We start from the raw sequence: 57,671 nt of genomic DNA, 5'->3' as shown, positions 1-57,671 counted from the left end.
CGGTCCACCACGCGCCGCGCGGCGTAGCATCGGCGGGCGTGGCGACTTGCCATGCGGACTGCTGCGCCGAAGCGTTGGACGTGCCCGCGAAATGCGTGGGAATTTCGACCTTGGGCGCCTGATACGGCGCGACTGTCGAGCACGCGGCAAGCGTGGCGATCACCGCCGCAGCGAGCGCGCGTTTGGGCAGCGTGCAAATGCTCATGATTGCTTCGCCCCCGCGTCATGCGTGGTCATGGCGATGCTGACCGCTTGCCCGTTCGTGATGCTGTCGCCGGGATTGTCGATCACGCGATCGCTATCCGCGAGACCCGACGTGATCTCCACATGCGTGCCGAAATCGCGGCCCAGATGCACGAGCTTGATCTGCACCTTGCCGCTCGCATCGACGATGGCGACGGACACGCCATCGGGGCGGAACAACAGTGCGCTCACGGGAATCTCCAGCGCGGGCGTGGCCGTCGTGAGCGCGAGATGCGCCTGCACATAGCCGCCCGGCAACAGCGCGCCGTCGGCATTATCGACGTCGATTTCCACGCGCAAGGTGCGGCTGGTGGGATCGAGCGCGCCTGCCGTGCGCGCCACGCGCGCATTGAAACGACGCCCCGGATATTGCTGCGTCGTGAGCCACGCCTGCGTCGCGGGCGTGATGCTCGCCGCGTCGTCCTGCGGCACGTCCACGAAAACACGCAGCGTCTGCGTTTGCGACAGATGGAACAACTCGTTGGCGGCGTTGGGCGTGCCCGGCGTGCCGCCCGCGGTGACGAGCGCGCCCACGTCCACGTCGCGCGACGTAATCACGCCGTCGAACGGCGCGGTGACTTTTTCATACGAAACGAGTTGCGTCAGGCGCGCGACGTTTGCTTGCGCGGCGGCAAGCGCGGCCTGTTTCGTCTGCATGTCGCTGGTTTTGGCGTCGGCGTCCTGCTGCGCGACCGACTGGCTTTGCAGCATCGTTTGCCAGCGCGCGGCGGTGGTTTTCGCATAGCCATACGCGGCCTGCGCCGAGGTTTCGTCGGCGCGGGCCGCACGCAATTGCGCGTCGAGATCGGGCGCGGCGATATCGGCGAGCACCTGGCCCGCCTTCACGTGCGTGCCGATGTCGGTGTACCAGTGCGCGATATAGCCGCTCGTGCGTGCGTAAATCGAAGCATCCGAATAAGGCGTGGCCGCGCCTGGCAGCACGAGGTCTTCGCTTGCCGGCGCGTGCTGCGGTTGCACGACCGAAACGGTGAGCGTGTTTTGCGCGGACGTTTGCGCGGCGAGCGCCTGGTTCGCACGCAGGCGCGGCACGACGCCCGCTGCGAGCAACGCGAGCGCGAGCGCGGCGAGCAAGGGCAATGCAAAGGAGCGCGAGCGGCGCTTGGTGCTGCCGCCGCGTTCTTGTGAGTTGTCGATGTCGTTCATGATCGTGAATCGAGCGAGAAATAAGGAGTGTCGATTGAAGCGGCCAGGCGCGGCGTTATTGGTCGGCTTCGGCGGATTGCGCATCGAGCGCGGCGGCTTCCTGGGCCGCTTTCGCCTCGCGCGCCTGAGCGTGTGCTTTGCGCCGTGCGAGCCAGCCGTGGACGATGCTGAACACCACCGGCACGAACATCAGCGTGGAGAGCGTGCCGCACGCGAGACCGCCGATCACGGCGCGGCCGAGCGGTGCATTCTGTTCGCCCCCGTCGCCGAGTCCGAGCGCCATCGGCAACATGCCGATCAGCATCGCGAGCGCCGTCATCATGACGGGACGAAAGCGCGTGAACCCGGCCTGTTCGGCGGCTTCCGCAGGCGCCAGGCCTTCGGCGAGCCGCTCGCGCGCGGCGGTGATCACGAGAATGCTGTTCGCGGTGGCGATGCCGATGCAGAGAATCGTGCCGGTGAGCGCGGGCACGCTGATCGTGGTGTCGGTGGCGAACAGCATCCACGCAATGCCCGCGAGCGAGGCGGGCAGGCCGCTCAGGATAATGAGCGGATCGAGCCACGACTGGAAGTTCACGACCATCAGCAGATAGACGAGCGCAACCGCGAACACGAGACCGCTCAGTAGTCCGGAGAACGCCTCGTGCATGGCCTGCACCTGGCCGCGAAGCACGATGGACGAACCCGGCGGCAGTTTCGCTTCCTCGCTCTTCACGATGGCGGCGACGTCGTTCGCCACGCTACCCAGGTCGCGGCCTTGCACTGATCCAAAGATATCGAGCACAGGCTGTACGTTGTAATGCGATACGACGGCTTGTTGCGTGCCGCGCGTAAACGTGCCGAGCGAGCCGAGCAGATTCTGCACGTGCGGCGCGCCATTCGCGGCATTTTGCGGGCCAGCGGTGTCACTCGTTGCCGAACCGGCCAGCGGCAGATTCGCGAGCGCCTGCAGCGAATTCACGTCGTACTGCGGCATCATCACCATCAGCGGATAACTCACGCCGTTCTTCGGGTCGAGCCAGAAATTCGGTGTGGTTTGCGAACTGCCCGAGAGCGCGATCAGCAGGTTCTGCGCGACGTCGCGTTGCAGCAGCCCCGATTGCATCGCCTTGGTGCGATCCACGTCGATATTGATCGCGGGTTCGTCGCCCGGTTGTTGCAGCCGCGCATCGACGAGGCCGCGCACGCCACGCAGTTTCGCGAGCAGATCGTTTGCGACGACGCGATTGGCCGCGAGCTTGTTGCCGACGATTTGAATATCGATCGGCGCGGGCAAGCCGAAGTTGAGAATCTGGCTGACGATATCGGCGGGCAGGAATGCGAAGCTTACGCCGGGAAATGCTTTCGCGAGTTCGTTGCGCAGTTGTGCAACATACTGCGCGGTCGGCCGGTGGCCCGGTTTGAGCGACACCATCACATCGGCGTCTTCGGTGCCGATTGGGTCCGACGAGTCATACGTGAGATTGATGCCGCTGACCGGCACGCCGATATTGTCGAGTATCGCGCCTTGTTCCGCGGGGGGAATCACGCTGCGAATGCGTGCTTCCACTTCGTCGGTGAGACGCGCGGTTTGCTCGATACGCGTGCCTGTGGGCGCGCGCAGATGCAAACGGATCTCGCCGGTATCCACGCTCGGGAAAAAGTCGCGGCCCGTGAAGGCGAGCAGTGCGAGCGAAGCAAAACAGCAGCCGAGAAAGATCGGCACGAAGCGTCGTCGTTGCGCGATGGCGCCGGCGAGCGTCGCGCGATAACGCAGACGCAACGCTTCGAAGCGCGCTTCGAATGCGGCCTGAAAGCGCGTAACTTTCGCAACGAAAGCGTTTGCACGCGTTTTGCTGGCTTTATTCCCAGTCGTGCGTTCTTTCAGCAAATAAAGCGCAAGCGTCGGCACAACCGTGCGCGAAAAGAAATACGATGCGCACATCGCGAAGATCACCGCTTCCGCCATCGGCACGAACAGATAATGCGCGACGCCGGTGAGCAGAAACATCGGCGCGAAGACGATGCAGATCGACAGCGTGGAAACGAAGGTCGGCACCGCAATTTCGCCCGAGCCATTAAGAATGGCGTCGTAAAGCGGTTCGCCGTTTTCGAGGTGATGTGTGATGTTTTCGATGGCGACGGTGGCGTCGTCCACGAGTATGCCCACGGCGAGCGCGAGGCCGCCGAGCGTCATGATGTTGATGGTCTGGCCGAGCGCGGAGAGTGCGAGTATCGACGTGAGCACCGCAAGCGGAATCGAGACGGCAATGATCAGCGTCGCACGCCAGCTGCCGAGAAACAGCAGGATCATGAGCGCGGTGAGCGCGGCGGCGATCAGCGCTTCGCGGACCACGCCGCCAATCGCGGCCTTCACGAAGACCGACTGGTCGCCGAGCGGCGTGATCTTCAACGCTTTCGGCAGGCCCGCCGCGATATGCGGCAGCAGCGCGCGCACCTGGTCGATGATCGTCAGCGTCGACGTATTGCCGGTCTTTTCGATCGTGAGCAGCGCCGCGCGCTTGCCGTCGCTGCGCACGATATTGGTTTGCGGCGCGTAACCGTCGCGCACGTGAGCGACGTCGCGCACGTAAATCACACTGCCGTTCACCGTCTTCACCGGCAGGTTGTTGAGCGCGGCGATCGTGTCGGTGCTGCCGTTCATCTGCACGTTGTATTCGCGCGCGCCGATTTTCGCGGTGCCGCCCGGCAGGATCAGGTTCTGCGCGTTGATCGCATTCACCACGTCGAGCGGCGCGAGACCTTTGGCCTGCAAGGCGTGCGGGTCGAGATCGACCATGATCTGGCGCACCTTGCCGCCGAACGGCAGCGGCACCGACGCGCCTTGCACGGTCGCGAGCTGCGTGCGAATAAAGCTGTTGCCGAGGTCGTAAAGCTGTTGTTCCGCGAGGGTCGCGCTCGACAGGCCCAATTGCAGGATCGGCACCGTCGAGGCGTTGTAGGTGATGATATTCGGCGGCAGTGTGCCGGGCGGCAGCACGCGCAATATCGACGCGGAATTGCTCGCCGCCTGCGCGATGGCGCGATTGATATCCGCGCCCGGATGAAAGAACACCTTGATGACCGACACGCCATTCAGCGATTGCGATTCGATGTGTTCGATATCGTCGACGTCGGACGTCAGCGCGCGTTCGTAATTCGACGTAATGCGCTGCGCCATGTCCTGCGCCGAAAAGCCGTTATACGACCAGACGATGCTGACCACCGGAATATCGATGTTCGGAAAGATATCGGTGGGGGTGCGAAGAATCGCGAGCGGTCCCGCGATCAAGATGAGAATCGCGAGAACGGCGAACGTATAAGGGCGGCGCAGGGCGAGCCGGACAATCCACATGACGAACCTGTTTGACGGTGAGCGCGCGCGGTGTGCAGAGCAACGCGCGCGCAAAGCGGGCAGAAGTCCGCAGTCTGACGTCGGGGGCTTTGCCGCAGGGTGACCGTCGGATTACAAAATCGTCATGTGGCGAGGCGGATCAGACCTCGATGGTGCGCAGCGGATCGAAGGCGCGGTTTTCCCAGACCAGTTCGTCGGCGCGTTGCGCCTCGCCGGCATTGAGCGGGTAACCGCGCGGATTTGTCACGACGCGCGCGCCATTCGCACGATAGTCGAACGAATCGTGCACATGGCCGTGAATCCAGAGATTCGCGTACGGCAGCAAATAACGCAGGTCGCTGAGAAAGGCGGGATTGTCGGGATGCGTGGCAAAGCGGTCGTGAATCGAATCAGGCGAAATACCGTGATGCGTGACCACGATCGTTTTGCCCTTAAACGGTGCAGCGAGTTCGCGTACGAGCCACGAAACCGAGCGCTGATGTTCGAGCAAGGCGTCTTCGGGGCTGAACGGCACGCGGCCGTCGAGCGTGATCGCGCTGTGATCCGAATTGGTGTCGAGCGCATATTGCATGTCGCGCGCGCGATTGCCATACAGCGCGTAATCGGTCCACAGGCAACAGCCCAGAAAACGCACGTTGCCGATCACGGTCGCGCTGCGTTCCAGAAAATGCACGTGCGTGCCATCGGCTCGCGCGTGCAGCGCCGCGGTCACGTCGGGCCATGCGCCGCCATAGGCTTCATGATTGCCGCAGACGTAGACGACCGGCACGGGCCAGTTGGCGAAGGCGTCGAGGGCTTGGGTGCCCCGATGAATATCGCCCGCGAGCACCAGCACGTCGGCGCCGGGAGCGGGCGGAAAAGGGGGCGCCTCGGCAAAGCGCGCGTCGAGCGCGTCGAGGTGCAGATCGGAGGCGATCTGAATACGCATAAGGGTCCTGCCAACGAAGCGGAGAATCGAACGCTGCGTATTATCGCGAATCCAGCCGGTCGGGTGCAGTCTGGCTTACATTCTCCGTCTCGGCGCGATCCACCGTAGTGGTTGTATTCGCGAGAGCGGCTGCCTTGGGTGCGTTCTCCTCGATCTGCCAGGCAACAAGTCCGGGCAGATAAAACAGCAGATCGCGCAGGCGGCGCGCGCCCGCGAGCGCGAGGCAGGTGGGTGCGTCGATGCCGAGCACCGAGCCGATCAGCACGAAACTGCCTTCCTGTACGCCCAGACTGCCGGGCACGAGAAACGCAATGCTGCTGGCAAGCTGAATGAGCGCTTCGAATACGAAGGCCTGGGCGAACGTTGCATTCACACCCAATGCGTGCAACGCAATCCAGATTTCGAGCGCGAGGCCGAGGCATTGCAGCGTTTGCCAGATCACGAGGTATTGCATCACCACGGACGTCTGGCGCCAGACCGATTTAATCGAATCGTCGATACGCCGCGAATTACCCATCAGTCCATAGACCTTACCACCCGTTACGCGATTGACGAGATTCGCCGCACGCTCGAACGGACGCGCGTGTTGCACGAGCGCGAACAGCAACAGGATCGGCATGAAGAGCGCAATGCCCAGCGCGAAATGCGCGGCCACGCGCGCGCCCATGCTGCTCGTTTGCGCCAGTAGATACGCGATGGCCAGCAGCGCGAAAATCACCTGGCTGATGAGCGTGAGCTGTATATCGGTGACGAGACTCGCGACGATGGCGGCAGGGCGCACGCCCTGGCGGCCGAGCAGGCGGAACGACACCAGTTCGCCGCCGATGCGGGCAACCGGCAGCAGTCCGTTCACCGATTCGCGTATCCAGACGAGCCTGAGCATGAACGCGAGCGTAGGGCGCTGCGCGCGCCGGATCAGCAGACGCCAGTCCCACGCATTCGCGAGCATGGGCAGCACGTGAACGAGCGCCGCGAGCACGAGACCGAAGCCGGCCTTGCGCATCAATTCGACGATGGTTGCGGGATTGTCTCGCCAAACGAGCCAGATCGCGAAGAGCAAACCGCATAGCGCGGCGACGCGACCGACGTGCTTCATATTCATTCTGGTCCAGCTTGTATAAGGAAGTTCACGCGTTTTCGATGCGGCCAATGGCTCATTCATCGGAGGAAAGCGTCAGCATGCCCGCGCTGTTCACGCGAAAACGGCGTCCCCGCCACATGACATGCGAGGAAAGAAAACTGCTGAGATACACCGTGAATTGCACGATATCCCACATCGGCAGCAGCCACCAGCCTTTGGAGGATTGCGCCGTCGCGCGGTCGATGCGCCAGCGCAGCAGTTGGCGTGCCGCGAGGGCGAGCAGCAGCACGCCCGACGAAGCCAGTGTGCCGCTCGACGCGAGCAGCGCCAGCAACGCGTAGGGCATTGGATGCATCAGGCACGCGCCGAGATGGCCGAGTCGATCAGCGGCGCGGATGGTGCGGCTCCAGCGCAATTCATGTGTGAACAGCGCGGAAAACGTGGCCTCAGTGCAGGCGTGACGAACAAGATGCGAGGGCACCGCGACGGTCGTGCCGATGCGGCGCGCGGCTTCGCCAAGCGCGTGGTCTTCGGCGAGATGATGCGAGAACTGCGCGAGTCCGCCGATGGCGTCGAGCGTGGCGCGCGTCATGGCGATCGTCTGGCCGAAGCACGGGCGTGCGCGGCCAATAGCCAGTCCCGTCACCACGCCGGGCAGGAAATGGTAATTGGTGGCGGCGACCGAACCGCGCGTCCAGAAACCGGGCGCAGGAATGCCGCGATAGGCGCAGGTGACGATGCCCACGCCCGGCTGCTCGAGTTCGCCCGCGATTGCGCGCAGATAACCGCGATCGACGCTCACGTCGCTATCGGCGAAACACAGCACGTCGTGGCGCACATGATCGAGCATGTTGACGAGATTCGCGACCTTGCGATTGGGGCCATAAAGACGCGAATCGACGACTACCGCAATATCCGCTTCGGGAAAGCGCGCGCGCAGCGCATTCACCACGTTCAGGGCTTCGTCGTTGGCGTCGTGTACGCCGAATACGTGCTGCACCGGCCCCGGATAATCCTGATCGAAAAAGCTCGCAAGGTGATCCTCGAGTTGCCACTCCGTACCGTGCAGCGGCTTGATCAGTGTGACGCCGGGAAAATGTGCCGGCACTGCCGCGTTGCGCCGGAAAAAACGGTCCACGTTCCACGCGGCGAACAAGGTATAAGCGATGCCGATCGCCGCGAGCATGGAAAAGGCCAGTGTCGCGAGGCACGCCAGGAAATGCGCGACAGTATGCGTGGTGGCTTTGTCGATGGCGATCATCGCCAGCAGAGAAAGACCGACGCACGCAATGGTCAGCGCCTTGAGCGAATGGTCGTCGTGTGTACGAGGCGTACGCATCATGCTGCGCGCACCGACGTGAGCGAGCGCGCGCCGCCGTCGAATCTCTTATTCGACGGAGCCAGCCAGAACAGCGTTTTCATAGGTTGAGTGTCGCCCTGCACGGGTCTATGCCCGGACATAGTGTCGGTGAAGATGGTGACGCAGCGAAGTCAGAACTTCGGGTCTGAATAATGGGGCGCATCGTGACGGCCGGCGAATGCGCCGTGTGCATCGTCGAGTTTCGGCTCGCAAAGCAGGCAATGCAGGCTGACCAGCACACGATGAGGGCAATCGTGTGACATCCACTCCATTCCCGGCGCGTGGCTGGCATCACGCAGAAAGCCGCGGCTCGCCGCGTGACGAAACGCCGCGTGCGCCATTGTGCGCACGAGCAGTGCGATCAAAACGATCGATACCGCGGCAGCCAGATGAAAGGTGGGATTGTCGAAGCGTTCGATCGGCGCGCCCAGAATCAGTACGCCAATAAAGACCATGCCTTGAATTGCGAGTGCAGCGAGCGCAGCAACCAGAATATGTGCTTGCCACTGGCGAATCGTCCAGAATTTCACGTGTGCGACTCCAGCGGTCCATGCCACGACGGACATGTGTGGGTTTCAAATTCCATGCGGAACCATTCATTTCGATTGCGGTAAAACATGCGCCATTCAACGCGCCGCATTCGAGATCCCGCGATCGTACGAGCTACTAGCTGAAGGCATGCTTAAGGCAATGTCGTGCGACGGAGATTCTCGTCACTTATATTTGACGAATCGTTACAGCACGTGCGCGAGTACGTTTTTTGATATCGATTTTCATTACGATTTGCCGTCGCAATGACTGTGAATATCTTCGCAATTGATCAGGATAACAAACCAATTGAGTCGGGTGTATGTCGGCTTTATGTCGTCTACTTTTCATCGTGAAAGATTCACATGATTCATTACGATAACTTTCCAATACTTTCATTTGCGCCTGGCAAAAAACGGCCGCCGGTCAACGGCGGCCTTCAAGACACACGCCGGCTCGGGCGATGCCCGCCGACTTGCATGCGTCCAACAATGCAAGACGCGGGATCATCTCAGCAGGTTCGGTGCCTGGTTCGACAGACGAATGCAAACGAATCAGCGGATGAATCGGCAAGCGTCGATCCATGCCTACGCAACGAGGTACGGACTGCGCCTCACGTTTGCCGGGCAAAATACGCGAAACTCGACCGGCTCCGTGCCAGGTGAGTCGGCAACGATGCCGCTCGCGTGCAGCGCATGCTGGAGCGCGGCGATCACCTGACCGTCCGGGTCCTGATCAATGGCGATATCCATGATGCCGGCGTCGATGTATTGCCGATGAATGTCGAGCATTTCGTGGCCGATCCACACCACGTCGCCCGCGAGTCCCGCTTTGCGCAGTGCGGCTTCGATACCCGCCGATCCATAACCGGTGTTGTAGATGCCCGCGAGTGGACCGTGCCGCAGCGCGGCGTTCACGGCGCGATAGCAGCGGTCGTCGGCGTCTTGCGATTCGTTGGGCGAGACTTCGCAGACGAACTGCGGATAGCGTTCCGCGATCTGCTCGCGGCAGCCTTCGATGCGGTCGGTGTGTGCGCGATAGTCGAGTCGGGCCGGCAACAACAGCACGCGACCCGGTTTCGCGAGGCGGCCGAGAAAATAGCCTGCCGTGCGGCCTGCGCGCCGATTGTCGATGCCCGCGAAATGCTGTCGCTCGATACCGCCGATGTCGGTGACCATCGTTACGACGGTTTCGCCGCGCGCGATCGCGGCGGCCAGTGCGGCGCGCACGTCGGGCGTGTCTCGCGCGGTAACGATGAGCGCGGCGCGGCGGTGACGGGCGTGGCCGATCGATTCAGTCAGACGCGCTTCGTCGGCGGCGCTCAACAGCGTGCGATGCACGACCACGCGACGGTCGAGCATCTGCATTGCGCGCTGCAAGGCCTGGCGCAAGCGATGGAAGAAGGGGAGATCGCTGTCCGGCAGCAGCACGTCGATATGCACGAGGCCGTGATGCGTGTCGGGCATCAGGCGCGGCACGCCAAGCTGTTTCGCGGCGGCCACGACGCGCTCGCGCGCCTGCGCCGAGACGCTGCCACGTTCGTTGAGCACGCGGTCGACGGTCGTCGTGCTGACGCCCGCAAGCTCCGCGATTTCGACGAAGCGCGCGGTGCGCTTACGCCAGTGCGATGGCGTTGGTGACGGCGATGGCGTTGCCTTCGGCACGTTGCGTCTCCTCGTTGTCGTCTTTTGTCATGCTGCGGTGCACGCTGATTGCGCGATCGCTCCGGCTACGCTAGAAGAAAGACGAAATTTCGTCAATCTTCGCATTGAGTCGCGTCGCGCGCTCACCTATGTTCGTCACATGAGCGCCGCGCATACGACACGGCGCCATACCGGACAAGGTGGCACAGGTGGCGCACAGGCAAACTGCGGAAACCATGGAGAAGGCCGCGCATCCGGCGCGCGAGGCGTATCGCTTGATTGGCGGTGCGGGCGAGCGCGCGCAGGCCGCCGGTCTCGTCAACGCGGACTGGTACAAATGCCCCGTGCCGCGCGCCACGATGAAGCAATTGATGCAGCGCAGCGACGGTCGTGCGATTCGCGACACCGTGCTCTGGTATCTATCGATCATCGCGAGTGCTGCCGTGGCGGGCTACGCGTGGTATCTGCATTCGCTCTGGGCGATTCCGGCTTTTCTGCTTTACGGCACGCTCTATTGCAGTCCCGCGGATTCGCGCTGGCATGAAGCGGGACACGGCACGGCTTTCAAAACGCGCTGGATGAACGACGCGCTGTATCAGGTCGCTTCGTTTCAGGTTTTTCGCCGCGCCACCGTCTGGCGCTGGAGCCACGCGCGCCACCATACGGATACGCTTGTGGTCGGGCGCGATCCGGAAATCGGCGCGCAACGTCCCACCGATTGGTTCGCGCTCGCGCTCAATATCTTCGCGATCAAACACGTGGCGCACGAATTGCCGCGCATGATCAGTGCCGCGTTGGGTCGGATCGGCGCGGAAGAAGAGACCTTTATTCCTGCATCGGAATGGAAAAAGGCGACGCGCGAGGCGCGCATTTTACTGGGTATTTACGCGCTCGTGCTGGCTGCGTGCATTGGCTTTCGCTCGATCTTGCCGCTGCTTTACATCGGTCTGCCGAGCCTGTATGGCGCGTGGCTCTATCTGTATTTCGGGCTAACACAACACGCGGGCCTGCCCGAGAACGTGCTCGATCATCGGCGCAATTGCCGTACGGTGAAGATGAATCCGCTCTTTCGGTTTCTTTACTGGAACATGAATTATCACGTCGAACATCATATGTTTCCGATGGTGCCGTTTCATGCGCTGCCGAAACTGCACGACGTGGTGAAAGCCGATATGCCCACGCCGTATACCAGCACGCTCGCGGCATACGCGGAGATCATTCCGGCGCTGGTGCGCCAGACGCGTGATCCGTCCTATGCGGTCGCGCGGCCCATCCCGGAAGCGGGCGCCGCACAGGCATAAAGCACGACAACAATCATCGACACGACAATCAGGAGACGAACATGACGCAATGGATCGACGCCGCCGCGCTCGACGATATCGAAGACGAAGACGTGATGCGTTTCGATCACGCGGGCCATACCTACGCGATCTACCGCATTGGGGCGGATGTGTATGCGAGCGACGGACTCTGCACGCACGAGCAGGTGCATTTGAGCGAGGGACTCGTGATGGGCCATGTGATCGAATGTCCGAAACACAATGGCCGTTTCGACGTGCGAGACGGGCGCCCATTGTGTGCGCCCGTGTGCGAAAAACTCCAGACGTGGCCCGCGAAAGTGGAGGGCGGCCGCATTCTGCTCGAAATCTGATGAATCGATGCAGGGCGCGCCGCTTATTTCACGGGCAAACCGAGAATGCCGCAGTAAAACGCGTATTCGGCCTTGAGCGCGTGCGCCTGATTCACCGCCTTGCGAAAACCGTGCCGCTCGTCGGCGTAGTAATGCGCTTGCACGCGCACGCCGTTTTCTTCCAGCGCGGCGGCCATGCTGCGCGTTTGATCGGGCGTCACGACGGCGTCGAGTTCGCCCTGGAAGAAAATCACCGGCACGCGAATATCGCTCGCGTGCAGTAGCGGTGTGCGAGCGCGATAGCGTTGGAGATCGGCAACCGGGTCGCCAATCAGCCAGTCGAGATAATCGGCTTCGAACTTGTGCGTGTGCTCGGCGAGCGTGAGCGGATCGCTCACGCCATACAGGCTGCCGCCGCCGCGAAATACGTTGCGGAACGCCAGCGCGCAGAGCGCCGTGTAGCCGCCGGCGCTGCCGCCGCGAATGAAGGCGCGCGCGGGATCGATACGCTGTTGTCCGGCCAGCCAGGCGACGACATTGCAGGCGTCGTCGACGTCGGCCACGCCCCAGTTCTCGCGCAGCGCTTCGCGAAACGCGCGGCCATAGCCGGTGCTGCCGCGATAATTCAGATTGACGACGGCGAAGCCGCGCTGCGTCCAGTACGGAATGCGCGGATCGAACACGGGATAGCAGGCCGAAGTCGGACCGCCGTGAATGAACAGCACGACGGGCGGCGCTTTCACGTCGCCTTCGGGCGCGTAGAAATAGCCATGCGCGTTGCTGTGCGATTCGCCATGCGCGTGCTGCTCGTCGTCGTAGCCGCTGGGGAATTGCAGAATCTCCGGCTGCGGAATACGCGCGTCCGGCATCATCGGCGACACTTCGGCGAGCACACGCACGCGATGATCGCGACGTCCTATCGCGAGCACGGCGGCGGGGCAACTCGGTGAAGCGGCGATGCAATAAAGATGCTCCGCGTCGGCGGCGAGATTGCGAAAGCGGCTGTATTCGGCGGCGAGTTCGTGGCATGCGCCATCGGCGTCGCGATGGCCGAGTTTGCCCCAGCCGTGCTCCATCCATGCGCCCAGATTCGTGCCGTCGTCGAGCGCGATCCAGCTGCGTCCGCCGAGTTGCCACGGCGCGGCAGCGTGGTCGGCGGGCGTGCTCGGCAGGGCTTCGAGCGTGCCGCCGGATTCGCGCCAGGGCTGCCAGAAACCGGCGCGATCGCTCAGGCAGAACAGATGGCCGTGCGCGTCGAAATGCGGCTGTTGCAACGCTTCTTCGCGTGCGTCGCCGGCGAGTGTGCGCGGCGCGCTCCAGCCTTGCGCACTGCGTTCGCCAAGACGCAATTGCGTCGACGTCCACGGCTGATGCGGGCGTTGCCATTCGATCCACGCCAGTCGCGAACCGTCGGGGCTCAGGCAGGGCGCGGCGTAAAAATCGCCGCCTTCCGCGAGTACCGAGCGCGCGCCGTCATCGAGTGCAATCGACACGAGGCGATGCGTGCCGCCGTCTTCTTCCACTGCAAGAATCGCGCCGTGGCTGAAGCGCAGATCGCCATAGCGTCGCGTGCCTTGCGTGAGTGTAACGGGCGCGCTATGACCGTCGATCGGCTGACGATAAAGCTGCTGATCTTTCTCGTTGACGAAGACGATCGCGTCAGCGGCAATGCAAAATGAACCGCCGCCGTATTCGTAGACGCGTCCACGCACGCTGAAACCATCGGGCGTCAAACAGCGCGGCGTGTTGCCCGCTTCGCGCGGCACAGCGTGCCAGATCCGGCACACGGCATCGGCAGGATCGTACGCCGACCAGAATACGCCGCGCTCGCTCGCGGCCAGTTCGATGAAATCCTTGCCGGCCGCCACGGCCTGCTCGGCGGTCATGCGCTCAGGGATTGCCGAGCGTGCGGGAGTTTCGGTCATTGCGGAAGATGAGCGGTTGAGTCGTGGGCACCGGCTGTGCCGCCTCGCTGCGCGCCTGCACGATGATGCGGTGCTCAGGCGATTTTCCGCACACGGGGTCCGCGTTCGCCGCGTCGCCGGTCAGCATGAAAGCCTGGCAGCGGCAGCCGCCGAAGTCTTTCTCTTTTTCGTCGCACGAGCGGCACGGCTCGGGCATCCACGCGTCGCCGCGAAAGCGGTTGAAGCCGAACGAGTCGTACCAGATGTGGCGCAGATCGTGATCGCGCACGTTGGGAAACTGGATCGGCAACTGGCGCGCGCCATGGCACGGCAGCGCGGTGCCGTCGGGCGTGACAGTGAGAAAAATCGCGCCCCAGCCGCCCATGCAGGCCTTCGGACGCTCCTCGTAATAATCGGGCGTCACGAAAATCAGCTTGCACGGATTGCCGCTGGCTTCAAGTTTCGCGCGGTATTCGTTGGTGATGCGTTCCGCGCGTTCGAGCTGTTCGCGCGTCGGCAGCAATTGCGCGCGATTGAGTTTGGCCCAGCCGTAAAACTGGCAGGTCGCGAGTTCGACGAAATCGGCTTCGAGCGCAATGCACAACTCGATGATGCGGTCGATGTCGTCGATGTTATAGCGGTGCGTGACGAAGTTCAGCACCATCGGGTAACCGTGTGCCTTCACGGCGCGCGCCATCGCGAGTTTCTGCGCGAAAGCCTTGCTCGAACCGGCGAGCATGTTGTTGACCTGCTCGTCGCTCGACTGAAAACTGATCTGAATGTGATCGAGTCCCGCCCGCTGAAAATCGGCGATCTTCTGTTCAGTGAGGCCAATGCCCGACGTAATCAGATTGGTGTAATAGCCGAGTTTGCGCGCTTCGCCGATCAATTCGGCGAGGTCCTGGCGCACCAGCGGCTCGCCGCCGGAAAAACCGATTTGCGCCGCGCCCATCGCGCGCGCTTCGGTCATCACACGAATCCAGTCCTGCGTGCTCAGTTCGTTGCCCTGGCGCGCGAAATCCACGGGATTCGAGCAATAAGGGCATTGCAGCGGGCAACGGTACGTGACTTCGGCGAGCAGCCACAGCGGCAGGCCGACGTTCGGCGCCGCCGTGGTGGCGGAGCCCGTCGAGGCGGCGGGCGAAAGCGTGAGTTCAGACAAGATCGATCCAGTGCTTTTCACGCGCGACGAGCATGAATTGCTCGACGTCTTCGGCCAGTTCCGGCGCGCCGGGGAATTGCGTATTCAACTGGTCGATGATGGCCGCGACGCTGCGCTCGCCGTCGATCAGCGAGCCGATCGCCGAGGCGCTTTCATTGAGCTTCACCATGCCCTCGGGATAGAGCAGCACGTGCGCGTTCTGCGCGGGCTCGTATTGAAAGCGATACCCCCGGCGCCAGACCGGTTTCAGATTACGGTCGAAATTCACAGTGTGGTTCCTTTTAAACGCCCTTATGCCAGACGCGCTCGTTCGTGACCGAATGATAGGGCGGGCGGCCGAGTTCATAAGCCATCGACATCGCGTCGAGCATGGTCCACAGAATGTCGAGTTTGAATTGCAGGATCTCCAGCATACGCTGCTGGCTTTCAAACGTCGTGTAATGCTGCAACGTGATCTGCAAACCGTGTTCGACGTCGCGGCGCGCCTGGCTTAGACGCGAGCGGAAATATTCGTAGCCGCGCGGGTCGATCCACGGATAACGCGTCGGCCACGTATCGAGGCGCGACTGGTGAATCTGCGGCGCGAACAGCTCGGTGAGCGAGCTGCTCGCGGCTTCCTGCCAGCTCGCGCGGCGCGCGAAATTCACGTAAGCGTCGACCGCGAAACGCACGCCCGGCAGCACCAGTTCCTGCGAACGCAATTGCTCGGGATCGAGCCCGACCGCTTCGCCCAGACGCAGCCACGCTTCGATTCCGCCGTCTTCACCCGGCGCGCCGTCGTGGTCGAGCAGACGCTGAATCCAGAGGCGACGCACTTCGCGATCGGGACAGTTGGCGAGAATCGCCGCGTCCTTCATCGGAATGTTGACCTGGTAGTAGAAGCGGTTGGCCACCCAGCCCTGGATCTGCTCGCGGGTCGCACGGCCCTCGTACATCGCCACGTGATACGGATGGTGAATGTGATAGAACGCGCCTTTGGCGCGCAGGGCCTGTTCGAATTGTTCGGGAGTGAGGGCGGGTTGGCTCATGGTTCGGTCCAATGGCGTCGCGGCGAAGTCGCGCGCGGCTCAGGAAAGCGCGCTCAGCGCGCGCTGTAATCGGCGTAGTAGGGGATGCGTGACAGCCGCATCGCAATCATCAGATCTCGATGCTCATGCCGTCGAACGCGACTTCCACCTGGCGGCGCGCGAGTTCGGCGCGCTCGGGAGAATCTTCATCGAGAATCGGATTCGTATTATTGATGTGCGTGAGAATCTTGCGCGCACGCGGAAACTGTTCGAGCACTTCCAGCATGCCGCCCGCGCCGCTTTGCGCGAGATGGCCCATCTGACGGCCCGTGCGCGTGCCCACGCCGCGTTGCTGCATTTCGTCGTCGGTCCAGAGCGTGCCGTCAACGAGCAGGCAGTCGGCCGCATGCATGCGGTCGAGCAGGGCGGCATCCACTTCGCCGAGGCCAGGCGCGTAAAACAGCTTGCCGCCTGTGCGCAGATCTTCGATCACGAGGCCGATGTTATCGCCTTCATGCGGATCGTGACGATGCGGCGAATACGGCGGCGCTGCGCTACGCAGCGCGAACGGCGAGAAACGCAGATTGGGACACGCGGGAATCTGGAACGCCTCGCCCGAAACGATCGGGTTCCAGCGCAATCCGCCGTTCCAGTGCTGCAGCATGGTGAACAGCGGAAAGCCCGTGCTCAGATCCTCGTGGACCATGTCGGTGCACCAGACGTCGTGCGGGCAGCCTTCGCGCAGGCTCAGCAGACCGGTCGTGTGATCGATCTGGCTGTCCATCAGCACGATGGCCGCGATGCCGGTGTCGCGCAGCGCGCGGTTCGGCTGCATCGGCGCGAAGCCCTGCAATTGCGCGCGGATGTCCGGTGAGGCGTTGCAGAGCACCCACGAAACGCCGTCGTCGGAAACGGCAATCGACGATTGCGTGCGTGCATGGGCGCGAATGCGGCCGCTGCGATAGCCCGCGCAATTGGCGCAATTGCAGTTCCATTGCGGAAAGCCGCCGCCGGCTGCGGAGCCGAGAATTTGAATATGCATGCTTGATGAAAGGCGACGCCGCTGTGCGTGTCAAGCGCGTCAAGAGAAAAAGCCCCGGCGGGCCGGGGCTATCGTGACCGTCGATGCTGCGAATTAACGGTTCGAGATGTACATCGTGATTTCAAAACCGAGACGCAGGTCGGTATAAGCGGGCTTGGTCCACATGGCGGAACTCCTTTCGTTGAAACGGGTTGAACAGGCGGACGCCGGGTGAGCGAACACGCGCGCCATCCGCCTCACGCGCATCGTATCAAATTTGGGCACGATGACGCATTGAGGTTTGCAATTGGTGTTTTCCGCTACATGAAATTCCGCGAATTCCTCTGATTATTGCTATCTGAGCAAAAATAAGGGAATGAATTGCATCATTGCGCAATTCGACGAGATGGGGCGTGCGTTGTGAAATGTAAGAAGATCGAAGTCACGCTAATTGATCGCGCTCGCAAAGGCGTTGAATGACGGATTGCAATGTCACACGGCCTCTCGACGCTTGAATCGGGGCTTCGAATTTGATCCAGCCCTCGTTAAAGCCGTCGAGCATGCGCATGCGCGGCAGTGGATTGAGCATGCCCTGGGCGCGAAATTGCGCTTCCCAACTTTCACGCGGTACGCCGTGCGCGCGCACCGGTTGACCCAGCACTTGCGCGAAGGCGGCGGCGATCTCGTTCGGCGTCACGCGGCGTGGACCTTCGAGTTCGACCACGCGCGCGCCGTCCCACGTTTCCTGCAGCAACTGCGCCGCGACACGCCCGATGTCCTCGGTCGCGACCATCGGCACAGGTTTGTCGAGCGGTTGCAGGAAGCTCGCGATCGTGCCCGATTCGCGTGCGGGCTGGAGATCCCACGCGGCATTCTCGTAGAACCACGCCGCGCGCAGAAAGGCGACCGGCGAGGGCAGCGTGCGCAACGCGGTTTCCATCAGGCCGAGCTGCGTGAGCAGATTCGATTCACGCGCCTGAGCGCCGATGGTCGACAGTACGACCACGCGTTCCGGTCGCGCCGCGCTCAACGCCACGCGCAGCGCCTCGATCGTGCGCTTCGATTCTGCGAAATCGGGCGAAGGATCGAAAACCGGCGGCAGCAACACGAATACGCCGCGCGCGCCTTCGAATGCGTGGCGCAGTGCGTTGGCGTCGTTCATATCGGCGAGTGCGATTTCGCACCCTTGCGCCGCCCACGGCGCGCCTTTTTCGGCGCTGCGCACGACTGCGCGCACTGCTTGTTGCTGGGCGATCAGCGTGCGCGCTAGCGCGCCGCCTACCTGACCCGTGATTCCCGTAATGGCGTACATCTGCATGCTCCCGTTCGATGGTGCGAGGAAAGTGTTCGATGCTTCGAATTGTGGGCGCGGCGCGTGCGTTACACCATGACATGGAAGGCATGGGACTCATGACACAATGGCATCAATCCACGACGAGCGTGGCGGGAGAATCACGATGTCTTTCGACGAACGCATACTCAACGGCATGGGCGTGATGACGGCCATCGTCGACAGCGGCAGTTTCGCGGGCGCGGCCGAGCGCCTCGACATGTCGCAATCGGGCGTGAGCCGCTCGGTCGCGCGGCTCGAAGCGCGGCTCGGCATCCGCCTGTTCGATCGCACCACGCGCACCGTCACGCTGACCGACGAAGGGCGCCGGTTCTACGCGCAAGTGGTGCCGCTGCTCGACGGGCTCGAAGACGCGGCGTCGTCGGCGGCAGGTGGCGCGAGCGCAGTGCGCGGGCGGCTGCGCGTGAATGTCGATCCGTTCTTTTCGAAGATCGTGCTGAGTCCGCGCATCGGCCAGTTCATCGAGCGTTATCCCGAACTCGACGTCGATCTGTTCACGCGCGACGCGCTCGGCGATATGGTGGCCGACGGTTTCGATCTCGCGGTGCGCTTCGGCGTGCCGCGTCCGTCGACGCTCATTGCGCGCAAGCTGCTGGACACGCGCATCGTCACGGCGGCGTCGCCGGCTTATCTGAAGAAGCGCGGACGCCCGCTCAAACCCGCAGATCTCGAACGCGAACCGCATCAGTGCATTCACTATCGCGACCCGGAAACGGGGCGGCCGTTCGTGTGGGAGTTTCACCGGCCGCGCAAGAAACTCGTGATTGCGGCGCGCGGACGGCTGATGGTGAACGATGTCTCGACCATGCACGGCGCGTGTCTGGCGGGCCACGGCATTGCGCAGATCATGGCGCTCGGCACGCAGCCGCTGTTCGACAGCGGCAAACTCGTCGATCTGTTTCCCGACTGGCCCGACGAGCGCTTTCCGCTTTACGCGCTTTATCCGTCGCGGCGTTTGCCGTCCGCGAAAGTGCGGGCGTTTCTCGACTTCATCGTCGGCATCACGGGCGCGACCTTGAAAGACGTGCCGTGGTATTGAACGGCCAGCTTTTCTCCAGACTTTTTAATCGCCTGAAATCTCCCGCTAAAACAATTACTTACTGCCGTTCGATTCACGCGCCGCGATAATCCGGCACACTCCGCGAAGCAGCGACAGACCGGCCAAACTCGACTCGCCTCGCGCTTAACGTGTCCACCGAACTCCTGATTACCGTTGGCAGTCTCGCGAGCGCCATCGCGATGTTCCTGATCGGCCGTCCGCGCGCGGATGCCGTGGCGCTCATCATGATCGTCGTGCTGCCGCTGGCGGGCGTGATCACCGTGCCCGAGGCGCTGGCGGGGTTCTCCGACGCCAATATCGTGCTGATCGCGGCGCTGTTCGTGCTCGGCGACGGACTCGTGCGTACCGGCGTCGCGCAGCGCGTGGGCGACTATCTGATTGCGCGCGGCGGCTCGAACGAAAAGCGGCTCGTGGTGCTGATCATGGCGGTGGTCGGCTTGATGGGCTCGGTGATGAGTTCGACGGCCATCGTCGCGATCTTCATTCCCATCGTATTGCGCATCGCGCGTCAATCGGGCGTGTCGCGCGCGCGTCTGCTCATGCCGATGAGCATGGCGGCGCTGACGAGCGGCATGCTCACGCTCGTTGCGACCACGTCGAATCTGGTCGTGAACAGCGCGCTCGTGCATCGCGGCCATCACGGTTTTGGCTTCTTCGAAATCACGCCTGTTGGCGTGCCGATCCTGCTCGCCTGCATTGCGTGGATGCTGTTCGCGAAGCGCCATTTGCGCGGTGCGGAACGCGGCACGACGCTCGTGCGCCCGACGATCAACGACTGGGTGCAGCGCTATTCGCTCGAAGGGCGCGCGTTTCGTTTGCGCGTGCGCGCGCATTCCGTGCTGGTGGGGCAGACGCTCGGCGAATGCGGGCTCGACGATAATCCCGACGCGCACGTGGTCGCCATCGAGCGCCGCGCGCGTATGGGCACGACGGTGCTGCTCGCGACTTCGGACAGCAATGTGGCACCCAACGACGTCTTGTTGCTCGACGTGGAGAAAGAGGACTTCGACGTGCAGGCGTTCTGCACGCGTTTCGCATTGGTGCCGATGCGCATGTCGGGTGCGTATTTCACGGATCAGACGCATGACGTGGGCATGGCGGAAGTGATCGTGCCGCCCGATTCGAATCTCGTCGGCAGCGTGCCGCGCAGTTCGGTGGCGCTGCGTCGTCACGGCGTGACCGTGGTGGGTTTGCGGCGCGGCGACGCGCCGCTCGCGCGCAGCCTGCAAACCAGCAAGATCAAGGTCGGCGACACGCTGCTGGTGGTCGGGCCGTGGCTCAGTCTCTTCACGATGGATTCGGTCGAGCGCGACATCGTCTGTCTCGCGATGCCGGTGGAAAGCGAGGCTTTCGTGCCCGTGCCGCACAAGGCGCCACACGCGATTGCCTGTATGGCGCTGGTGATCGCGATGCTGCTCACGCCGTGGGTGCCGAATGTGCTTGCGGGCCTGATCGGCTGCCTGCTGATGGGCGCCTTGGGCTGCGTGAGTCTCGACAGCGCCTATCGCGCGATTCATTGGCGCAGCCTCGTGCTGATCGTCGGCATGTTGCCGTTTTCGATCGCGCTGCAAAGCACCGGCGGTATCGACATGGCCGCCGATGCGGTGCTGCGCATTGCGGGCGGCTGGGGCGTGCATGGCTTGCTTGCAGCGATTTTCGTGCTGACGCTGGTGGTGGGCATCGTCATTTCGAGTACGGCGACCGCCGTGCTGATGGCGCCCGTGGTGATTGCGATGGCCGCGCATTTGCACGCGTCGCCGTATCCGTTTGCGATGACGGTGGCCGTGGCCGCTTCGGCGGCCTATATGTCGCCGGTTTCCACGCCCGTGAATTCGCTGGTGAGCACGGCGGGCGGGTATCGCTTCGGCGAGTTCTTTCGCGTCGGGTTGCCCGCTTCGCTCGCGGCGCTCGTGATCAACGTGCTGCTCGTGCCGTTGTTGTGGCCCGCGTATCTGCAGTGAGTGGAATAGTGCGGTGCGATTGACGGCAGCGCGCCGTGCCGGTTAGTCTCGTGCGAGCCCGAATAAAACCGTCTACGAGGCTGAGCCCCTGAGTTTGCACCCATGAGTCTGACGAAGATCGACCTCAATCTCTTCATTGTTTTCGAAGCCGTCTATCGCACGCGCAATCTCACGCGCGCGGCGGAACTGCTTTTCATCACGCAGCCTGCCGTGAGCAATGCGCTCGCGCGCATGCGCAAAACCTTCGGCGATCAGCTCTTCGTGAGCACGTCCGCGGGCATGATGCCGACGCCAGTCTCCGAAAACATCATCGGACGCGTGCGCGAGGCGCTGCAATTGCTCGATTCGAGCACGCATGCGGGCGAGCAATTCGATCCGGCCACGTCGCAGCGCACGTTCCGCCTGAGCATGAACGATCTCACCGAGGCCTTGCTGTTGCCCGCGCTCGAAGAGGTGCTGCAACGTCAGGCGCCGGGCATCCGCATCGAAAGTTATTTCACCACGCGCCGCGAAGTGCCTGAGGCGCTGGCGAGCGGCGCGGTGAATCTCGCGATTGATGCGCCGCTGATCGACGATCCGCAACTCGAACAGCAGGCGCTGGGCCGCGACCGTTATGCGTGTCTGCTGCGTAAGGATCATCCGTTCACGAAGAAAAAACTCACGCTCGACGATTATCTGCAGCTCGGCCATATTCACGTGTCCAGCCGCAGGCAGGGGCCGGGTCTCGTCGATACGGAATTGAACAAACTCGGCATGCGGCGCACGATTCAAACCCGCGTGCAGCATTATCTGGTCGCCCCGCTGATCGCCATGCGCACCGACCTCGTATTGACCGCGCCGCTCGCACTTTTGCGCCGCTACGACGCGCGTATTCTCGCCTTGCCGTTTGAATTGCCGGAACTCGAGTCGCATGGTTACTGGCATCGCAGCGTGTCCGGCGATCCCGCGCATCGCTGGCTGCGTGAGCAGATCGGCCGACTCATGCGCTCGCGAAAACCCTGATTTTCGACGCACGGTGATGCGCCATGGTGTCACCAATGGTTATGAGCCGGTATAAATAGAATAAATTTCCTGAATGCCTCGCGGGCCGGTATCGTGACTGCCATGTTCAGACGAGGATGGCATGGCGGAACTCTATCTGGTGCGGCACGGACAGGCGTCGTTCGGCGCTGAAAACTACGACGAGCTTTCTCCTTCCGGGCGCACGCAATCGCGCTGGCTCGGCGAGTATTTCGCACGGCAGGCGCTGGAATTCGACCGCGTGGTGATCGGTACGATGCGTCGCCATGAGCAGACCGCCGACGCGATTCTCTGGGCCATGCGCGGACTGCGCACCGACGTCGTACGCGACGCCGACCTCAACGAATACGATTTTCGCGCACTGTTTGCGGCGCGCGAACAAAGCGCGTCTACGTCTGATGCCGCGCCAGAAAGTTCGCCCAAAGACTTCTACAAAGCCCTCAAACAGACGCTGCATCTCTGGTCGGAAGACCGCTTGCCCGGCAAGCTGCCCGAAAGCTGGGCGCAGTTTCAGGCGCGTGTCGAACGCGCGCGTCAGGCGATTCAGCGCATGGGCCGCAAACGCGTGCTGGTCGTGAGTTCGGGCGGACCCATTTCCGTTTTCACGCAGCAAATCCTGCAGGCGCCTGCCGCCGCCTCCATTGCGCTCAATATGCAGATCCGCAATAGCAGCGTGAGCCAGTATGTGTTCAACGAACAGGCCATGTCGCTCGTGAGCTTCAACGTCTTGCCGCATCTGGAGCAGACCGACCGGCGCGAGTTCGTGACTTACGGCTGATTCGCGTCGGCGTTGCGCCACGGAACGTATCCATTAACAATCATCGAGGTGAAGTGTGACGACGAATCTCTTCGACTTGACGGGAAAGATCGCGCTGGTGACCGGCGCGAGCCGCGGTATCGGTGAAGAAATCGCGCGCCTGTTCGCGGAACAGGGCGCGCATGTGATCGTGTCGAGCCGCAAGCGCGACGACTGCGAAACGGTGGCCCGTGCGATTCGCGAGGCGGGCGGCAGCGCCGAGGCGTATCCGTGCCATGTGGGCCGCATGGACGATATTCACGCAATCTTCGAGCATATTCGCGCAAAACATGGCCGGCTCGATATTCTCGTGAACAACGCCGCGACCAATCCGTATTACGGCCATATTCTCGATACCGATCTGGCTTCATTCGAGAAAACCGTCGAAGTCAATCTACGCGGCTATTTCTTCATGTCGGTCGAGGCCGGCAAGATGATGCGCGAAAACGGCGGTGGCGCGATCGTCAATACGGCGTCGGTGAATGCGTTGCAGCCCGGCGACAAGCAAGCGGTCTATTCGATCACGAAGGCCGCCATCGTCAACATGACGCGCGCGTTCGCCAAGGAATGCGGGCCGGTCGGCATTCGCGTGAATGCTTTGCTGCCAGGGCTGACGAAAACGCGTTTCGCCGGCGCGCTGTTCGACAATCAGGCGCTCTATGAAGGCTTCTTGAAGACGATTCCGCTGCGCCGTCATGCCGAGCCGCGCGAAATGGCCGGAACCGTGCTCTATCTGGTGTCGGACGCCGCGAGCTTTACGACCGGCGAATGCATCGTTGTCGATGGCGGACAGACGATCTGAACCGGTTGCTGCATGAATGTCCTGCAAGGAGAATGAAATGGATTTTGCCTTTAGCCCGAAGGTCGACGCGCTGCGCACGCAATTGCGCACGTTCATGGACACGCATATCGTGCCGCGCATTCATCAATGGCATGAAGAAGTGAACGCCAGAAAATATCCGGTTTCATTCATTGAGGCACTCAAGGACAAGGCGCGCTCGGAAGGGCTCTGGAATCTGTTCTTGCCGCATCTGCGCGACGACGAACCGGGCACGCGGCTCACGAATCTGGAATATGCGCCGCTCGCGGAAATCATGGGGCGCGTGTCGTGGGCGTCGGAAGTCTTTAACTGTAATGCGCCGGATACGGGCAATATGGAATTGCTCCATATGTTCGCCACGCCTGCACAGCGCAAGCAGTGGCTCGAACCGCTGCTCGACGGCAAGATTCGCTCGGCGTTTGCGATGACGGAGCCGGCGGTGGCGTCGTCGGATGCCACGAATATCACGACGTCGATCCGGCGCGAGGGCAACGATTATGTAATCGACGGTCGCAAATGGTTCATCACGAACGCGGCGCATCCGAATTGCCAGCTATTTATCCTGATGGGCAAGACCGATGTCGACGCGCCCACGCATCGTCAGCAAAGCATGATTCTCGTGCCGCGCGACACGCCGGGCGTGACGATTGTCCGTAATATTCCGGTGCTGAATCACGTCGCGCCCGAAGGCCACTGCGAGATCGAATTCAATGGCGTGCGCGTGCCGCGCGAGAATCTGCTCGGCGAGGAAGGCAGTGGTTTCGCGCTTGCGCAGGCGCGTCTGGGGCCGGGCCGCATTCACCACTGCATGCGCTCGATTGGCGCAGCCGAACTCGCGCTCGAATTGATGATCGAACGCGCGCAGTCGCGCACCGCGTTCGGCAAGACGCTGCTCGAGCACGGCACGGTCGCGGAATGGATTGCGAAGTCGCGCATCGAAATCGATCAGGCGCGCCTGTTCGTGTTGAAGACCGCGTGGATGATCGACAATGTGGGCGCAAAAGACGCGCGCAAGGAAATCTCCATGATCAAGGCGCTGGTGCCTGGCGTGCATACCGCCGTGTGCGATCGCGCGATGCAGGTGTTCGGTGCGATGGGGTTGACGCCCGATACGCCGCTCGCCGATAGCTGGACGTGGGGCCGCGCACTGCGTTTCGCCGACGGTCCGGACGAAGTGCATCTGCAAAGCATTGCGCGTATGGAAGTGAAGGCGCAGCGTCGAGAAAACGAAGGCGGCAATCCGTATTTGAAGCCTTCTGTATAGGGCGTGCGCGTTCAGGCATGAGGCGCTCCCTCATGCCTCGATCGCAAGCTTTCTGCTAGGACCGTTCGCGCGCGAGCACACGTTCGCCCGCATCGTGCGCGAGCATCACGCTATCGACGATCGCCAGCGCCGCCATGGCCGCGATCATGCCGAACGCAAGATGAAAGTCGGCGGCGCCCGGCGTGGCCTGCGGCGTGCCGTGCAGCAATTGCGCGACCGATAGCGCGAGCGCGCCAATCGCAATCCCCATCCCCGCATTCATCTGCTGCAGGACCGAAAAGAGCGTCGTTGCATGGCTCATTTGCGTTTGCGGCACGTCGGCGAAACCGATGGTGTTCATCGCCGTGAACTGCATCGAGCGCGTCATGCCGCTCACGAATAGCAGCGCGCATACGATCCAGCGCGGCGTATCCGCATTCAGCAACGTGAAGGCGGCGAAGCCCAGCGCCACCAGCACGCCATTGCCGATCAGCACCTGACGAAAACCGAACGTATTCATGATGCGCGTGGTCGCGGGTTTCATCGCCAGATTGCCGGCGAACAGCCAGAGCAATAACGTGCCCGCTTCAACCGCGCTATAACCGAACGCGAGCTGAAACATCAACGGCAGCAGAAACGGCGCCGTGCCGATGGCGATGCGAAACAGCGAGCCGCCGAGCGCCGTTACGCGAAACGTGGCGATGGAAAGCGGTGCGAGACCGAAGAGCGGATTCGCGGCGCGCTTGAGATGGAACGCGGAAATCGCCAGCAGTGCGAGGCCAGCCGCGAGCATGGCGAGCGCGAGCCAGCGCGACACATCCGCGCGGCTCGCCGCTTCGAGGCCCGACATGAAGAGACCGAAGCCCGCGCCCGTGAGCACGAAACCGGTCACGTCGAACGGCGCGCGGCGCGCGTTCTCGTTGTCGACGAGCGCGAGGGCCGCGATCAGCGCCGCGATGCCGAGCGGCAGATTCAGCAGAAAGATCCAGTGCCAACTCCAGTGCGTGCTGATCCAGCCACCGACGGGCGGACCGAGCACGGGCGCGACGAGCGCGGGCCACGTGAGGATCGCGATCGCGCGCACGATCTCTTCCTTGGGCGTATGGCGCAGCACGACGAGGCGGCCGACCGGCACCATCATCGCGCCGCCCACGCCTTGCAGCGTGCGCGCCGCGGTGAACGCAACCAGATCGCCGCTCGCGGCGCAGAGCAGCGAGGCGAGCGTGAAGATGACGATGGCGGCGCAGAACACGTTGCGCGCGCCGAAGCGGTCGGCCATCCAGCCGCTGATCGGAATGAACACCGTGAGCGCGACGAGGTACGCGGAGACGCCGATCGACAGATGCGCGGCAGCGGTGCCGAAGTCTCGTGCCATCGTGGGCAGCGCGGTGCCGATCACGGTGGCGTCGAGGTTTTCCATGAAGAACACGGCGGCGACGAGCAGAGCGGTCGCGGTGCGGCGGTCGAGGGCGAGTCTCATAACGGGCGGGCGAAGGTCGACGGCATCGAGCGGTCGAGTATAGCCCGCATCGATCGGGCCCATCATGCAAAACCGCCCGAAACGCGGGGCGTTTCGGGCGGTTCGGGTACGACGCGAGTGGCCGGCCAAACCGGCGCAATCGTCGGCTATGCGCTTAGAAGCGGTGACGCAGGCCGAGGTTGACCATCGTCTGCGACCCCGTGCCGCTGTAACCGTACGAGCCGATCGAAGCCTGTGCTGCGACGACATTGCCGTCTTCGTCACGCGTGTTGCCGCTCGCGTGCTGGTAAGCCGCCGTCAGGTAGATGTCCGTGCGCTTCGACAGGTTGTAGTCGCCGCCCAGCGAGATCTGGTGGTAGTTCGCCGACGTGTCGCCGCTTGCGTGCGTGTAGCTGTAGCCCACGCCCAGCAGCAGTGCCGGGTTCAGCTGGTAGTTCACGAAGCCTTGCGCCGTGTTGTACTTCTGCGTGGTGTTGAACGCCGAGTCAGCATCAGCCGCGTATTGCGCGTTGCTGTAGCCGAGGCCCAGGTTGAACGAACCGACCGTGTATTGTGCGGCGATACGTGCGATCTGCAGCGAGTGAGCGGTCTGGTAACCGTTGTTGATCGCGCCGTCGAACGTGCCGTCCGAGGTGCTCGTCCACGTCGAGCGGTCGCCTGCGCTGTTGGCTGCGTAGAAGTAGCCGCCTGCGACTGCCAGCGGGCCGTTCGTGTACGAAACGGCTGCCGAGTACGACTGCTCCGAACCCGTCGAGCCGGCGACGCCGCCGAACGAGTACATCGTTTCCACTTGCAGGCCACGGTAGACCGGCGAGGTGTACTTGACTGCGTTGTTCACGCGGAAGCTGTTGTCGTAGTTGTCGACGTCGCCTGCGGTTGCGAACACCGAACCGAAGTAGTTGTCTTCGGTGATGCCTTGAACCAGGTCGATCAGCGGATCGTACTGGCGGCCGAGCGTAACCGTACCGAAGCGGTCGCTGGCGAGGCCAACGAATGCCTGACGGCCGAACATGCGGCTGCCTTGGCCCAGACCACCCGTCGACGGGTTAAAACCGTTTTCGAGCTGGAAGATCGCCTTGAGGCCCGAGCCCAGATCTTCCGAACCCTTCACGCCCCAGCGCGAACCCGACAGGTTGCCGGCGCTGCTGTTGCCGAGGGCCCACAGATTGTTGCTGCCGTCTGCGTGGCTGACGTAGGTGATCGACGTGTCGATCACACCGTAGAGCGAGACGCTCGATTGAGCGTGGGCGGCGCCGGCGATGCCGAACGAGGCCAGTGCTGCAAGAGTAAGGGCGCGTGATTTCATCTGTAACTCCGTTGTTGTTGTACGGCTTTTGAAACGAGAAGCGAAGGCTATCGCGTGCTCTCATTGATGCGCAAGCAATTAAAAAAGCCGTAGCAAATTTGTGACAACACGGAGAGAAAATTCATCCGAATACGTATGCGACGCCGCGGCGCGGATTAAGCCAACGTATTGAAATCGATGAAATAAATGGTAAGAAAAAAGCGTATGCGGCACTCACTGAAAGTGATTTAACGCCACATTTCAAGGGGTTTTAGCCGCAGAAGAGAACCTTCGCGCCAGAAAAAAAGCCCCACCGGTCAGGCGGGGCTACAAAGCGTGGATAACTGTTTGAAACTCAAAACAGTTGACGCCATTGTATGGCATCAAAAAATCGTAATTAGTGCGGATTCAGCAATAGATTCATTCATAAATTGAACTGGCCGATGTGAATCAAGTGTGGTCGGCGCTTTCGGTGGCGTGGCCGCGCGCGAATAGACATAGCATTTCGTACATCAGTGTGGCCGCAACCAGCGCCGTATTGCCTGACGGATCGTAAGGCGGCGAGACTTCCACCACGTCGCCGCCCACCCAGTTCAAGCCATCGAGTCCGCGCAGCAGCGCCAGCGTTTCGCGCGTCGTGAGGCCGCCGATTTCGGGCGTGCCGGTGCCAGGCGTGAAGACCGGGTCCAGTCCGTCGACGTCGAGGGAAAGATAGACCGGCATGTCGCCCACGATGCGTCTGGCCTCGGCGGCGATCGCGGCAGGCCCGAGCGCCTCGAATTCCTCGATGAATACCACGCGCATGCCGTGGTCGAGCGAATAGCGCCAGCCTTCGTCGGTGTTCTGCGCGCCGCGTATGCCGATCTGGATCGTGCGCGTGGGATCGAGCAGGCCCGCTTCCACCGCGCGCCGGAAGGGCGCGCCGTGCGTGAATTTGGAGCCTTTGTACGCGTCCCAGGTGTCGGTGTGCGCATCGATATGCACGAGCGCGAGCGGCGTCTTTGCGGCCTGTGCCGCACCGATTGCCTGGAAGATCGGAAAGGTAATCGAATGGTCGCCGCCCGCAATCAGCGCGCGTTTTCCGGCGCGAAACACGGGCTCGAAGAATGCGCGGATATCGGCATGCGCGCGCTCGATGTCGTAAAGATGCTCGAACGGCACGTCGCCGATATCGGCCACGCGGCACACCTCGAACGGATTGAAACGCGTGACGTGATGGATCGCGCGCATCATCGTCGACATATTGCGGATCTCGCGCGGGCCGAAGCGCGCGCCGGGCCGTGCCGTCACGCCGCCGTCGTAGGGCACGCCGGCGAGCGCGATGTCGTAGTCCTGCGGGTCGCGCGCGAACGGCACGCGCATGAAGGTGGGAATGCCGGCGAAACGCGGCATCTGCATCTGCGAGAGGTCGGTCTGGGTCATCGGCGCAAGCGCTCAGAAGGTCGGCGGTGTGTTGATCCACAAGACGCGCGTGACGGTGTCGCCGGGATTGCGATAGCTGTGCGGCTCGGTGCTCGGGAAGTAGAACGAGTCGCCGGCCTGCAGACGCCAGGTCTCGTCGCCGAGCGTGAGTTCGAGTTCGCCATCGAGCACGTAGCCGAGTTCCTCGCCTGCGTGGCTGATCTGCTCGTCGCTGCGCGCTTGCGGTTCGAGCACGTGAATGTCGCCTTGCAGCAGACGTCCCGGTCCTGGCACGACGAGGCGTTCGAGCACGATCGTCTGTTGCGCCGAGCGCCCGCGCGCGCCCTGCGCAGCGGGAAAGCGCACGGCGGGCCGCTCGCTCGCGCGCTGCACCGGCGAGGCCGATGCAACCGGACCCGAGACCAGCGCCGCGACGTTGGTGTCGAGCGCCAGCGCGAGCCGGTGCAGCGTGGCGAGCGACGGCGTGGCGTGGCCGCCTTCGATCTTCGACAGCAGACTCTCCGAGCAGCCCGCCTGTTCCGCGAGCGCCTTGAGCGTCATCTGCTGCACGAGGCGCGCGTGGCGCAGTCGCGTGCCGAGCCCGTCGGTGCCCGTGGACGCGGCGGCCGTGGCCGTTTTGACCGCTGTTTTGCGGGCGGTTTTCGCCGCCGCTTTCACAGCGGCTTTCTGCGCCGGCTCAGCAGTGGCGACGGCGCCGGCGGCGGCGCGCGTATTCGTGCCCGCGCGGGAAGGACGGGCGGTGCCCGTCGAGGAAGAACGTTTGTCGTTGGCCACGTGTGTGTTTCCGTCGATCGGAGAGATCAGGGCGACGGCAACGTCGCCACTATCACCGGCATAGCGTGTGTTACGCGAACACCGTGAACTCGACTTCGAGCGGGTTGAGCGCGTTGATCGGAATGATATCCTGCGGGCACGCCGACATCGCCACCACGCAATCCATCACCGCCTTGATTTCCACGTAATCGCCGGCCTTCGAAACGGGCGGCAGCCAGTCGATCGAATAATCGGGCTTCACGGGAATGTTCATCCACAGGTTGAACGGCTGCGGCACTTCACGCGTGCGCAGACCGATGGCCTTGAGCGCGAGACGCAGATTGTCGGCGCAATTGTCGTGATACCCCTCCACGCCGAGATTGCGATAGCGATACAGATCGCACGCGGCGATCAGCGTGTCGTGCACGCCGGGCGAGGTGTCGGTCACGAGTTCGGCGATCGGGCGGCGCTGGTTGGTCACGAGCGGATCGCCCGGCTGCGGAATGATCTTGTCGAGATACGCGCGCGTGTGTTCGAACGAGAGGAATTCGTTCAGATGCTGCGCGTTGAAGATCCATGTATCGCAGACCTGCGTGCCGTGCGGATTCGCGATGCGAATGGTTTGGCCCGCCTTCACGCGCACGGCGCGGCCGCAGCGCGCGGGGACGGTGTAGGTCTTGCCGAGCTCGGGCGTGCCATCCGCCGAAATCGGCTCGTGCAGCGTGGCGTTGATGCCGTTCTCGGTGCCGTTGTCGTCGGCGTGCGTGGCGGTGGCTGCGGGGAAATTCATAGGGACTCCTGGTGTGGTGCGGGTGAAGTGGGTCAATCGCTCAGGCATCGCAGAGCGTGGTCAAACTGTGGGCGAGCGCGCGGGCGCCCAGCACGAGGTGATGCGGATGCGTGGCTTCGACCGGGTTATGGCTGATGCCGCCGATGCTCGGGACGAACAGCATCGCGCTCGGACAATGGCCGGCGAGATACATGGCGTCGTGAAACGCGCCCGACGTGAGCCGCGTGGCGGGCGCATCGAGCGCCTGGCAGGCGGCGTCGAGCGTCGCGAGCACGGCCGCGTCGAAAGCAACGGGCGCGTGCGAGAACAGCGCTTCGAGGCGTGCTTCGTGGCGCTTCGCGAGCGTGTGCACGGCGTCGTCGAAGGCGTCGAGCACGGTGGAGTCGGGGTGGCGGAAATCCACCGTGAAACTCACGTTCGAAGGAATCGTGTTGATCGAATTCGGCTCGACGTTCCAGCGGCCGAAGGTGACGCGCGTGTGCTCCGCGCCCAGGCGGCGCGCGATGCCGTCGAGTTCGGCGTGCAGCGCGAGCGCGAGCGTCATCGCATCGCGGCGCAGCGGCATGGGCGTGGTGCCCGCGTGGGCCGCCACGCCGGTGCAATGAAACGCGTACCAGCGCACGCCCTGAATGCCGCTGACGACCGCGAGCGGCAGGTCCGCATTCTCGAGTTGCGGGCCTTGTTCGATATGCAATTCGACGAAGGCGTGTACGGCTTCGCGCGCTGCGTGCGCGGCGAGTTCGGGAAATGCCTGCTGATGGGCGTCGAGCGCTTCGCGCAGCGTCACGCCTTGCGCATCGCGCGCGTCGAGATAACGCGCCATGCGCGCCGGTTCGACGAACGCGCTTGAACCCATCGCGCCCGGCGCGAATCGCGTGCCTTCCTCGTTGGTCCAGATCGCGACTTCGAGCGGACGGCGCGTTTGCGCGTTCGCATCGTTGAGCGCTTCGAGCACTTCGAAACCCGCGAGCACGCCATAGCAGCCGTCGAGCTTGCCGCCCGAAGGCTGCGTGTCGATATGGCTGCCGGTGACGACGGGCGCGAGCGCTTCGGTGCCCGCGCGCCGGACGAACAGATTCGCGCAGGCATCGACGGACACCGTGCAGCCGAGCGCATGCGCGCGCTTGATCAGATAACGGCGCGCGTCGAGATCGTCGGCGCTCAGGGCGGGGCGGTTCACGCCGCCGTCGTCGCGCGCGCCGAACGACGCGAGCGTTTCAACGGCGGCGAGCAAACGCTCGGCATCGACGTGCTGCGCGACACGGGTCGCGAGTTCATGCGGCGCGTTCACGATGCGGCTCCTTGCGCGGCGAGCGCGGGTTCGGCGGCGAACGTCAGGCTGCGTTCGAGCCACGGTTTGAGAAACTGCTGCAGGCGCGGGGTGCGCGTGTTGCCGAACAGTTGCGCGGGCGGTCCCGCTTCGACGATCGCGCCCGCTTCCATGAACACGACCTTGTCGGAGATCTTCGCGGCGAAACTCATTTCGTGCGTGACCATCACCATCGTCATGCCGTCCTGCGCGAGCGAGCGGATCACGTTGAGCACTTCTTCGACGAGTTCGGGATCGAGCGCCGAGGTGGGTTCGTCGAGCAGCATCACTTCCGGCTCGATGGCGAGCGCGCGCGCGATGCCCACGCGCTGCTGCTGGCCGCCCGAGAGGCTCGCGGGCCAGGCGTCGGCCTTGTGGCCCATGCCCACGCGTTCGAGCGCCTTGCGCGCTTTCTCGCGGGCGTCGCGCTTCGGCATTTTCTTCGCGAGCACGAGCGGGGCGGCGACGTTGTCGAGCACGCTCATATGCGGCCACAAATTGAATTGCTGAAACACCATGGCCACGGGGCGGCGCACCTCGGCGATGCTCGCTTCGCTGTCACGATCGCGCGGCGTGCGGCCCGAGGAGCGATAGCCGAGCAGCTGGCCCTTGATCCACACTTCGCCTTCGTCATAGGCTTCCAGAAAATTCATGCAGCGCAGGGCGGTCGTCTTGCCCGAGCCGGACGGCCCGATCAGCGTGACGATTTCGCCGCGCATGATGTCGAGGTCGATGCCCTTGAGCACGCGGTTTGCGCCGTATGACTTGCCGACGGCGCGCAGCTGGAGAATCGGAAGAGCGCTCATGAGGTCTTTCGCAGAAAGGGAATGCGTGCCGTCGCGCGCTGTGCGAGCAGCGAGACGGCCTGGGTCAGCAGCCAGTAGCACGCGATCAGCAGCGCGTACGGGCCGATATACGTATAGGTCGAGGCGACCACGTCGCTCGCCGTCATCGTCAGTTCGGGCACGGTGATGATCGACGCCACCGCGCTTTCCTTGATCACGAGAATCGTTTGATTGGCGATGAGCGGCAGCGCGAAGGCGAGCGCCTGCGGCAGTTCGATCGCGCGGAACGTGGCCCGCCGGCTCACGCCGAACGCGGCGGCTGCTTCGAGCTGGCCGCGCGGCACGCTGGCCCACGCCGTGCGAAAAATCTCCGCGAAATAGGCGCTGGCGTAGAGCGCGAGCGAAACGACGGTGGCTTCCACGGCGCTCATCGTCACGCCAATCATTGGCAATCCGAAATAGACGATGACGAGTTGCGAGAGATACGGCGTGCCGCGAATCAGCCAGATGAATGCGCCATACGGCAGCGCGAAGGCGCGTCCGAACGCGAGGCGCAGCGCATTGAGCGCGAAACCCGCCACCATGCCGATGAGCGCGGCGAGCACGCTGACTTCGAGCGTGACGGCCGTGGCGGCGGCGAAGCGGGGAACGAGGGCAATCAGCGAGTCCATGGGGGCATCCGTGCAGACGATCGGTGCAGACTTAAGCGCGCCGCGCCGTGCGGCGAGCGAAGACATGGCCTGCGCAGGCGAGCAGCGAGGTGATCGCCAGATAAAAGACGGCCGCGAGCGAATAGACTTCCAGCGGCCGATAACTCGACGACGAGAGTTGCTGACCCACGCGCATCAGGTCCGTCACCGAGATCACCGAGACGACCGCCGATGCCTTGACGATGTCGATCATTTCGGAAACAAGTGCGGGCAGCGTGGCGCGCACGACCTGCGGCACCTCGATATGCCAGAGCACCTGGCGACGCGTGAGGTTGAAGGTGAGCGCGGCCTCGATCTGGCCGGGCGCGATGGCGCGAAAACCCGCGCCGAGAATCTGCGATTGATAGGCGCCCGTGTTGAGCGAGAGCCCGATCGCGGCGGCCACGACGCCCGGCAGTTCGATGCCGAGCGCCGAGGGCACGTAGTAAAACACCAGCAATTGCGCAAGGACCGGCGTGCCGCGCAGCACGCTCACATAGACGCGTGCGACGCCGCGCAACAGGCGGCTGTGGCTCACCGACATGGTGTAGACGAACACACCGACGAAGAAGCCGCAGCCCACGGCGACAGCCGACAGCCAGAGCGTCGTCAGCGCGCCGTCGAGAAGCTGCGGCAGATAGCCGGCGCAGCGCGTGAGCAGATCGGGTGCGTTCATGTTGCGCGAGGTCCGGTAAATCGTGGGTGAAAACGCGGGATGAAACGTGACTTAAAGCGTCGGAGCGGGCAGCGCGTCAGCGGGCACGTCCATGGTCGAGCCGAACCACTTCTCCTGCAGCTTCTTCATCGTGCCGTCCTTGTTTGCGCGGGCGATGCCGTCGCTAAAGAGCTTGAGCAGCGCGGCGCTGTCTGCGTCTTTGCGTGCAACCCACGCGAAGTAGCTCTTCGGGCCGATGGTTTGCGGCAGCAGCGTGAACACGCCCGGACGCGACTTCATCAGCGGCCCGAGATTCGCGACCGATTGCGCAACAGCGTCGAGACGGCCCACCGCGAGGTCCGCATACGCTTCGTCGAACGACACGTATTGCTTGATCTGCTTGATGCCGGGGCCGCCTGCTTCCTTGAGCTTCTTGTCGAGCGCGACGAGCGCCTGCAATTGCGCGGAACCCGTTTGCGAGCCGACCACCTTGCCGTTCAGATCGTTCGGCGATTTGATGGCGCTTTCGTTCGCACGCAGCAGCACGCCCGTCGTGGCGTCCGCCACCGGCAGCGTGAAGGCGAAGTGATCGGCGCGATCCTTGTTGACGGTGACCGCGGTCACAACGATGTCGAAACGCTTCGCGTCGAGGCCCGGCAGCAGGCCCTGAAACGGCAGATCGAGCTGCTTCACCTTAACGTCGGGAAGCGACTTGAGCACATAGGCCATGAGGTCGGCGTCATAACCGACGATCTTGCCGTTATCGACATATTCGAACGGTGCGTAACGTGCTTCGGTCGCGACCGTGATTTCCTTGTTCGATTTGATGCGCGCGAGCAGATCGTCCTGTGCGAGCACGGGCGCGGCGGCGGCGAGCGTGAAGACGCCGCTCAGGGCGAGGACGAAACGGCGGACTGACTTATGCATGATGTTCCCTGGAAGACCGTGGCGAGTGGTGAAAGTGACAGGAATCGTATTCAAGTGACTTGAATGATGTTCAATTAGCATGATGCGTGCCAGCGGCTGGAAACGCCGCTGCACAAGGCGGGGGGCGAGAAGGTGCGGACGCGGCGTGCACCGCGAGCGTGAGCGATGCCGTGATGTGCAACGCATAAAAGGCGCGATGCACCGTGATGGGGATGCGGGCGGTGCGGAAACGTGCTTGGCGGCGGCAAGCGCGTGAAACGCGCGAAACGGTGTGCTGCTAACGACGCCGGTGTGTGAGGATTTCGATAAGAGAGCCGGGACCGGGCGCGTTGCTCAGGCCGGCTTCTGCCCGATGGATATTGACCGATTCATCGTATCGGTTTGAAATGGCTCATTTCCATGCATCGAGTGCTAGCATGGAAATGAATCGGGGATCGTTCCGTGCTCAATAAAAGAATCGTAATACGGTATGAATTAAACAGATAAACCCCCGTCTTTCAGGAGAGGCACACGATGCGAGAACTCAGCGGCGGCAATGCGTGGCAATACACGCTCAATCTGCTTAGCGGCGGCCCGGTTCCTCACGGTCATGCGGTGCGCGCTTCGCGTCGCGCGTGCGCCAGTCGAGCCGCGCGGATCGATCCTTCCATCGCGCGGCCCGTGCCCGCCTTGCGCGCGCATTTTGCGTTTGTCGAAGCGTGGTCGGACAACCTGATTTCGGTATCGTGGAGCGATCCCACCAGCGGGCGTTATGCGGAACAGCCGTGGCGGCTGTGCATCGCGAGAAAGCGTGGGCTGTGCGCGCTCACGGGCGCGCCGATTCAGCGCGGCGACAAGATCTATCGGCCTTTTACGCGCGGTGTGGCGCCGATCAACGCGGACTGGGCTGTGCTGGCTTCCGCGCTCGACCCGTCGCTTATCCCCCCGTCACGGGAGGGAAAAACGCAATCTCGCTGTCCTGCCTGACCACGAAGTCGTTGCTGACCATTTCGTGATTCACCGCCACGCGTACCGGCCGGGCGCTGTCGAGTGCTTCGGCCGCGCCTGCGCCGCGTTGCCTGAGTTGTTTGCGCAGCGCGTCGATGGTGATCGGTGTGTCGTCGACTTGCAGTGTTTCTTCGGACACGCCGAGTGATTCGCGAATGCTCGCGAAATATTTAATGGTGAGTTGCATGAATAGTGTCCTGATGCGCAATCGTGCGAGGGAATGTTCAACCGTGCTGCGATAAACGGATTTCATCCCCAGCGAAGCATGGCCTGCTCGTCTTGGCTTTTCGCTTCGACCCAATGCGATTCGCCATCGCGGCAGATTTCTTTTTTCCAGAACGGCGCGTGCGTTTTCAGAAAATCCATGATGAATTCGCAGGCTTCGAATGCGGCTGCGCGATGCGGCGAAGCCACCACGACGATCACCACCGGAAGACCGAGCGCAATACGTCCTATCCGGTGCACGATCTTCACCGCATCCAATGACCAGCGCGCCGCCGCTTCCTCGACGATGCTCCAGAGCGAATGCTCGGTCATACCCGGATAGTGCTCGAGTTCTAGCGCGACAATGTCGTCGCCATCGCCGCTATTGCGCACGATGCCGACGAAATCCACCACGGCGCCCACGTTGGGGTTACGCATGATCGGTGTGACTTCCGCCGCCACGTCGATGGGTGCGTGCTGCACGCGCACTTCAAAGCCCGCTGCAATGCCGCTTGCGAACAAGCGCAGATCTTCAGCCGGCGGTTTTTCATCGGCGTGCCGCTCGTCTCGATCCGAAGGCTGTGTCATTGCGTTATTTCCTCTGGGGTCCTCGATACGTCCGCGATGCGGGATTCGTGAGGCGCAAAGCGGCGCGCGCGGTTCAGCCGCCAACCAGCGACATGCGCACGGTGGGCCAGCTCTTGCCCGTACCGGCGCGGCGGCGGTCGGCGTTCAATTCCGAATAGCGGTCGTCGCGGGCGTTCCAGCGCGCGTGAATGGCGTCCTGCAAGTGCTCGCCGGGCACCGCTTCGCCGAGCCACGGTTTGAGATCCGCGCCTTGCGTCGCGAACAGGCAGGTATAGAGCTGGCCGTCCGCGGACACGCGGGCGCGCGAGCATTGCCCGCAAAACGGCTCGGAGACGCTGGCGATGAACCCCACCGTGCCTTGGCCGTCCACGTGGCGATAATCGACCGACGTGGCGGAGGCATCGGCACGATCGGCAGCGACGAGCGGAAATACCGTTTCGACGATCGCGCGCATCTCGTGCGCTTTCAGGACCGTGGAATTCGACCAGCCCGCCGCGCCGCCCACATCCATGAATTCGATAAAGCGCAGCGCAATATCGCTACTTTTGAAATGCTGCACGAGCGGCAGAATCTGATTGTCATTCACGTCGCGCTCGATCACCGTGTTGACTTTCACCGGCGCGAGGCCCACAGCCTGCGCCTGTTCGATGCCGTCGAGAATGCGCGCGACGGGCAGATCCACGTCGCTCATGCGGCGGAATACGGTGTCGTCGAGCGCGTCGAGGCTGACCGTCACGCGCGAGAGGCCCGCGTCGCGCAAACCACGCGCACGCGCGGCGAGCAGCGAACCATTCGTCGTCAGCGCGATATCGAGCGGCTTGCCGTTGAGCGTGGTGAGTCGGGCGAGACGTTCGATGAACGTTTCGAGTCCGCGTCGCAACAGCGGTTCGCCGCCCGTGATGCGGATTTTCTCGACGCCGAGCGCAACGAATGCCTGCGCGATTTTCATCATCTGATCGAACGAGAGCCGCTCGGAAGCGCGCAGAAAACGATAGTGCTCGTCGAAGACCTCGCGCGGCATGCAGTAGGTGCAACGGAAATTGCACTGGTCGATCACGGAGAGGCGCAAATCGCGCAGCGGCCGGTCGTGACTGTCTCGTGCCGCAGCGGCGGACGCATCGACGGCGCGGGCAGTCACGGCGGATTGGGCGGTAATAGCTTCGGCGACGGCGTTCACGATCGGTTGGGGTAGGGCGAAAAGGCGATTGGAATACGTCGATAGGCTCCATCAGCGGTCAATTGGAGCGATATCGCGAGCGTGTGTGCAGCATAGTGCCGCGGGCGCACGACGCTGGTGCACAGTCGGTGATGGAACGCAGCAGTACAGTTGGGCCGCGAGGGCGAACCCTCAGGTCAATTGATAGGGACGGACTGGCGCAACCGGCTCGGGCAGGGCGCATCCGCAGAGTTCCAGCACGGAGCGCTCGATATTGCGCGACATGGCGTCTAGGGCGAGCGCATTGGGCGTCAGGCTGAATGGATCGGCAACTTCGCTGGCAATGGCTTCGAGCGCAATCAGCGTGTAGGAAATGAATACGCACAGCAGCGGCGTGAAGAATTCCGTGGAGTCGACCAGCCCGAACGGCAGCAGCACGCAATACGCGTAGACCGTGCGATGCAGCAGCACGTTGTACGCAAACGGAATGGGCGTGGAGGCAATGCGCTCGCAACCGCCCAGCGACTTGCCGAGTTCGGCGAGTTGCGCGTCGAACATCCACAGACGCGTATCGGAGGCGTGAAGGCGATGTTGGCCGATCGCCAGTTCATGCCGCATGTCGTTGAGTATCGACATGGGTTTATAGCACTGGCCGCTCAGCGCATCGGCCCGTTCGCGTCCAAGCAGGCGCAAAAGATCCTGCGAGGGATCGGAACCGCGTAATTCGTGTTTGAGCGCGTAAATGAAGGCAATCAATTGCTGCGCGATGCGTTGGGCGTCGGCGCGCTCCGGCACGTAGCAGAGTATTTGCGACGTGAGCGTGCGGGAAGCGATCAGCAGATTGCCCCAGAGATGGCGCGCTTCGTTAAAGCGTTCGTAACTCGCGTTATTGCGAAACGCGAGAAAGATCGCGAGCGCTACGCCGAATAAGGTAAACGGCGCCGTATTGAGCGGAATCTTTTCGCCGAACACGCGCCCGTGCGTGAAGACGGCGAGGGTGCTGACCACGGCCATGAAAATCAGCTGCGGAATGATCGACGAGAGTACCGAGCCGTTCCAGATGAACAGCAACCGGAACCAGTTTTCGCGCGGTCGGACAATCATGATGCTTGTTTATTATGGACACGATGCGGATGCCGCGCGCGCCCGCGCAGTTTTACTCGCAGTTCTCGCGGGCGCGGCGCGGCGTCATGCCAGTCAGTGATAACCTGGGTCGCCTTCGCGCACCTTGCCCCGGAACACGCGGTATTGCATCGCGTTGTAGACGAGAATGACCGGCAAGACGATCACCGTGCCGACGAGCGCGAATAGCTGGCTCGAACGTGTCGACGAGGCCTCCCAGATCGTGAGCGAAGGCGGGATGATATACGGCCAGATGCTGATAATGAGCCCCGTGTAGCCCAGAAAGCAGATTGCCAGCGACAGCACGAAAGGCGTGGTTTCGTGGCGCGCACGCAGCGCATGGAAAATGCCCCACACGCTGGCGACCACGAGAATCGGCACCGGCAGAAACCAGCCGAGATTGCCGCTGAGAAACCAGCGATGTCTCACCGAAGGCAAACCCAGCACGGTCCACAGGCTGACGATGGCAATCGCCAGCAGCAGCACCGCCACGAGCGGGCGCATGACTTCACGCATCTTGCGCTGAAGGTCGCCGTCCGTTTTCATGATGAGCCAGCCGCAGCCGAGCGTGGCGTAGGTGAGCAACACGCCGAAGCCGCAGAACACGCTGAACGGCGAGAACCAGTCGAAAGGATCGCCCGCGAATTTATCGTCGACGATCTTGATGCCTTGCAGCAGCGAACCGAGCGTTACGCCCTGGCACATGGCCGCGAGCGCCGAACCGCCAATGAACGCGAGGTCCCATGCGTGTTGCGTGCGCGTGGCTTTTGCGCGCAATTCGAAAGCCGCGCCACGGAATATCAGGCCTACCACCATCAGGATCAGCGGCATGTAATTGGCGGGCAGCAAAGTGGAATACACCACGGGAAACGCGCCGTATAAACCGGCGCCGCCGAGCACGAGAAACGTTTCGTTGCCGTCCCAGACCGGCGCGACGGTATTGAGCATCACCTCGCGTTCGCCCTTGCCTTCGAAAAACGGAAAGAGCAGGCCGATGCCGAGATCGAAACCGTCGAGCATCACGTAGATAAACACGCCGAGCCCGATAATGGCGGCCCAGATTACAGGAAGGTCGATTTGCATGGCCTTACTCTCCCACCACGGCGTCTAGCGCGCGATTATGCAAGCCCGGATATTTCAGCGACTCGTTCGTTTCCACGCCGGTCGCCGGTCCTTTTTTCATCATCTTGAGCATGTAATACACGCCCGTGCCAAACACGAGGAAATAGACGATCACGAAGATCAGCAGCGACACGCCCGCCTGTTGTGCGCCAATAGGCGAAACCGAATCGATGGTGCGGACCACGCCATAAACGGTCCACGGCTGGCGGCCGACTTCGGTGGTGATCCAGCCTGCGAGCAGCGCGAGAATGCCCGAGGGGCCCATGCAGAACACCAGCCGCTGAAACGCGCGCGATTCGTACAGCCGGCCGCGCGGTCGCAGCAGCAGGCCCAGCACGGCAGTCAGCAGCATCAACATGCCTAGCCCGGCCATGATGCGGAACGTCCAGAAAATGATCGGCGAATACGGCCGGTCTTGGGGCGGAAATTCCTTGAGACCGCGAATTTCGCCATTCCAGCTATGCGTGAGAATCAGGCTGCCTAAATGCGGCACCTGGATTGCGTAGCGCGTGACTTCGGCGTCCATATCGGGCAGACCGACGAGATTGAGCGCCGTGCCGCCGTGCTCGGTTTCCCAAAGCCCTTCGATGGCCGCGATTTTCGCGGGCTGATATTCGCGCGTATTGAGCCCGTGCGCGTCGCCGACGAAAATTTGCACGGGCGCGAGCACGAGCAGCATCCAGAGCGCCATCGAAAAGCTGCGCTTGACCGGCACGTCGCGGCGGCCGCGCAGCAAATGCCATGCGCCGCACGCGGCCACGATAAACGCGGCGACGATAAACGCCGCAATCGTCATATGCGCGAGCCGGAACGGGAAGGACGGATTGAAGATCACTTTCCACCAGTCGACCGGCACGATGCGGCCATTCTGGATGGCATAGCCTTGCGGCGTTTGCATGAAACTATTCGACGCAAGAATCCAGAAAGTGGAAATGAGCGTGCCGACCGCCACCATGAGCGTGGAAAAGAAATGCGCTTTCGGACTCACGCGATTCCAGCCGAACAACATGACGCCGAGAAAACCGGCTTCGAGAAAGAAGGCGGTCAAGACTTCATAGGTCAGCAGCGGTCCGGTAATATTGCCCGCTATGGCGGAGAAGCCGCTCCAGTTCGTGCCGAATTCGTAAGCCATCACGACGCCCGACACCACGCCCATGCCGAACCCCACGGCGAAGATCTTCACCCAGAAGCGGTACATGTCTTTATAGGCGGGGTCGCCGGTGAGCAGCAGACGCCATTCGAGTACGGCCAGGAAACTCGCCATGCCGATGCTGATTGCCGGAAAGACAATATGAAAGGAGACGGTGAACGCGAATTGCAGCCTGGCGAGATGAAAGGCGTCGAAAATATCCATGATTTTTGTAAACTCCCATTGGCGACTGCATGCGCATGCCCAGAGCGGCCGGACGCGGCTGCGCGGCGCCCGGCGGCATTGCACACAACTAATTTCCCGCCGCGCGCACGACGTGTACTGGCACGGATTTATACGAGGGCGTGCCACTTTCCTTGTCGATGTAGTCGAGCGGAACGAGCACATTGGCTTCAGGATAGTACGCAGCGACAGAACCACGCGCGATGCTGTACACAATCGCCGTGATGTTCTTCAGACGAAGCGTGCGTCCCGATGACGTGACGGTTTCGATATCGACCTGATCGCCGTGCTCGATGCCGTAAGCCGCCATATCGTCGGCGTTCATGAAGAGCACGTCGCGGCGGCCAAACACGCCGCGATAGCGGTCGTCCATTGCGTAGATCGTCGTGTTGTACTGGTCGTGGCTGCGTATCGTGATGAGCCGCAACACGTTTTGAGCGCCCAGCACGTCGGCGTCTTCCTTCACGCCGCCATACACCGAGAACACGGCTTTGCCCGAGGGCGTGTGCCATTGCCGTTCGGTGGGCGGCAGCGGCAGACGGAAACCGCCCGGCGCGCGGATGCGCCGATTGAAGTCCTCGAAGCCCGGCACGGTGCGCTCGATGAGATCGCGAATCTTGTCATAATCGGCGATCAGTTCCATCCACGGCACTTTGGTATGGGGCAGCGTGGCGCGCGCCATGCCGGCCACGATGGCGGGCTCGGAGCGCAGCTGGTCGGACGCGGGCGTGAGCTTGCCCGCCGACGCATGCACCATCGACATCGAATCTTCCACCGTGATCGATTGGCGCCCGCTGCTTTGCATGTCGAGCTCCGTGCGGCCGAGGCACGGAAACAGATAGGTTTCCTTCGACACCAGCAAATGCGTGCGATTGAGTTTCGTGCCGATATGCACGCCGAGGTCGAGCGAGGCCATCGCAGGAAACGATTGCTCGGCGTCGGGCAACGCCACCGCGAAATTGCCGCCGAGGCACAGCAGCGCCTTGGCCTTGCCGTCGATCATCGCCTGCATGGCTTGCACCGCGTCGTGACCGTGGCCGGCGGGCGGCGTGAAGCCACAGGCGTCTTCGATCAGCTTGAGAAAGGCTGGCGACGGCTTTTCGGTAATGCCCACCGTGCGATTGCCTTGCACATTCGAATGGCCACGCAGCGGACATATACCCGCGCCGGGCTTGCCGAAATTGCCGCGCATCAGCAGCAGGTCGGCGATCAGGCGCACGTTGGCCGTGCCCTTGTTGTGCTGCGTGACCCCCATGCCATACGTGACGATGGTGGCATTCGATTTTGCGTAGGCAATCGCCACGTGTTCGAGATCGGCCCGCGCGAGGCCGCTGGCTTTCTCGATGTCGTCCCACGTGGTCGCCTCGAGGTCTGCCGCGAAAGCATCGAAATTGTCGGTATGTTGCGCGATGAACGCGTTATCGAGCACGCCGCCTTGCTCCGCTTCCATTTGTAGCAGCGCTTTCATTACGCCTTTGAGCGCGGCGGCGTCGCCGCCCGCATCGACCTGGAAGTACGTCGAGGCGATGCGCGTCGAGCCGAAGGTCGCCATTTCGATCATGCTTTGCGGATCGGCGAACCGTTCGAGCGCGCGTTCGCGCAGCGGATTGAACACGATGATGGGCACGTTGCGGCGCGCGGCCTCGTGCAGCGTACCCATCATGCGTGGATGATTCGTGCCGGGATTATGACCAATGGAAATAATCAGTTCGGTCGAATCGAAATCGTCGAGCGATACCGTGCCTTTGCCGATCCCAATTGATTGCGGCAGGCCAACGCTGGTCGGCTCGTGACACATATTCGAGCAATCGGGAAAATTGTTGGTACCGAATTCACGCGCGAACAATTGATAAAGAAATGCGGCTTCGTTCGATGCGCGTCCCGACGTATAAAACTCCACCTGATCCGGCGAAAGCGAACGCAGAATTTCGCCGATTCGCGCGAAGGCGTCTTCCCAGTCGACGGGGCGGAATGTATCCGTCGCGCGATCGTAGACGAGCGGATGGGTGAGCCGCCCCATGTCTTCGAGTTCGTAATCGGTCTTTTGCAGCAGCGAGCTGACGGTATTGGCCGCGAAGAATTCAGGCGTGACGCGTTTGCTGGTGGCCTCCCAGGTGACCGCTTTCGCGCCGTTTTCGCAGAACTGAAACGTCGATCGGTGCTCCTTGTCGGGCCACGCACAGCCGGGGCAGTCGAAGCCGTCGGGCTGGTTGGTCCGCATCAGCGTGATGGGCGCCTCGATGCTTTCCATCTGGTCGTGAATCGCCTGCGCCGTGGCCTTGAGCGCGCCCCAGCCGCCCGCCGGGCCGGTGTAGGGATGGACGCCTGGCACATCGCGTAGTTTCGTCATAGGAAACTCCATTCGGTGTTTCGCTTACGCGCCGAAGTCGCCGAGCATGACGGCGCCGCAACCGCATCGCGATGAAAGCTCATCCCCGTTATCAGGATTCAGTTTAGGAAATCCCGATATGGAGACAAGAATGAAATACTCCGATTCGCCTTGCTTGACTCGCCGATTCCGTTGCGTTGTGTTTAATTGAATATATCGATTTCCAATGACGAATGTGCGCTTCAAAATGGTGAATTCGACCGAAGCGGCTTGCAAGCAGAGGGAATTGAAGCGTGCCATTCTATTCTAGAGATGAGCATTCAGGGCGTGAACGTGTACTGGCCGATATTAGCTATCGGCGCACGCATTGGGCGCGTTCGTGCATCATGAAAACTGGAAAAGCGATGAACACACATGCGCTTTAGAAAGCGGGCAGTTCCGCGGGCTCGGAGGAAGCGTGCAACAGCACGGGAATCGACTTGGAAGTCGGCGTGTTGCAGACGTCGCCCACGCTCGCGAGTGGCACGAGCGGATTGGTTTCGGGGTAATACGCACCAATACAGCCACGCGGAATATCGTATTCCACGAGGCGGAAATGATCGGCGCGGCGCGCGATGCCGTCCTCCCAGACGGTGCTCATATCGACCCAGTCGCCATTCTCGAAGCCCAGCATCGCGATATCGGCGGGGTTGATGAACACCACGCGGCGCTGGCCAAATACGCCGCGATAACGGTCGTCCAGCGCGTAGACCGTGGTGTTGTACTGGTCGTGCGAACGCGTCGTCATCAGCGTCATCAGACGGTCGCCGTGCTGCGCCTTCGCGCGCGCGATCGGCGTGTCCTGCTGCACCGCGTGCACGATGAAATTCGCTTTGCCGGTGTCGGTTTTCCAGTCGCGCTCGCGCGAGGCAACGCGCAGATGAAAGCCGCCGGGGTGCTGGATGCGTTCGTTGTACCGGTCGAAACCTTCGATAGTCTGCTCGATCGCGTCGCGCACTTTGGCGTAGTCGTTCGCATAGCCGAGCCAATCCACTTTGCCGTCGCCGAGCGTGGCGTGGGCGATATTCGCCACGATCGCCGTTTCCGACATCAGGTTCGGCGAGGCCGGCTTGTTCATGCCGTAAGAGATATGCACCATGCTCATCGAATCCTCGACCGTCACGCCTTGCGCGACGCCGTTCTGCATGTCGATTTCGGTGCGCCCGAGCGTCGGCAGAATGAGGGCGCGCTCGCCATGCACGAGGTGGCTGCGATTGAGCTTGGTGGTGATGTGAACGGTGAGTCTGCACGAGCGCAGGCCGTCGAAGGTGCGCAGCGTGTCCGGCGTCGCCATCGCGAAGTTGCCGCCAAGGCCGATGAACACCTTGAGGCGGCCTTCGAGCATGTGCTCGACCGTTTCCACGACGTCGAGTCCATGCTCGCGCGGCGGCGCGAAATCAAAAACTTTGCCGAGACGATCGAGAAACGCTTGCGAAGGCTTTTCCTCGATGCCGACGGTGCGGTTGCCCTGCACGTTCGAATGGCCGCGCACGGGGCACAAGCCCGCGCCCTCGCGGCCGATATTGCCGCGCATCATCAGCAGATTCGAGAGCAGATGCACGGTTTGCACCGAGTGCTTGTGCTGCGTGATGCCCATGCCCCACGTAGCAATCACACGTTTGCCGTTCGCATAGACGCGAGCAAGGCCTTCGATATCTTCGCGCGCCACGCCCGATTCCGCTTCGAGCAGCGGCCAGCTTTCGTTGCGCAGATCTTCGGCGAAGGCCGCGAAGCCCAGCGTGTGCTCGCGGATAAAGTCGATATCGAGCACGCGTTCCGTGCCGTTTTCGAGCGCTTCGTCGTCGAGTTCGATCAGCCGCTTGGCCACGCCTTTAATCAGCGCGAAGTCGCCGCCGAGTTTCGGTTGAATGAACATCGACGCAATTTTCGTGCTGCCGAACGTGATCATTTCCAACGGATGCTGCGGGCTCGTGAAGCGTTCGAGACCACGCTCGCGCAGCGGATTCACCGACACGATCGTCGCGCCGCGCCGCGAAGCCTCGCGCAATTCGCCGAGCATGCGCGGGTGATTCGTCGCCGGATTCTGGCCGAAGATCATGATGGTGTCGGCGGCTTCGAAATCGTCGAGCGTGACCGTGCCTTTGCCGATGCCCACCGTCGTCGGCAGGCCGCGGCTGGTCGCTTCGTGACACATATTCGAGCAATCAGGAAAATTGTTGGTGCCGAACATCCGCACGAACAGCTGATAGACGAACGCGGCTTCGTTGCTCGCGCGGCCCGAGGTGTAGAACGCGGCTTCGTCGGGCGAATCGAGCGCGTTCAATTGTTCGGCGATCAGCGCGAAGGCGTCGTGCCATGCGATGGGCTGGTAGCGATCAGTGATCGCGTCGTAGACCATCGGATCGGTGAGGCGGCCGTGCTGTTCAAGTTCGTAATCGGTCTGCTTCATCAGCGACTCGACAGTGTGCTTCGCAAAGAAGTCCGGCGTGACGCGTTTGCTCGTGGCTTCGGCGGCCACGGCTTTCACGCCGTTTTCGCAGAACTCGAATGTCGAGGCGTGCTCGCGGTCGGGCCATGCGCAGCCGGGACAGTCGAAGCCATCCGGTTGATTCTGTTTGAACAGCGTGCGGTAATTGCCGCCCGATACGCGTTCCTTGATCAGATTGATGGCGACATATTTGAGCGCGCCCCAACCCGCGGCGGGGTGGTGATACGCCTCGATTTTTCCCTTTGATTTCGCCTTGTCCATTGCCCTTCGCTCCGTTGGCGTTGCGCGGCCCCGGGGTCGATCCGCGAGGCGTCAAGCGCGCTAACTGCATAGCCGAAAGCGTAAAAGGTCAGGGCGATGTGCATGACGCACAAAATCCATTCAGCACTTAGAGTACAGTTGCGCCGCGCCGCCGCATTACACTGCGCGAGGCGCGTTGTGAGCGTCTACCGGGGAGAAGGCAGTGAAACTCTATGAAAAGCTCGCGGACGACATTGAAACGTTGATCCGCAAGGGCGTGTACCGGCCGGGTGATCGCGTGCCGTCGGTGCGCCAGGCGAGCCAGCAGCACCGCATCAGCATTACTACCGTGATTCGCGCGTATCTGCTGCTGGAGAGCCGTGGCGTGCTCGAAAGCCGTCCGCAATCGGGCTATTTCGTGAGCGTGCGCGTGAGCGAAGGCAGTGTGCAATCCGATGAATTGCGTCCGAGCCAGCCGATTGCCGTGTCGGCCACGGTGGACGTGAGCCGCCTCGTGCTCTCGACGCTACGCTCGATCGGCGCCGACGATGCCGTGCCGCTTGGCTCGCCGTATCCCGATCCGTTCTTGTTTCCGTATGAAAAGATCAATCGCTATGCGTCGGCCGTTGGGCGCAGGAGGGCGTTGTGGGGTGTGAACAACGCCTTGCCGCCGGGAAGCCCGGAGTTGCTTCGGCAAATTGCCCGGCGCTATCTCGAGAATGGCATGGCGGTGGACCCCAACGAGATCATCGTGACCGTGGGCGCGACCGAAGCCATGAATTTATGTTTGCAGGCCGTGGCGAAACCGGGCGACGTGATTGCCGTGGAATCGCCCACGTTCTACGCGATGCTGCACGCCATCGAGCGATCGGGCATGAAGGCGATCGAGGTCGCGACGCATCCCGAGTACGGCATGGACGTAGACGCGCTCGCGAAGATTCTCGAAACGGAAAAAGTGGCCGCCTGCATGGTGATGCCGAATTTCCAGAATCCGCTCGGCTTTCTGATGCCTGACGAACGCAAGCGCGAACTCGTCGAACTGCTCGCCAAAGCGGAGATTCCGGTTATCGAAAACGGCGTTTACAACGAGCTGTATTTTGGCGACTCGCATCCCACTACGCTGAAATCGTATGATAAACAAGGCATGGTGCTGCATTGCGGATCGTTTTCGAAAAGCCTCACCGCCGCGTATCGGATTGGCTGGGCGTTGCCGGGACGTTATCGCGATCAGGTCGAGAAACTGAAATTCCTGAATACGCTGACGACCTCGGTCGTTCCGCAACTCGCAATCGCCGAATATCTCGAACGCGACGGCTATGAGCATCATTTGCGGCGCGTTCGCAAGAATTACGCGCAGCAGGCCAATCTGATGAAGGCGATGGTCACGCGTTTCTTTCCGGCCGGCACGCGCATGTCGAGTCCGGCGGGCGGTTATGTGCTGTGGATTGAGCTGCCCGCGAAAGTCGATTCAATGAAGCTTTATCAGCTTGCACTGGCGCAGGGCATTACGATCGGGCCGGGCTATATGTTTTCGGTTTCGAACCATTATCGCAACTTCATTCGCCTCAACTACAGCAGCCCGTGGTCGCCGGAAATCGAACAGGCGATCATCACGGTCGGCAAGCTCGCGGCGTTTTGCGCAAAGTGAGCGCGCCGACCGGCTTAATGGATGACGACCGCATTGCGGCCCGCGTGCTTCGCGCGGTAAAGCGCGAGGTCGGCGGCGGCGAACGCAGCCTGGCTGTTTGCGCCTTCCAGCGCCGAGCGCTGCGTGAGCGCCGCGCCGACGCTCACGGTCACCACGCCCGCCGTGGAGTGCCGGTGCGCAATATCCAGTTGCATGACGCCACGCCGCAATTTTTCGAGGATGGCAGGCACCTCGCCGCGCGGCTGCCCGCTGAGCAGCATGCCGAATTCCTCGCCGCCCATACGACCCGCGATGACCTGATATTCGTCCGCCACGTCTTGCAGAACCGCGGCGACTTTCTGCAGACAGACGTCGCCCGCCGGATGACCGTAGGTGTCGTTGAATTGCTTGAACCAGTCGATATCGACCATGACGGCGGTGAGCCAGTCGCCGGGCTGGGCGTCGTGCCATTTCTGGCGAATGCTCTCCAGCATGAAGCGCCGGTTGAACAGGCGTGTCACGGGGTCGGTGGCGGTCGCGCAGCGTAGCTTCAGATCGTTCTCGATCATCGCGCGCAAATGCTCGAATACGTCGCGATGCGCGTCGGTCAGCAGGCGCGGTTCGGGGTCCATCGCACAGAGCGCGCCCACACGCTCGCCACCGGGCGCATGCAGCGGAATGGCCGCATAGAAGCGCACGAACGGCGCGTTGCTGACCAGCAGGCATTGCGTGAAGCGCGGGTCGCCGCGCGTGTCTTCCACCACGAACAACTGGTCGGATTCGATCACGTAGTTACTCAACGACTGCTTGCGCGGCACGGGATGCAGCACCACGCCGGCTTCGGCGCGATAGTGCTGATGCTCGGCGTCGAGCAGCAGTACCGCGGTGATCGACGCGCCCGTGACGGTCTTGAGAATGGCAGCGGCGTGACGGAAACACTCGCGCATGACCTGATCGTCGTGCAGGAGCCACTCGATAATCGGCGAGTCGCCGGACTCGCTAGCGCCAGTAAATTCCGCGCCGGTGAGGGCGGCGGCGAGGCGTTCGTCAGGGGAAAAGGCCAATGCGGGTTCCGTGGTGTGCCGTCAAGCACGGGTCAACGGCATTTTCCACGCAAACTTGAGTGCCCGAGTGCGGCGGACGTGTAAAAAATACGTGCCGAACCACGTTGATTCATATGATGAAATGCTGCGCGCGATGCTATTTGTGGATCATCGCCATGACCAGGAAGTGAAACGGCAGGGTCAGCAGGACGGTGGCGCCAAAACCGATGCCCCAGAGAATGGCAATCCACTTCAGATCGTGCAGAAAGCGCTGGCGGCGATTCCGCGACTCAGGTTTCATGGCCGACTCCCTTTGAAGGTCTGCAGGGGCATTATGGCATTGCCCTGCGCCGACGATCAATACGCGGTTCAGGGCGATGCACACGAGCGAAACGGAGCGGAAGACGGCAACCTTCAATGCAATCACTATTTGCATTCCTGATTAATTGATCAGGTTGCCGCTTTCCGGGCCGCATGATTTATCAGACTTCCGCTTTCTCGCGGCGCTCGAATGTCTCGGCCATAAAATCCTTCAACGTATCGACGATTTTGCGCACGCGCGCCGGTACGGGCCGTTGTGGACGAATCAGCAGATTGAGCGCGAGCGCCGGCACTTCCCAGGCGGGCAGCACATGCGCGAGACGACCTGCTTCGATGGCGGCGGTGGCCGCCGGTTCCTCCAGCACGCACAAGCCCGCGCCCGCAAGCACCATTTCGTACATCGGCCGCCAATGCGTGGTCTTGATCGTCGTGCGGATCGGCACGCTGTCGACGATGTCGCTGCCGAGCGCGAGCGGCAACTGGTTGGCGTCGAACGTGCCTTTCACGCGAATGAAATTGTGCTCCGCGAGTTGGGCCGGCGATTCGATGGCCGTGTGCCGCTCAAGATAGTCGGGCGAGGCCACCAGCAGACGGCGGATCTGACCGAGCGGCCAAGCAATATACGCGCCGTCCGCAAGTGGTCCGACGCGAAACGAAATATCCACGCCTTCGGTCACGAGATCGGCGATCTTGTCGTTCAGCACCAGTTCGATATCGAGGCGCGGATACAGATCGCGCACGCGTTTCAATCCTTCCGGCAAGATCGTTTCACCGAGGCAGTGCGGCGCAGCAATGCGGATCGTGCCCTTGACAATGTGCTCGTCGTTGGCCACTTCCGCTAATACCTGCTCCACGGCGCCGAGCACGAATTTGCTGCGTTCGAGAAAGAGGATGCCTTCCGGCGTACATTGAAACGTACGCGCATTGCGCAGCAGCAATTGGCAGCCGAGATACTTCTCCAGCCGTTCGATCCGTTCGCGCACGGCAGGCTGGCCGATGTCCAGATCGCGCGCGGCGCCCGACATGCTGCCGCGTTCGACCACTCTCACGTAGATCCGCATGGCTTCCAGCAGGTTCACGCGCCGCTCCTTGCCGTTTGCGGCGACAAGGCGCGCGTGCGCGCCGGCCATCGGCACCATTGACACCATCGACAGATCGATCCTTTCATTCGTTGCGCTCCTGATTCGGGGCGTCGCGCGACTGGATGCGACGCCATCATGTGTCACAGGTTAAAAGGACACAGTGAGTCGCGGAATGCACAAATCCGGGCGGTTGATGAGAGTACAGTTTGAACGCCGGCTTTTGCAGCTTTGCGTCGAGGCTCAGCGCTTTGTATGCCGGGTGCTATGCTCGATCAGCGAATCAAGCGGCGTATGTGCAGTGCGCGTTCATCGACTGAAAGCAATTTGTAGGATGATTTTCGGTTATGGATCAGTCGAATGGATGGCCGCGTAGTGAGCGCGCGGTTCAATCGCGTGACGCACTGGACCACCGCCTTGGTCTTTTCTTCGGAGAATCGACATGACCGGACAGACACTGAGCGCAGCGTTCATCGAAGAGCAACGCAAGCGCTTGCTGGAGATGCAACGCGACGTGCTGGGCAGCGAGGAAAACACCATTGGCGCGGAACGCGACAGGGAAGAAGCGACTGGTGCGGAGGCCGAGGAATACGAAGACGACGCCCAGAAGATGGAGCAGGATATCGCGAATCAGGCGCTGCGCAATGTGAATCAGCAGCGTATTGCCGATATTCAACGCGCGCTGGAAAAAATTGCCGACGGCACGTATGGCTTTTCCGATGAGAGCGGCGATCCCATTCCCATCGAGCGGCTGAAAGCGCTGCCCGAAGCGGTAGTGACGGTGCAGGAGCAAAGTGTGCGCGACGCCCGGCAGTAAGTGCCGTCGGAAACCGTTCGCACGGATGTTGGGGCTGGCGGGATCGAGACGTCGCGCAAGACCGCGTGGTCTCGAACCGCTCAGGTCAGCGTGTCAGGCGACCGCGCTGACCGGCTCGTCAAACAGTTCGAGCAACTCTTGCATGGTTGCTCGCGGCGCCGCTCGCCAGAGTGCGCCATAGACGATCTCGCTGTATAGCTCGATGCCTTCGGGGGAACGTGCATCGATCTGTCGTGACTCCACCACAAGGTCGAACAGTTTCGTTGCGGTGCGGATGATGCTGCCAGCTTGTGCGTGGGCGATTGTTGTATTCATCCCTGCACGTATCGGCAAATAAATCGAAAACTTGAGCATGCCGGTGTTTCGGCCTATTCGAAACAGCGACCTTTCTTCGTGTCAAGATAATCGTCTCGCACCGACGACTGCAATGATGACTCTGCCTTGCCGTAAGGTTCTCTTAAGTCGGGCCCCTATAGCTTAGAGCGTTTCCATGGACGTTGCGTCCGCCTGGAGGCTCCTCTTGACTACCACCACCGAGAAACCGCTGCTGGAAGCGGCAAGCAAGGTTCCGGCTCTCACGCTGGGCTTCTGGATCATCAAGATCGCTGCAACCACGCTGGGCGAGACGGGCGGCGACTGGGTCACCATGTCGTTGAATCTCGGTTATCTCGTGGGCACGCTGATTTTTCTCGCGGCATTCGTCGTGCTCGTTTCCGCACAGGTACGCGCGTATCAATTCAGCGCTGCGCTTTACTGGGCCACGATTGTGGCGACCACGACGCTGGGCACGACGCTCGCCGACTTCTGCGATCGCTCGCTCGGCATCGGCTATCCGGGCGGCGTGGCGATTATCGTGGCGCTGCTCGTCTTGAGTCTCGCGATCTGGTATCGCAGCGAAGGCACCGTGTCGATCGAGAGCGTGAATACGCCCCGCGTCGAATGGTTTTACTGGACCACGATTCTCTTTTCGCAAACGCTCGGCACCGCGCTCGGCGACTGGGTTGCGGGCGACGATCGCGGTGGCCTCGGTCTCGGCTTCGAAGTCGGTGCGGCCATCTTCGGCGCGGCGCTGGTCGTCGTGGGATTGTTGTGGCTGTGGCGTGGCGTGTCGCGCACCGCGTTGTTCTGGGCCGCATTCGTGCTGACGCGCCCGCTTGGCGCGACGCTCGGTGATCTGCTCGACAAACCGGTGGCGCAAGGCGGCCTGCATTTTAGCCGGCTGTACGCTTCCGTCATTTTGCTGGTCTTTATCGTGCTTTGCGTGGCCTTCATTCCGCAGCGCGCCGCAAACCGTTCTCCCTCTGCGTAATTCTTTCCTCCTCGCGGTCCGCTTCTCGCTGTTCGATCCCATCGTTACCGCCATGCGCATTCACGGCGCATGGCGCGAATCTACGCCTTGACAAAGCCCCCCGGCGCCTTCTATTTTTCCCTTGCCATCCTCATTACAAAATATTTCATCCGGGGAAGACTTCCACGGGCAATGACCTTGCCCGTGCTATGCATTGCAGATGCATAGTATTCCTGATGATATTCAATTCAATTAATTGAATGAATAGCGTCAGGGATGGAAAGCAGAATGTCAGCCGCCGCGCACCGCTCGCTTCCATGCGAATACGAGGCGCCTCTCACACGCCTGCCGGGCGCAAGCGGCTTTCGCGTAGCGCATTGATATTCGAAGGGGCAATAATGAAATCAGACGGCAGCTCCGGCTTGCTTCACTCCCGTATTTTTGCCATGCGCAGTGCGAGCGCGTTATGTATCGCCGCGCTGATGCTCGCGGGATGCGGCGGCGATAGTGGTTCGGGTGCATCCGCAACGGCCTTTAAACAGGTGTCGGCGAATGCGCAGGATGCAAGCCAATCTTCCGCGGCCAACCGGCCTTATTCCGATCCCGTTGCGTATTCGCTCAACGCGGGCGACGGCCTCGCGCCGACGCAAGTCGCGGAACGGTCCGCGGTCATGCATTACCAGTGGACCTCGGGCAGCACCACGATCAACTACACCACGACAACCGGCCACTTAACGGCGCGAGATACAAAAGGCAATGCTGAAGCGAGCATGTCTTACGTGGCGTACACCGCGCCGAGCACCAACGGTTCGCCGCGCCCCGTCACCTTCGTGTATAACGGCGGCCCGGGTTCGTCGTCGATCTGGCTGCGGCTCGGTTCGTTCGCGCCCACGCGCGTGGCCACGCCCGATCCGCTCATGACGAACTGGCCGAATTATCCGCTCGTCGATAATACGGAAAGCCTGATCGACACCACGGACATGGTCTTTATCGATCCGCCGGGAACGGGTTTGTCGGAAGCGATTCTGCCGAATACGAACCAGAAGTTCTGGGGCTGCGATCCGGACGTGAACGTCATGCGCGATTTCATTCAGCGCTATCTGGCGGTGAACAATCGCAGCGCGTCGCCCATATATCTTTACGGCGAATCGTACGGTACGCCGCGGACGGACATGCTCGCGCTTGCGCTGGAGGCGTCGGGCGTGAAATTGACGGGCATCGTGCTGCAATCGGCAATTCTCAACTATTACGCCGATGCCATCGAAGCCACGGCGATCGAGAATTCCACCGCGGGTTTGGCGCTCGACACCGATACGCTCGCGGGCTATTACCCCGGCTACGCGGAAGTGGCGGCGTATTTCAATCTGGCTTCACCACGTCTGATCGATCAGGGACTGTTCGCGCAGCAATCGGAAATTTTCGCAACCGGCCAGTACAACCATTTCAAGAAGTACGCGCAAACCTGGGTGTTGAGTCAGTTGGGCATTCCCGATGCGCTGGGCACACCGGTCTTGCCGCCCACGCGCACACTGGAGTCGTGGCAGTGGCCGTCGAGTCTGACGATGCAGGGCTTGCAGGGTTACTTCAATACGAACCCCTTTAACAACGCGATGATTCCCGGCACCACGATCGGCCGTTACGACGGACGTGTTTCGCTGCCGAATTCCGATCCGCGTCTGCAGGCCGATAGCGACCCGTCGGATATTCTGATTTCGCAGCCGTTCACCACCGCGCTCGCGACGCAGATGCCCGATTATCTCGGCTACACCGCGCCGAACGCGACCTATATGCCGCTGAACGACGCGATCATTCAGGTCTGGGATTTTTCGCACGACGGCGAGACCTTGCCGGACACCTTGCCCGATCTGGTCGGCGCGATCAAACTGAATCCGAACTTGAAGGTGCTCTCGGAGAACGGCTATCACGATCTCGCGACGCCGTTCTTCAATACGGAAAAGCAGCTCGCGCGATTGCAGACGGTGGCGGGTTTGAGCCCGAATTTGCAGGTGAATTTTTTCCCCGGCGGCCACATGATTTATCTCGACGACGTTGCGCGGCCGAAAATGAAAGCCGATCTGGTCAATTACTACGCGGGGCAGCCGATTCCTTTGGCGCTCTCGCTCTGGACGTTGCCCGCGCCGTGGTCGGATGAAAGTTCAGGCAGTACCCCGACTACCACGGCCACAACGACGGCTACCGAAACGGCGCAAACCGCTACGTTGCAGTAACGCTCAGCACCGGTCGTCGGCGCACGCGCGCGAGGACCGGTTCTTCATCTATTGAAAGCGAGTGATCATGTCTTTATTCGACAAGCTCTGCTGCATCGTGCCGCTCGTCGTGTGCGCGGCCGCCGTCAACGCTCAGGCGGCCACGCAATCCGTGGCGCCCGTGCAGCTTCCGCAAGGCGCACATGGCGTCGATGGGCCGTTTTTCCCGTCGAACCGTCCCGCGCCTGTGACGCCCACCACGGGCACGCAATTGCAGGACGCGGCGCAATCGCGTATCGAAGCGCGGCTCGGCGCGAATGCCTCGCTCAGTAACGGCGCGTCGATTACGAAAACCCAGGCGCAAGACAGCGGACTCGGTTATATCGCGCAGCATTTCGATCAGATCGACACGGCGCATACGGGCCGCGTGTCGATGAGCGATGTACGGACGTATCTGCAAAAGCAGCAGCGTCAGTAAGCATTGCAGTTCGGACTGGGTTTAACGCGGGCACGACGCGCGTGCGTAATTCAGGGTGAAGAAGGCGTTGCGCACGCGTAATTGCTCGCGAGATTCAGATTGCCCTTGCCGAGATAACGCGGATACGCGGGATAGCGGCACAAAGGCCGCGTGCGTCCGTTCGTGTCCTGCGCGATATCGGTGGTCACGAGCGTATCCGGCGCGTTGCCTCGCGAAACCCAGTCGTCGAGCGCGCCGATCAGATCGACGGACGGAATGAACACGCCATTGCCGTGCTGATAACCCGGCACCATGTAGAGCCGCATGAAACTGTCCACGCGCGCCTGGCCGTAACGCGCGACGAGGCCTTCATACCAGGCGATGGTCTGATTCGGGCTGATGACTTCGTCGGCGAGTCCGTGCAGCGTGATGAGCTTGCCGCCGCGCGCGATGTAATGCGCGATGTCCGGATTCATCGCGCCGATGGTCGCCGAAAGCGTGGCAAGCCGCTGCTGATAACGGCCCGGACGCATCACGTCGAAGTTCGACGAATCGAAGGTCGGGTCGTGCGTAACGAAGTATTTGAGGTAGGCATCGCCTTGTGCGTAGAGATAACCGTTCGCGCGAAACGTGAGTTGCGAACTGCGCTCGGGCGAATGCGCAAGCCCGAGCAGGCTCGTGAAGCGCGTGCCCTGAAACACGTTGTAGCCGCGATAACGGTCGACATTCCAGGCGAGCGCGTACGGCAGATGCAGGCCGTCGCGCAGTTTTAGCAGCGTCGCGAGTTGCGGCGGCGTGAGGCAATCGTCGGCAGAAACGGACGGCGCGGCCGATGCAAGAGCATCGGCGGGACAGCGCAGCGAGTCGATGATTTTCGGCTCCAGCGCGCGGCAGGCTTCGACGTTGCTGATAATGCCGTCGCTGGCGCCGTCGAGCGTGTCGCACGCCTGCATCGTGCGCTCGTAGACGCGTTCGAGCAAAGCGGGCGGCACGAAGCCGCCGGGCACGCGATATTCGAGCCGCCCGAGTTCCACGCCGATCAATCTCACGCCCGAAAAATTCAGTGCAGGCGAATTGGCGATCACGCCGTCGTAATCGTCGGGATAGCGCTGGATGACCGTGTAGCCTTCGCGTCCGCCGGTCGATCCGCCGGCGAAATACATGTGCTCCGGCGCGCGTCCGTAGCCGCGTTCGATCAGCGCGAGCGCCACGTCGTGGGTTTTCTTCAGATGTGCATAGCCGAAGTTGACCACGGCTTCGTCGAGCAGGCCGAAGGTCGCGACCGAGGCGTCGCCGTTGTGGCCGGAGTCGTCGCCGAACGTGGCGTAGCCGCGCGCGAGCGGCGCGCGGTCCGGCGAGAACGGCATCGGTCCGGTGCCGGTGACGACTACGCCGCTATAACCGCCGCCGCCAAATTGCAGCGCGCGGCCATTCCAGCGGCTCGGCAGATTCACTTCGAAGCGGATGTCCGGCGTGCCCGCCGTCTGTGCGCGGATCACGCCGGTCAGGCGGCAGAAGTCCCCGTTGAGGTTGCCGTTGGCCGTGGCGGGAATCATCGTGGCGGTTTGCACGAGCGCGCCGTTGGTCGGCAGGCCGATGGCGGCAGGCGGCAGCAGCGCGCCCGCGAGATCGGCGCAGTGCAGCGGCAGGTCGGGCGCGTGCTGGGCGTGCGCGATGCCGCTCGCGAGGAACGTGAGCGCCGCGCAGGCGGCCGCGTGGAAAGGAACGCTACGCGCGATCGCCCGGGACGGTTTCATCGCTCCATGAGGTAGTGGGTCGTGTCGGGAAGTGCGGCGGCGCGCGGCTCGCCTGACGGTCGCCGCGCGCAAGACCGCCAATATGACATAGATCGGCGGCGCGTTTGCAGGAAGAA

General features: G+C 62.3%; 52 protein-coding genes (1 of these 52 running past the window's edge). 14 read left to right on the top strand and 38 right to left on the bottom strand.

Annotated features, from left to right (window positions below):
• The 8 genes from SB764_RS26060 to SB764_RS26025 form a co-directional block, all read right to left on the bottom strand.
• Window positions 1–205, bottom strand: partial view of an efflux transporter outer membrane subunit gene (locus SB764_RS26060; protein WP_410865491.1) — the 5' end (the start) only. Its footprint begins 1,235 nt before the window's first position; 205 of the gene's 1,440 nt are visible here — the first part of the coding sequence; the start codon lies at window positions 203–205; its stop codon lies off the left edge, out of view.
• Window positions 202–1,407, bottom strand: coding sequence for an efflux RND transporter periplasmic adaptor subunit (locus SB764_RS26055; RefSeq protein ID WP_321892405.1), 1,206 nt, complete (start codon window positions 1,405–1,407; stop codon window positions 202–204). Before SB764_RS26055 ends, SB764_RS26060 begins: the two co-directional genes overlap by 4 nt.
• Before the next feature lie 55 nt (window positions 1,408–1,462).
• The gene (locus tag SB764_RS26050; RefSeq protein WP_321855662.1) at window positions 1,463–4,741 is read right to left on the bottom strand and encodes an efflux RND transporter permease subunit; all 3,279 of its coding nucleotides are present in this window, start codon (window positions 4,739–4,741) and stop codon (window positions 1,463–1,465) included.
• Between the two features lie 139 nt (window positions 4,742–4,880).
• Window positions 4,881–5,669 (bottom strand): metallophosphoesterase, encoded by a 789-nt coding sequence (locus SB764_RS26045; protein WP_321869496.1) that lies wholly within the window; start codon window positions 5,667–5,669, stop codon window positions 4,881–4,883.
• A 40-nt stretch (window positions 5,670–5,709) separates the two neighbouring features.
• A complete protein-coding gene (locus SB764_RS26040; protein ID WP_080180772.1) occupies window positions 5,710–6,765 on the bottom strand; it encodes a lysylphosphatidylglycerol synthase domain-containing protein in 1,056 nt (351 codons plus the stop codon).
• A gap of 58 nt (window positions 6,766–6,823) precedes the next feature.
• Complete coding sequence (hpnI, locus tag SB764_RS26035) at window positions 6,824–8,011, bottom strand: bacteriohopanetetrol glucosamine biosynthesis glycosyltransferase HpnI (RefSeq protein WP_408733952.1); 1,188 nt, start codon at window positions 8,009–8,011, stop codon at window positions 6,824–6,826.
• 230 nt (window positions 8,012–8,241) lie between these two features.
• A complete protein-coding gene (locus SB764_RS26030) occupies window positions 8,242–8,640 on the bottom strand; it encodes a hypothetical protein (protein ID WP_124263212.1) in 399 nt (132 codons plus the stop codon).
• 585 nt (window positions 8,641–9,225) lie between these two features.
• The gene (locus SB764_RS26025) at window positions 9,226–10,302 is read right to left on the bottom strand and encodes a LacI family DNA-binding transcriptional regulator (RefSeq protein ID WP_065059751.1); all 1,077 of its coding nucleotides are present in this window, start codon (window positions 10,300–10,302) and stop codon (window positions 9,226–9,228) included.
• A 215-nt stretch (window positions 10,303–10,517) separates the two neighbouring features.
• Between SB764_RS26025 and SB764_RS26020 the strand changes: the two genes are divergently transcribed.
• The gene (locus tag SB764_RS26020) at window positions 10,518–11,582 is read left to right on the top strand and encodes a fatty acid desaturase family protein (protein WP_410865564.1); all 1,065 of its coding nucleotides are present in this window, start codon (window positions 10,518–10,520) and stop codon (window positions 11,580–11,582) included.
• Between the two features lie 41 nt (window positions 11,583–11,623).
• Window positions 11,624–11,932 (top strand): non-heme iron oxygenase ferredoxin subunit, encoded by a 309-nt coding sequence (locus SB764_RS26015; protein ID WP_065059749.1) that lies wholly within the window; start codon window positions 11,624–11,626, stop codon window positions 11,930–11,932.
• A gap of 23 nt (window positions 11,933–11,955) precedes the next feature.
• Here SB764_RS26015 and SB764_RS26010 read toward each other — a convergent pair whose 3' ends face one another.
• The 7 genes from SB764_RS26010 to SB764_RS25980 form a co-directional block, all read right to left on the bottom strand.
• Window positions 11,956–13,797 carry a S9 family peptidase gene (locus SB764_RS26010; protein ID WP_410865487.1) on the bottom strand — a complete coding sequence of 614 codons (1,842 nt, stop codon included), beginning with the start codon at window positions 13,795–13,797 and terminating at the stop codon, window positions 11,956–11,958.
• Between the two features lie 4 nt (window positions 13,798–13,801).
• Complete coding sequence (gene pqqE, locus SB764_RS26005; protein ID WP_074985337.1) at window positions 13,802–14,977, bottom strand: pyrroloquinoline quinone biosynthesis protein PqqE; 1,176 nt, start codon at window positions 14,975–14,977, stop codon at window positions 13,802–13,804.
• Complete coding sequence (gene pqqD / locus SB764_RS26000; RefSeq protein WP_074985335.1) at window positions 14,970–15,245, bottom strand: pyrroloquinoline quinone biosynthesis peptide chaperone PqqD; 276 nt, start codon at window positions 15,243–15,245, stop codon at window positions 14,970–14,972. The genes pqqE and pqqD overlap by 8 nt, the downstream gene beginning before the upstream one ends.
• Before the next feature lie 13 nt (window positions 15,246–15,258).
• Entirely contained in the window at window positions 15,259–16,005 is a 747-nt protein-coding gene (gene pqqC / locus SB764_RS25995) for a pyrroloquinoline-quinone synthase PqqC (RefSeq protein ID WP_410865485.1), read from the bottom strand.
• A 109-nt stretch (window positions 16,006–16,114) separates the two neighbouring features.
• Entirely contained in the window at window positions 16,115–17,026 is a 912-nt protein-coding gene (pqqB, locus tag SB764_RS25990; RefSeq protein ID WP_410865483.1) for a pyrroloquinoline quinone biosynthesis protein PqqB, read from the bottom strand.
• 93 nt (window positions 17,027–17,119) lie between these two features.
• Window positions 17,120–17,191, bottom strand: coding sequence for a pyrroloquinoline quinone precursor peptide PqqA (gene pqqA / locus SB764_RS25985; protein ID WP_110327818.1), 72 nt, complete (start codon window positions 17,189–17,191; stop codon window positions 17,120–17,122).
• A gap of 256 nt (window positions 17,192–17,447) precedes the next feature.
• Entirely contained in the window at window positions 17,448–18,317 is an 870-nt protein-coding gene (locus SB764_RS25980) for an NmrA family NAD(P)-binding protein (RefSeq protein WP_410865481.1), read from the bottom strand.
• A gap of 145 nt (window positions 18,318–18,462) precedes the next feature.
• Here SB764_RS25980 and SB764_RS25975 point away from each other — a divergent pair, with 145 nt between their 5' ends.
• The 6 genes from SB764_RS25975 to SB764_RS25950 all read left to right on the top strand — a co-directional run bounded on the left by SB764_RS25975 (window position 18,463) and on the right by SB764_RS25950 (window position 25,277).
• On the top strand, window positions 18,463–19,395 hold the full coding sequence (locus SB764_RS25975; RefSeq protein ID WP_321866790.1) for a LysR family transcriptional regulator: 933 nt from the start codon (window positions 18,463–18,465) through the stop codon (window positions 19,393–19,395).
• Window positions 19,396–19,544: 149 nt separating this feature from the next.
• Window positions 19,545–21,377, top strand: coding sequence for an SLC13 family permease (locus SB764_RS25970; protein ID WP_065059740.1), 1,833 nt, complete (start codon window positions 19,545–19,547; stop codon window positions 21,375–21,377).
• 102 nt (window positions 21,378–21,479) lie between these two features.
• Complete coding sequence (locus SB764_RS25965; protein WP_074985328.1) at window positions 21,480–22,379, top strand: LysR family transcriptional regulator; 900 nt, start codon at window positions 21,480–21,482, stop codon at window positions 22,377–22,379.
• Window positions 22,380–22,500: 121 nt separating this feature from the next.
• Window positions 22,501–23,175, top strand: a complete 675-nt coding sequence (locus SB764_RS25960; RefSeq protein WP_410865478.1) for a histidine phosphatase family protein — start codon at window positions 22,501–22,503, stop codon at window positions 23,173–23,175.
• 55 nt (window positions 23,176–23,230) lie between these two features.
• On the top strand, window positions 23,231–23,995 hold the full coding sequence (locus SB764_RS25955) for an SDR family oxidoreductase (RefSeq protein WP_110327703.1): 765 nt from the start codon (window positions 23,231–23,233) through the stop codon (window positions 23,993–23,995).
• A 37-nt stretch (window positions 23,996–24,032) separates the two neighbouring features.
• Window positions 24,033–25,277, top strand: coding sequence for an acyl-CoA dehydrogenase family protein (locus tag SB764_RS25950; protein WP_410865476.1), 1,245 nt, complete (start codon window positions 24,033–24,035; stop codon window positions 25,275–25,277).
• Between the two features lie 55 nt (window positions 25,278–25,332).
• Here the strand turns inward: SB764_RS25950 and SB764_RS25945 are convergent, their stop codons facing one another.
• The 10 genes from SB764_RS25945 to SB764_RS25900 form a co-directional block, all read right to left on the bottom strand.
• Entirely contained in the window at window positions 25,333–26,736 is a 1,404-nt protein-coding gene (locus SB764_RS25945; protein ID WP_065059735.1) for a DHA2 family efflux MFS transporter permease subunit, read from the bottom strand.
• 154 nt (window positions 26,737–26,890) lie between these two features.
• Window positions 26,891–28,042, bottom strand: coding sequence for a porin (locus tag SB764_RS25940; protein WP_065059734.1), 1,152 nt, complete (start codon window positions 28,040–28,042; stop codon window positions 26,891–26,893).
• Window positions 28,043–28,471: 429 nt separating this feature from the next.
• Window positions 28,472–29,443: an agmatinase gene (gene speB / locus SB764_RS25935; protein WP_183715926.1), complete on the bottom strand. Its 972-nt coding sequence runs from the start codon at window positions 29,441–29,443 to the stop codon at window positions 28,472–28,474.
• Window positions 29,444–29,455: 12 nt separating this feature from the next.
• Window positions 29,456–30,010 (bottom strand): cupin domain-containing protein, encoded by a 555-nt coding sequence (locus SB764_RS25930; protein WP_410865562.1) that lies wholly within the window; start codon window positions 30,008–30,010, stop codon window positions 29,456–29,458.
• Window positions 30,011–30,287: 277 nt separating this feature from the next.
• The gene (locus SB764_RS25925) at window positions 30,288–30,986 is read right to left on the bottom strand and encodes a DUF1989 domain-containing protein (protein WP_065059732.1); all 699 of its coding nucleotides are present in this window, start codon (window positions 30,984–30,986) and stop codon (window positions 30,288–30,290) included.
• 40 nt (window positions 30,987–31,026) lie between these two features.
• Complete coding sequence (locus SB764_RS25920) at window positions 31,027–32,277, bottom strand: M20 family metallo-hydrolase (RefSeq protein WP_410865473.1); 1,251 nt, start codon at window positions 32,275–32,277, stop codon at window positions 31,027–31,029.
• Window positions 32,274–33,101 carry an amino acid ABC transporter ATP-binding protein gene (locus SB764_RS25915; RefSeq protein ID WP_065059730.1) on the bottom strand — a complete coding sequence of 276 codons (828 nt, stop codon included), beginning with the start codon at window positions 33,099–33,101 and terminating at the stop codon, window positions 32,274–32,276. Before SB764_RS25915 ends, SB764_RS25920 begins: the two co-directional genes overlap by 4 nt.
• On the bottom strand, window positions 33,098–33,751 hold the full coding sequence (locus SB764_RS25910) for an amino acid ABC transporter permease (RefSeq protein ID WP_065059729.1): 654 nt from the start codon (window positions 33,749–33,751) through the stop codon (window positions 33,098–33,100). Before SB764_RS25910 ends, SB764_RS25915 begins: the two co-directional genes overlap by 4 nt.
• A 31-nt stretch (window positions 33,752–33,782) precedes the next feature.
• Window positions 33,783–34,445: an amino acid ABC transporter permease gene (locus SB764_RS25905; RefSeq protein WP_065059728.1), complete on the bottom strand. Its 663-nt coding sequence runs from the start codon at window positions 34,443–34,445 to the stop codon at window positions 33,783–33,785.
• Window positions 34,446–34,496: 51 nt separating this feature from the next.
• Entirely contained in the window at window positions 34,497–35,351 is an 855-nt protein-coding gene (locus SB764_RS25900; protein ID WP_065059727.1) for a transporter substrate-binding domain-containing protein, read from the bottom strand.
• A 513-nt stretch (window positions 35,352–35,864) separates the two neighbouring features.
• Here SB764_RS25900 and SB764_RS25895 point away from each other — a divergent pair.
• Window positions 35,865–36,317, top strand: coding sequence for a DUF3331 domain-containing protein (locus SB764_RS25895; protein WP_082991878.1), 453 nt, complete (start codon window positions 35,865–35,867; stop codon window positions 36,315–36,317).
• Here the strand turns inward: SB764_RS25895 and moaD are convergent.
• The 8 genes from moaD to SB764_RS25855 all read right to left on the bottom strand — a co-directional run bounded on the left by moaD (window position 36,268) and on the right by SB764_RS25855 (window position 46,980).
• A complete protein-coding gene (moaD, locus tag SB764_RS25890; RefSeq protein WP_065059726.1) occupies window positions 36,268–36,525 on the bottom strand; it encodes a molybdopterin converting factor subunit 1 in 258 nt (85 codons plus the stop codon). The genes SB764_RS25895 and moaD overlap by 50 nt on opposite strands.
• 62 nt (window positions 36,526–36,587) lie before the next feature.
• Entirely contained in the window at window positions 36,588–37,130 is a 543-nt protein-coding gene (locus tag SB764_RS25885; protein WP_080180754.1) for a molybdenum cofactor biosynthesis protein MoaE, read from the bottom strand.
• 73 nt (window positions 37,131–37,203) lie between these two features.
• Entirely contained in the window at window positions 37,204–38,307 is a 1,104-nt protein-coding gene (gene moaA, locus SB764_RS25880) for a GTP 3',8-cyclase MoaA (protein WP_410865470.1), read from the bottom strand.
• Window positions 38,308–38,478: 171 nt separating this feature from the next.
• Window positions 38,479–39,390 carry a bestrophin family protein gene (locus tag SB764_RS25875; protein ID WP_065059724.1) on the bottom strand — a complete coding sequence of 304 codons (912 nt, stop codon included), beginning with the start codon at window positions 39,388–39,390 and terminating at the stop codon, window positions 38,479–38,481.
• 93 nt (window positions 39,391–39,483) lie between these two features.
• Window positions 39,484–40,491, bottom strand: coding sequence for a cytochrome d ubiquinol oxidase subunit II (cydB, locus tag SB764_RS25870; RefSeq protein ID WP_065059723.1), 1,008 nt, complete (start codon window positions 40,489–40,491; stop codon window positions 39,484–39,486).
• 4 nt (window positions 40,492–40,495) lie between these two features.
• Window positions 40,496–41,884, bottom strand: a complete 1,389-nt coding sequence (locus tag SB764_RS25865; protein WP_410865467.1) for a cytochrome ubiquinol oxidase subunit I — start codon at window positions 41,882–41,884, stop codon at window positions 40,496–40,498.
• An 88-nt stretch (window positions 41,885–41,972) separates the two neighbouring features.
• Entirely contained in the window at window positions 41,973–44,252 is a 2,280-nt protein-coding gene (locus SB764_RS25860; protein ID WP_065059721.1) for an FdhF/YdeP family oxidoreductase, read from the bottom strand.
• A gap of 400 nt (window positions 44,253–44,652) precedes the next feature.
• Window positions 44,653–46,980, bottom strand: a complete 2,328-nt coding sequence (locus tag SB764_RS25855) for an FdhF/YdeP family oxidoreductase (RefSeq protein WP_410865464.1) — start codon at window positions 46,978–46,980, stop codon at window positions 44,653–44,655.
• Window positions 46,981–47,182: 202 nt separating this feature from the next.
• Here SB764_RS25855 and SB764_RS25850 point away from each other — a divergent pair, with 202 nt between their 5' ends.
• Window positions 47,183–48,607, top strand: coding sequence for a PLP-dependent aminotransferase family protein (locus tag SB764_RS25850; protein WP_110327694.1), 1,425 nt, complete (start codon window positions 47,183–47,185; stop codon window positions 48,605–48,607).
• Window positions 48,608–48,621: 14 nt separating this feature from the next.
• On the opposite strand, the gene SB764_RS25845 is transcribed toward SB764_RS25850, so the two are convergent.
• The 3 genes from SB764_RS25845 to SB764_RS25835 all read right to left on the bottom strand — a co-directional run bounded on the left by SB764_RS25845 (window position 48,622) and on the right by SB764_RS25835 (window position 51,029).
• Entirely contained in the window at window positions 48,622–49,650 is a 1,029-nt protein-coding gene (locus tag SB764_RS25845) for a sensor domain-containing diguanylate cyclase (RefSeq protein ID WP_231957531.1), read from the bottom strand.
• 136 nt (window positions 49,651–49,786) lie between these two features.
• Window positions 49,787–50,056, bottom strand: coding sequence for a hypothetical protein (locus SB764_RS25840; RefSeq protein ID WP_156773729.1), 270 nt, complete (start codon window positions 50,054–50,056; stop codon window positions 49,787–49,789).
• Window positions 50,057–50,111: 55 nt separating this feature from the next.
• Window positions 50,112–51,029, bottom strand: a complete 918-nt coding sequence (locus SB764_RS25835) for a LysR family transcriptional regulator (protein WP_410865559.1) — start codon at window positions 51,027–51,029, stop codon at window positions 50,112–50,114.
• Window positions 51,030–51,471: 442 nt separating this feature from the next.
• Here SB764_RS25835 and SB764_RS25830 point away from each other — a divergent pair, with 442 nt between their 5' ends.
• The gene (locus SB764_RS25830) at window positions 51,472–51,846 is read left to right on the top strand and encodes a TraR/DksA family transcriptional regulator (protein WP_074985300.1); all 375 of its coding nucleotides are present in this window, start codon (window positions 51,472–51,474) and stop codon (window positions 51,844–51,846) included.
• A 93-nt stretch (window positions 51,847–51,939) separates the two neighbouring features.
• Here SB764_RS25830 and SB764_RS25825 read toward each other — a convergent pair whose 3' ends face one another.
• Complete coding sequence (locus SB764_RS25825; protein WP_176081074.1) at window positions 51,940–52,200, bottom strand: hypothetical protein; 261 nt, start codon at window positions 52,198–52,200, stop codon at window positions 51,940–51,942.
• A gap of 166 nt (window positions 52,201–52,366) precedes the next feature.
• Here SB764_RS25825 and SB764_RS25820 point away from each other — a divergent pair, with 166 nt between their 5' ends.
• From SB764_RS25820 to SB764_RS25810, 3 genes are all read left to right on the top strand, one after another.
• Window positions 52,367–53,155, top strand: a complete 789-nt coding sequence (locus tag SB764_RS25820) for a hypothetical protein (protein WP_065059715.1) — start codon at window positions 52,367–52,369, stop codon at window positions 53,153–53,155.
• Between the two features lie 377 nt (window positions 53,156–53,532).
• Window positions 53,533–55,362 carry a S10 family serine carboxypeptidase-like protein gene (locus tag SB764_RS25815; protein WP_065059714.1) on the top strand — a complete coding sequence of 610 codons (1,830 nt, stop codon included), beginning with the start codon at window positions 53,533–53,535 and terminating at the stop codon, window positions 55,360–55,362.
• Window positions 55,363–55,429: 67 nt separating this feature from the next.
• Entirely contained in the window at window positions 55,430–55,819 is a 390-nt protein-coding gene (locus SB764_RS25810) for a 2-oxoglutarate dehydrogenase (protein ID WP_321866801.1), read from the top strand.
• 50 nt (window positions 55,820–55,869) lie between these two features.
• Here the strand turns inward: SB764_RS25810 and SB764_RS25805 are convergent, their stop codons facing one another.
• Window positions 55,870–57,555, bottom strand: a complete 1,686-nt coding sequence (locus SB764_RS25805) for a tannase/feruloyl esterase family alpha/beta hydrolase (protein WP_410865460.1) — start codon at window positions 57,553–57,555, stop codon at window positions 55,870–55,872.
• Between the last annotated feature and the right edge of the window lie 116 nt (window positions 57,556–57,671).

The organism is Paraburkholderia sp. SIMBA_027, from assembly GCF_046535315.1.
GTDB classification, from domain to species: Bacteria; Pseudomonadota; Gammaproteobacteria; order Burkholderiales; family Burkholderiaceae; genus Paraburkholderia; species Paraburkholderia tropica.
The sequence above is the reverse complement of the archived record's forward strand: the minus strand, read 5'-3'. Positions and strand labels throughout refer to the sequence as shown.

What these genes read in the sequence shown, in the direction of transcription:
- SB764_RS26055 (WP_321892405.1), bottom strand. Translation starts at nt 1,407, where the DNA reads ATGAACGACATCGACAACTCACAAGAACGCGGCGGCAGCACCAAGCGC.
- SB764_RS26050 (WP_321855662.1), bottom strand. Translation starts at nt 4,741, where the DNA reads ATGTGGATTGTCCGGCTCGCCCTGCGCCGCCCTTATACGTTCGCCGTT.
- SB764_RS26045 (WP_321869496.1), bottom strand. Translation starts at nt 5,669, where the DNA reads ATGCGTATTCAGATCGCCTCCGATCTGCACCTCGACGCGCTCGACGCG.
- SB764_RS26040 (WP_080180772.1), bottom strand. Translation starts at nt 6,765, where the DNA reads ATGAAGCACGTCGGTCGCGTCGCCGCGCTATGCGGTTTGCTCTTCGCG.
- hpnI (WP_408733952.1), bottom strand. Translation starts at nt 8,011, where the DNA reads ATGATCGCCATCGACAAAGCCACCACGCATACTGTCGCGCATTTCCTG.
- SB764_RS26020 (WP_410865564.1), top strand. Translation starts at nt 10,518, where the DNA reads ATGGAGAAGGCCGCGCATCCGGCGCGCGAGGCGTATCGCTTGATTGGC.
- SB764_RS26015 (WP_065059749.1), top strand. Translation starts at nt 11,624, where the DNA reads ATGACGCAATGGATCGACGCCGCCGCGCTCGACGATATCGAAGACGAA.
- SB764_RS26010 (WP_410865487.1), bottom strand. Translation starts at nt 13,797, where the DNA reads ATGACCGCCGAGCAGGCCGTGGCGGCCGGCAAGGATTTCATCGAACTG.
- pqqC (WP_410865485.1), bottom strand. Translation starts at nt 16,005, where the DNA reads ATGAGCCAACCCGCCCTCACTCCCGAACAATTCGAACAGGCCCTGCGC.
- pqqB (WP_410865483.1), bottom strand. Translation starts at nt 17,026, where the DNA reads ATGCATATTCAAATTCTCGGCTCCGCAGCCGGCGGCGGCTTTCCGCAA.
- SB764_RS25980 (WP_410865481.1), bottom strand. Translation starts at nt 18,317, where the DNA reads ATGTACGCCATTACGGGAATCACGGGTCAGGTAGGCGGCGCGCTAGCG.
- SB764_RS25975 (WP_321866790.1), top strand. Translation starts at nt 18,463, where the DNA reads ATGTCTTTCGACGAACGCATACTCAACGGCATGGGCGTGATGACGGCC.
- SB764_RS25965 (WP_074985328.1), top strand. Translation starts at nt 21,480, where the DNA reads ATGAGTCTGACGAAGATCGACCTCAATCTCTTCATTGTTTTCGAAGCC.
- SB764_RS25960 (WP_410865478.1), top strand. Translation starts at nt 22,501, where the DNA reads ATGGCGGAACTCTATCTGGTGCGGCACGGACAGGCGTCGTTCGGCGCT.
- SB764_RS25950 (WP_410865476.1), top strand. Translation starts at nt 24,033, where the DNA reads ATGGATTTTGCCTTTAGCCCGAAGGTCGACGCGCTGCGCACGCAATTG.
- SB764_RS25945 (WP_065059735.1), bottom strand. Translation starts at nt 26,736, where the DNA reads ATGAGACTCGCCCTCGACCGCCGCACCGCGACCGCTCTGCTCGTCGCC.
- SB764_RS25940 (WP_065059734.1), bottom strand. Translation starts at nt 28,042, where the DNA reads ATGAAATCACGCGCCCTTACTCTTGCAGCACTGGCCTCGTTCGGCATC.
- speB (WP_183715926.1), bottom strand. Translation starts at nt 29,443, where the DNA reads ATGACCCAGACCGACCTCTCGCAGATGCAGATGCCGCGTTTCGCCGGC.
- SB764_RS25925 (WP_065059732.1), bottom strand. Translation starts at nt 30,986, where the DNA reads ATGAATTTCCCCGCAGCCACCGCCACGCACGCCGACGACAACGGCACC.
- SB764_RS25915 (WP_065059730.1), bottom strand. Translation starts at nt 33,101, where the DNA reads ATGAGCGCTCTTCCGATTCTCCAGCTGCGCGCCGTCGGCAAGTCATAC.
- SB764_RS25910 (WP_065059729.1), bottom strand. Translation starts at nt 33,751, where the DNA reads ATGGACTCGCTGATTGCCCTCGTTCCCCGCTTCGCCGCCGCCACGGCC.
- SB764_RS25905 (WP_065059728.1), bottom strand. Translation starts at nt 34,445, where the DNA reads ATGAACGCACCCGATCTGCTCACGCGCTGCGCCGGCTATCTGCCGCAG.
- SB764_RS25900 (WP_065059727.1), bottom strand. Translation starts at nt 35,351, where the DNA reads ATGCATAAGTCAGTCCGCCGTTTCGTCCTCGCCCTGAGCGGCGTCTTC.
- SB764_RS25895 (WP_082991878.1), top strand. Translation starts at nt 35,865, where the DNA reads ATGCGAGAACTCAGCGGCGGCAATGCGTGGCAATACACGCTCAATCTG.
- moaD (WP_065059726.1), bottom strand. Translation starts at nt 36,525, where the DNA reads ATGCAACTCACCATTAAATATTTCGCGAGCATTCGCGAATCACTCGGC.
- SB764_RS25885 (WP_080180754.1), bottom strand. Translation starts at nt 37,130, where the DNA reads ATGACACAGCCTTCGGATCGAGACGAGCGGCACGCCGATGAAAAACCG.
- SB764_RS25875 (WP_065059724.1), bottom strand. Translation starts at nt 39,390, where the DNA reads ATGATTGTCCGACCGCGCGAAAACTGGTTCCGGTTGCTGTTCATCTGG.
- cydB (WP_065059723.1), bottom strand. Translation starts at nt 40,491, where the DNA reads ATGCAAATCGACCTTCCTGTAATCTGGGCCGCCATTATCGGGCTCGGC.
- SB764_RS25865 (WP_410865467.1), bottom strand. Translation starts at nt 41,884, where the DNA reads ATGGATATTTTCGACGCCTTTCATCTCGCCAGGCTGCAATTCGCGTTC.
- SB764_RS25860 (WP_065059721.1), bottom strand. Translation starts at nt 44,252, where the DNA reads ATGACGAAACTACGCGATGTGCCAGGCGTCCATCCCTACACCGGCCCG.
- SB764_RS25855 (WP_410865464.1), bottom strand. Translation starts at nt 46,980, where the DNA reads ATGGACAAGGCGAAATCAAAGGGAAAAATCGAGGCGTATCACCACCCC.
- SB764_RS25830 (WP_074985300.1), top strand. Translation starts at nt 51,472, where the DNA reads ATGACCGGACAGACACTGAGCGCAGCGTTCATCGAAGAGCAACGCAAG.
- SB764_RS25825 (WP_176081074.1), bottom strand. Translation starts at nt 52,200, where the DNA reads ATGCTCAAGTTTTCGATTTATTTGCCGATACGTGCAGGGATGAATACA.
- SB764_RS25815 (WP_065059714.1), top strand. Translation starts at nt 53,533, where the DNA reads ATGAAATCAGACGGCAGCTCCGGCTTGCTTCACTCCCGTATTTTTGCC.
- SB764_RS25810 (WP_321866801.1), top strand. Translation starts at nt 55,430, where the DNA reads ATGTCTTTATTCGACAAGCTCTGCTGCATCGTGCCGCTCGTCGTGTGC.
- SB764_RS25805 (WP_410865460.1), bottom strand. Translation starts at nt 57,555, where the DNA reads ATGAAACCGTCCCGGGCGATCGCGCGTAGCGTTCCTTTCCACGCGGCC.